General features: G+C 71.3%; 55 protein-coding genes (1 of these 55 running past the window's edge). 25 read left to right on the forward strand and 30 right to left on the reverse strand.

Annotation, left to right across the window (positions count from 1 at the left end; genetic code table 11):
• Positions 1-85 precede the first annotated feature (85 nt).
• The 8 genes from AB0F61_RS25400 to AB0F61_RS25435 all read right to left on the reverse strand — a co-directional run bounded on the left by AB0F61_RS25400 (position 86) and on the right by AB0F61_RS25435 (position 8,425).
• A complete protein-coding gene (locus AB0F61_RS25400) occupies positions 86-856 on the reverse strand; it encodes an isoprenyl transferase (RefSeq protein ID WP_357076504.1) in 771 nt (256 codons plus the stop codon).
• Positions 857-887: 31 nt separating this feature from the next.
• Positions 888-2,030 (reverse strand): geranylgeranyl reductase family protein, encoded by a 1,143-nt coding sequence (locus AB0F61_RS25405; protein ID WP_357814144.1) that lies wholly within the window; start codon positions 2,028-2,030, stop codon positions 888-890.
• A 173-nt stretch (positions 2,031-2,203) separates the two neighbouring features.
• Positions 2,204-2,809 (reverse strand): response regulator transcription factor, encoded by a 606-nt coding sequence (locus AB0F61_RS25410; protein ID WP_357814147.1) that lies wholly within the window; start codon positions 2,807-2,809, stop codon positions 2,204-2,206.
• Complete coding sequence (locus tag AB0F61_RS25415) at positions 2,806-3,978, reverse strand: sensor histidine kinase (RefSeq protein WP_357814149.1); 1,173 nt, start codon at positions 3,976-3,978, stop codon at positions 2,806-2,808. The genes AB0F61_RS25410 and AB0F61_RS25415 overlap by 4 nt, the downstream gene beginning before the upstream one ends.
• Positions 3,979-3,998: 20 nt before the next feature.
• Complete coding sequence (locus AB0F61_RS25420; protein WP_357814152.1) at positions 3,999-4,730, reverse strand: ABC transporter permease; 732 nt, start codon at positions 4,728-4,730, stop codon at positions 3,999-4,001.
• A gap of 1 nt (position 4,731) precedes the next feature.
• A complete protein-coding gene (locus AB0F61_RS25425; RefSeq protein WP_357814155.1) occupies positions 4,732-5,571 on the reverse strand; it encodes an ABC transporter ATP-binding protein in 840 nt (279 codons plus the stop codon).
• A 126-nt stretch (positions 5,572-5,697) separates the two neighbouring features.
• Entirely contained in the window at positions 5,698-6,543 is an 846-nt protein-coding gene (locus AB0F61_RS25430) for a hypothetical protein (RefSeq protein ID WP_357814157.1), read from the reverse strand.
• A 37-nt stretch (positions 6,544-6,580) separates the two neighbouring features.
• Entirely contained in the window at positions 6,581-8,425 is a 1,845-nt protein-coding gene (locus AB0F61_RS25435) for a phosphoenolpyruvate carboxykinase (GTP) (protein ID WP_357814159.1), read from the reverse strand.
• Positions 8,426-8,852: 427 nt separating this feature from the next.
• Here AB0F61_RS25435 and AB0F61_RS25440 point away from each other — a divergent pair, with 427 nt between their 5' ends.
• The 3 genes from AB0F61_RS25440 (at position 8,853) to AB0F61_RS25450 (ending at position 10,873) form a co-directional block, all read left to right on the forward strand.
• The gene (locus tag AB0F61_RS25440; protein WP_357814161.1) at positions 8,853-9,401 is read left to right on the forward strand and encodes a GtrA family protein; all 549 of its coding nucleotides are present in this window, start codon (positions 8,853-8,855) and stop codon (positions 9,399-9,401) included.
• A gap of 63 nt (positions 9,402-9,464) precedes the next feature.
• The gene (locus tag AB0F61_RS25445) at positions 9,465-10,166 is read left to right on the forward strand and encodes a GtrA family protein (RefSeq protein ID WP_357814163.1); all 702 of its coding nucleotides are present in this window, start codon (positions 9,465-9,467) and stop codon (positions 10,164-10,166) included.
• Positions 10,163-10,873, forward strand: a complete 711-nt coding sequence (locus AB0F61_RS25450; RefSeq protein ID WP_357814165.1) for a MaoC/PaaZ C-terminal domain-containing protein — start codon at positions 10,163-10,165, stop codon at positions 10,871-10,873. The genes AB0F61_RS25445 and AB0F61_RS25450 overlap by 4 nt, the downstream gene beginning before the upstream one ends.
• A gap of 52 nt (positions 10,874-10,925) precedes the next feature.
• On the opposite strand, the gene AB0F61_RS25455 is transcribed toward AB0F61_RS25450, so the two are convergent.
• Positions 10,926-11,516 carry a PH domain-containing protein gene (locus tag AB0F61_RS25455; protein WP_357814167.1) on the reverse strand — a complete coding sequence of 197 codons (591 nt, stop codon included), beginning with the start codon at positions 11,514-11,516 and terminating at the stop codon, positions 10,926-10,928.
• Positions 11,517-11,687: 171 nt separating this feature from the next.
• Positions 11,688-12,563 (reverse strand): biotin--[acetyl-CoA-carboxylase] ligase, encoded by an 876-nt coding sequence (locus AB0F61_RS25460; RefSeq protein WP_357814169.1) that lies wholly within the window; start codon positions 12,561-12,563, stop codon positions 11,688-11,690.
• Positions 12,564-12,647: 84 nt separating this feature from the next.
• Here AB0F61_RS25460 and AB0F61_RS25465 point away from each other — a divergent pair, with 84 nt between their 5' ends.
• Entirely contained in the window at positions 12,648-14,231 is a 1,584-nt protein-coding gene (locus AB0F61_RS25465) for an acyl-CoA carboxylase subunit beta (RefSeq protein ID WP_357814172.1), read from the forward strand.
• 133 nt (positions 14,232-14,364) lie between these two features.
• On the opposite strand, the gene AB0F61_RS25470 is transcribed toward AB0F61_RS25465, so the two are convergent.
• The 4 genes from AB0F61_RS25470 to AB0F61_RS25485 all read right to left on the reverse strand — a co-directional run bounded on the left by AB0F61_RS25470 (position 14,365) and on the right by AB0F61_RS25485 (position 17,523).
• On the reverse strand, positions 14,365-15,219 hold the full coding sequence (locus tag AB0F61_RS25470) for a hypothetical protein (protein WP_357814175.1): 855 nt from the start codon (positions 15,217-15,219) through the stop codon (positions 14,365-14,367).
• Positions 15,212-15,712, reverse strand: a complete 501-nt coding sequence (locus AB0F61_RS25475; RefSeq protein ID WP_355027773.1) for a sigma factor-like helix-turn-helix DNA-binding protein — start codon at positions 15,710-15,712, stop codon at positions 15,212-15,214. Before AB0F61_RS25475 ends, AB0F61_RS25470 begins: the two co-directional genes overlap by 8 nt.
• Before the next feature lie 62 nt (positions 15,713-15,774).
• Positions 15,775-16,758, reverse strand: coding sequence for a 2-dehydropantoate 2-reductase N-terminal domain-containing protein (locus AB0F61_RS25480; RefSeq protein ID WP_357814179.1), 984 nt, complete (start codon positions 16,756-16,758; stop codon positions 15,775-15,777).
• Positions 16,759-16,779: 21 nt separating this feature from the next.
• Positions 16,780-17,523, reverse strand: a complete 744-nt coding sequence (locus AB0F61_RS25485) for a M50 family metallopeptidase (RefSeq protein ID WP_357814182.1) — start codon at positions 17,521-17,523, stop codon at positions 16,780-16,782.
• A gap of 101 nt (positions 17,524-17,624) precedes the next feature.
• On the opposite strand from AB0F61_RS25485, the gene AB0F61_RS25490 reads away from it, so the two are divergent.
• Positions 17,625-18,176 (forward strand): Uma2 family endonuclease, encoded by a 552-nt coding sequence (locus tag AB0F61_RS25490; RefSeq protein ID WP_357814184.1) that lies wholly within the window; start codon positions 17,625-17,627, stop codon positions 18,174-18,176.
• A gap of 126 nt (positions 18,177-18,302) precedes the next feature.
• A complete protein-coding gene (locus tag AB0F61_RS25495) occupies positions 18,303-19,055 on the forward strand; it encodes a GH25 family lysozyme (protein WP_357814187.1) in 753 nt (250 codons plus the stop codon).
• Between the two features lie 81 nt (positions 19,056-19,136).
• Here the strand turns inward: AB0F61_RS25495 and AB0F61_RS25500 are convergent, their stop codons facing one another.
• Positions 19,137-19,370, reverse strand: coding sequence for a hypothetical protein (locus AB0F61_RS25500; RefSeq protein ID WP_357814190.1), 234 nt, complete (start codon positions 19,368-19,370; stop codon positions 19,137-19,139).
• A gap of 87 nt (positions 19,371-19,457) precedes the next feature.
• Entirely contained in the window at positions 19,458-21,449 is a 1,992-nt protein-coding gene (locus tag AB0F61_RS25505; protein ID WP_357814192.1) for a protein kinase, read from the reverse strand.
• Positions 21,450-21,539: 90 nt separating this feature from the next.
• Here AB0F61_RS25505 and AB0F61_RS25510 point away from each other — a divergent pair, with 90 nt between their 5' ends.
• Both AB0F61_RS25510 and AB0F61_RS25515 read left to right on the forward strand, forming a co-directional pair.
• The gene (locus AB0F61_RS25510) at positions 21,540-21,734 is read left to right on the forward strand and encodes an acyl-CoA carboxylase subunit epsilon (RefSeq protein ID WP_357814195.1); all 195 of its coding nucleotides are present in this window, start codon (positions 21,540-21,542) and stop codon (positions 21,732-21,734) included.
• 87 nt (positions 21,735-21,821) lie between these two features.
• Complete coding sequence (locus tag AB0F61_RS25515) at positions 21,822-22,280, forward strand: hypothetical protein (RefSeq protein WP_357814198.1); 459 nt, start codon at positions 21,822-21,824, stop codon at positions 22,278-22,280.
• Positions 22,281-22,354: 74 nt separating this feature from the next.
• On the opposite strand, the gene AB0F61_RS25520 is transcribed toward AB0F61_RS25515, so the two are convergent.
• Complete coding sequence (locus tag AB0F61_RS25520) at positions 22,355-22,819, reverse strand: hypothetical protein (RefSeq protein WP_357814200.1); 465 nt, start codon at positions 22,817-22,819, stop codon at positions 22,355-22,357.
• An 842-nt stretch (positions 22,820-23,661) separates the two neighbouring features.
• On the opposite strand from AB0F61_RS25520, the gene AB0F61_RS25525 reads away from it, so the two are divergent.
• The 3 genes from AB0F61_RS25525 (at position 23,662) to AB0F61_RS25535 (ending at position 26,306) form a co-directional block, all read left to right on the forward strand.
• Positions 23,662-24,828 carry a S8 family serine peptidase gene (locus AB0F61_RS25525; RefSeq protein ID WP_357814203.1) on the forward strand — a complete coding sequence of 389 codons (1,167 nt, stop codon included), beginning with the start codon at positions 23,662-23,664 and terminating at the stop codon, positions 24,826-24,828.
• A 159-nt stretch (positions 24,829-24,987) separates the two neighbouring features.
• Positions 24,988-25,656 (forward strand): Maf family protein, encoded by a 669-nt coding sequence (locus tag AB0F61_RS25530; protein WP_357814205.1) that lies wholly within the window; start codon positions 24,988-24,990, stop codon positions 25,654-25,656.
• The gene (locus AB0F61_RS25535; RefSeq protein WP_357814208.1) at positions 25,653-26,306 is read left to right on the forward strand and encodes an O-methyltransferase; all 654 of its coding nucleotides are present in this window, start codon (positions 25,653-25,655) and stop codon (positions 26,304-26,306) included. The genes AB0F61_RS25530 and AB0F61_RS25535 overlap by 4 nt, the downstream gene beginning before the upstream one ends.
• Positions 26,307-26,439: 133 nt before the next feature.
• Here the strand turns inward: AB0F61_RS25535 and AB0F61_RS25540 are convergent, their stop codons facing one another.
• The 3 genes from AB0F61_RS25540 to AB0F61_RS25550 form a co-directional block, all read right to left on the reverse strand.
• A complete protein-coding gene (locus AB0F61_RS25540; RefSeq protein WP_357814211.1) occupies positions 26,440-27,195 on the reverse strand; it encodes an ABC transporter permease in 756 nt (251 codons plus the stop codon).
• A gap of 18 nt (positions 27,196-27,213) precedes the next feature.
• A complete protein-coding gene (locus AB0F61_RS25545; RefSeq protein WP_357814213.1) occupies positions 27,214-28,173 on the reverse strand; it encodes an ATP-binding cassette domain-containing protein in 960 nt (319 codons plus the stop codon).
• 121 nt (positions 28,174-28,294) lie between these two features.
• Positions 28,295-28,906 carry a PadR family transcriptional regulator gene (locus AB0F61_RS25550; RefSeq protein WP_357814315.1) on the reverse strand — a complete coding sequence of 204 codons (612 nt, stop codon included), beginning with the start codon at positions 28,904-28,906 and terminating at the stop codon, positions 28,295-28,297.
• A gap of 139 nt (positions 28,907-29,045) precedes the next feature.
• Between AB0F61_RS25550 and AB0F61_RS25555 the strand changes: the two genes are divergently transcribed.
• Both AB0F61_RS25555 and AB0F61_RS25560 read left to right on the forward strand, forming a co-directional pair.
• Positions 29,046-30,794 (forward strand): biotin carboxylase N-terminal domain-containing protein, encoded by a 1,749-nt coding sequence (locus AB0F61_RS25555; protein WP_357814215.1) that lies wholly within the window; start codon positions 29,046-29,048, stop codon positions 30,792-30,794.
• Between the two features lie 112 nt (positions 30,795-30,906).
• Positions 30,907-32,346: a GuaB1 family IMP dehydrogenase-related protein gene (locus tag AB0F61_RS25560; protein WP_357814218.1), complete on the forward strand. Its 1,440-nt coding sequence runs from the start codon at positions 30,907-30,909 to the stop codon at positions 32,344-32,346.
• 37 nt (positions 32,347-32,383) lie between these two features.
• Here the strand turns inward: AB0F61_RS25560 and AB0F61_RS25565 are convergent, their stop codons facing one another.
• Complete coding sequence (locus tag AB0F61_RS25565) at positions 32,384-32,944, reverse strand: TetR/AcrR family transcriptional regulator (RefSeq protein WP_357814221.1); 561 nt, start codon at positions 32,942-32,944, stop codon at positions 32,384-32,386.
• An 84-nt stretch (positions 32,945-33,028) separates the two neighbouring features.
• On the opposite strand from AB0F61_RS25565, the gene AB0F61_RS25570 reads away from it, so the two are divergent.
• The 4 genes from AB0F61_RS25570 (at position 33,029) to AB0F61_RS25585 (ending at position 37,779) form a co-directional block, all read left to right on the forward strand.
• Positions 33,029-33,475: a DoxX family membrane protein gene (locus AB0F61_RS25570; protein WP_357814224.1), complete on the forward strand. Its 447-nt coding sequence runs from the start codon at positions 33,029-33,031 to the stop codon at positions 33,473-33,475.
• A gap of 25 nt (positions 33,476-33,500) precedes the next feature.
• Entirely contained in the window at positions 33,501-33,983 is a 483-nt protein-coding gene (locus AB0F61_RS25575) for a MarR family transcriptional regulator (protein ID WP_357814227.1), read from the forward strand.
• Positions 33,977-35,710, forward strand: a complete 1,734-nt coding sequence (locus AB0F61_RS25580; RefSeq protein WP_357814229.1) for an ABC transporter ATP-binding protein — start codon at positions 33,977-33,979, stop codon at positions 35,708-35,710. Before AB0F61_RS25575 ends, AB0F61_RS25580 begins: the two co-directional genes overlap by 7 nt.
• Before the next feature lie 146 nt (positions 35,711-35,856).
• Positions 35,857-37,779 carry an ABC transporter ATP-binding protein gene (locus AB0F61_RS25585; RefSeq protein WP_357814318.1) on the forward strand — a complete coding sequence of 641 codons (1,923 nt, stop codon included), beginning with the start codon at positions 35,857-35,859 and terminating at the stop codon, positions 37,777-37,779.
• Between the two features lie 51 nt (positions 37,780-37,830).
• On the opposite strand, the gene thrS is transcribed toward AB0F61_RS25585, so the two are convergent.
• On the reverse strand, positions 37,831-39,060 hold the full coding sequence (thrS, locus tag AB0F61_RS25590; RefSeq protein ID WP_357814232.1) for a threonine--tRNA ligase: 1,230 nt from the start codon (positions 39,058-39,060) through the stop codon (positions 37,831-37,833).
• Between the two features lie 520 nt (positions 39,061-39,580).
• Between thrS and AB0F61_RS25595 the strand changes: the two genes are divergently transcribed.
• The gene (locus AB0F61_RS25595; RefSeq protein ID WP_357814234.1) at positions 39,581-40,201 is read left to right on the forward strand and encodes a DedA family protein; all 621 of its coding nucleotides are present in this window, start codon (positions 39,581-39,583) and stop codon (positions 40,199-40,201) included.
• Between the two features lie 173 nt (positions 40,202-40,374).
• The gene (locus tag AB0F61_RS25600; RefSeq protein WP_357814237.1) at positions 40,375-41,031 is read left to right on the forward strand and encodes a DUF998 domain-containing protein; all 657 of its coding nucleotides are present in this window, start codon (positions 40,375-40,377) and stop codon (positions 41,029-41,031) included.
• On the opposite strand, the gene AB0F61_RS25605 is transcribed toward AB0F61_RS25600, so the two are convergent.
• The gene (locus AB0F61_RS25605) at positions 41,009-42,412 is read right to left on the reverse strand and encodes an NAD(P)H-quinone dehydrogenase (protein ID WP_357814239.1); all 1,404 of its coding nucleotides are present in this window, start codon (positions 42,410-42,412) and stop codon (positions 41,009-41,011) included. The genes AB0F61_RS25600 and AB0F61_RS25605 overlap by 23 nt on opposite strands.
• Before the next feature lie 106 nt (positions 42,413-42,518).
• On the opposite strand from AB0F61_RS25605, the gene AB0F61_RS25610 reads away from it, so the two are divergent.
• Complete coding sequence (locus AB0F61_RS25610; RefSeq protein WP_130407236.1) at positions 42,519-42,974, forward strand: gamma-glutamylcyclotransferase; 456 nt, start codon at positions 42,519-42,521, stop codon at positions 42,972-42,974.
• Positions 42,975-43,049: 75 nt separating this feature from the next.
• Here the strand turns inward: AB0F61_RS25610 and AB0F61_RS25615 are convergent, their stop codons facing one another.
• The 3 genes from AB0F61_RS25615 to AB0F61_RS25625 all read right to left on the reverse strand — a co-directional run bounded on the left by AB0F61_RS25615 (position 43,050) and on the right by AB0F61_RS25625 (position 45,509).
• The gene (locus AB0F61_RS25615) at positions 43,050-43,793 is read right to left on the reverse strand and encodes a hypothetical protein (protein WP_357814243.1); all 744 of its coding nucleotides are present in this window, start codon (positions 43,791-43,793) and stop codon (positions 43,050-43,052) included.
• A 104-nt stretch (positions 43,794-43,897) separates the two neighbouring features.
• Complete coding sequence (locus AB0F61_RS25620) at positions 43,898-44,872, reverse strand: hypothetical protein (RefSeq protein ID WP_357814245.1); 975 nt, start codon at positions 44,870-44,872, stop codon at positions 43,898-43,900.
• A 4-nt stretch (positions 44,873-44,876) separates the two neighbouring features.
• Positions 44,877-45,509, reverse strand: coding sequence for an MBL fold metallo-hydrolase (locus AB0F61_RS25625; protein WP_357814248.1), 633 nt, complete (start codon positions 45,507-45,509; stop codon positions 44,877-44,879).
• A gap of 114 nt (positions 45,510-45,623) precedes the next feature.
• Between AB0F61_RS25625 and AB0F61_RS25630 the strand changes: the two genes are divergently transcribed.
• A complete protein-coding gene (locus AB0F61_RS25630; protein ID WP_357814250.1) occupies positions 45,624-46,589 on the forward strand; it encodes a DUF4349 domain-containing protein in 966 nt (321 codons plus the stop codon).
• Here the strand turns inward: AB0F61_RS25630 and AB0F61_RS25635 are convergent.
• Both AB0F61_RS25635 and AB0F61_RS25640 read right to left on the reverse strand, forming a co-directional pair.
• Positions 46,546-47,805 (reverse strand): amidohydrolase, encoded by a 1,260-nt coding sequence (locus tag AB0F61_RS25635; RefSeq protein ID WP_357814253.1) that lies wholly within the window; start codon positions 47,803-47,805, stop codon positions 46,546-46,548. The genes AB0F61_RS25630 and AB0F61_RS25635 overlap by 44 nt on opposite strands.
• Before the next feature lie 445 nt (positions 47,806-48,250).
• The gene (locus tag AB0F61_RS25640) at positions 48,251-49,834 is read right to left on the reverse strand and encodes a methylmalonyl-CoA mutase family protein (protein ID WP_357814255.1); all 1,584 of its coding nucleotides are present in this window, start codon (positions 49,832-49,834) and stop codon (positions 48,251-48,253) included.
• A gap of 206 nt (positions 49,835-50,040) precedes the next feature.
• Here AB0F61_RS25640 and AB0F61_RS25645 point away from each other — a divergent pair, with 206 nt between their 5' ends.
• Together AB0F61_RS25645 and AB0F61_RS25650 are read left to right on the forward strand one after the other, a co-directional pair.
• Complete coding sequence (locus tag AB0F61_RS25645) at positions 50,041-52,104, forward strand: protein kinase (protein WP_357814258.1); 2,064 nt, start codon at positions 50,041-50,043, stop codon at positions 52,102-52,104.
• Between the two features lie 47 nt (positions 52,105-52,151).
• A complete protein-coding gene (locus AB0F61_RS25650) occupies positions 52,152-53,831 on the forward strand; it encodes a phospho-sugar mutase (protein ID WP_357814261.1) in 1,680 nt (559 codons plus the stop codon).
• 182 nt (positions 53,832-54,013) lie between these two features.
• On the opposite strand, the gene AB0F61_RS25655 is transcribed toward AB0F61_RS25650, so the two are convergent.
• Both AB0F61_RS25655 and upp read right to left on the reverse strand, forming a co-directional pair.
• On the reverse strand, positions 54,014-54,691 hold the full coding sequence (locus tag AB0F61_RS25655; protein ID WP_357814264.1) for a GPP34 family phosphoprotein: 678 nt from the start codon (positions 54,689-54,691) through the stop codon (positions 54,014-54,016).
• Positions 54,692-54,764: 73 nt separating this feature from the next.
• Complete coding sequence (gene upp, locus AB0F61_RS25660; RefSeq protein WP_357814267.1) at positions 54,765-55,397, reverse strand: uracil phosphoribosyltransferase; 633 nt, start codon at positions 55,395-55,397, stop codon at positions 54,765-54,767.
• 126 nt (positions 55,398-55,523) lie between these two features.
• Here upp and deoC point away from each other — a divergent pair, with 126 nt between their 5' ends.
• Positions 55,524-56,483: a deoxyribose-phosphate aldolase gene (gene deoC / locus AB0F61_RS25665; RefSeq protein ID WP_357366368.1), complete on the forward strand. Its 960-nt coding sequence runs from the start codon at positions 55,524-55,526 to the stop codon at positions 56,481-56,483.
• Between the two features lie 6 nt (positions 56,484-56,489).
• Positions 56,490-56,558 carry the start of an aldehyde dehydrogenase family protein gene (locus AB0F61_RS25670; protein ID WP_357814270.1) on the forward strand. 1,362 nt of this gene lie beyond the right edge of the window, so the window shows 69 of its 1,431 coding nt (coding positions 1-69); its start codon is at positions 56,490-56,492; its stop codon lies beyond the right edge, outside the window.

The raw sequence follows: 56,558 nt of genomic DNA on the forward strand, positions 1-56,558 counted from the left end.
GCGCAGGGCCTGCTGGACTTCTGGCACTACTGCGAGGATCTGGTCCGCCAGCGCGTGGACGGTGGCCCGTCGCCGCGCGGCCGGCTCAGGCGCCGTAGCGGCGTTGCCTGGTCGCGTACGAGCGCAGTGCGCGCAGGAAGTCGATGTGCCGGAAATCCGGCCAGTTGAGTTCGCAGAAGTAGAACTCCGAGTGCGCGGACTGCCAGAGCATGAAGCCGGACAGCCGCTGCTCCCCGCTGGTACGGATGACCAGGTCGGGATCGGGCTGACCACGGGTGTAGAGGTGCTCGGCGATGTGCTCGACGTCAAGCACCTCGGCCAGTTCCTCGATCGTGCCGCCGGAGGCGGCGTGCTCCAACAGCAGCGAGCGGACCGCGTCGGTGATCTCCCGGCGGCCGCCGTAGCCCACCGCGATGTTGACCTCCGCGCCGCCCGTGCGCTCGCGGGTGCGTTCCTCGGCGCCCTTGAGCGCCGCCGCGGTCTGCGCCGGGAGCAGGTCGAGTGCCCCGACGATGCGCAACCGCCAGGGATTGCCCTCCTCTGCCAGCTCCACCACCAGATCCTCAATGATCTTGAGGAGAGGGTCCAGCTCACTTGCCGGTCGGCGCAGGTTGTCGGTGGCCAGCAGGTAGAGGGTCACGTGCCCGATGCCGGCCTGGTCACACCAGCCGAGGACATGCTTGATCTTCGCCGCGCCGACCCGGTGCCCGTCGTTCGGGTCGACGAAGCCCATCTCCCTCGCCCAGCGGCGGTTGCCGTCGCACATCACCCCGACGTGTCGGGGCACCGGCTTACCCGCGAGCTTCGCCGTGAGCCGGCGCTCGTACACGGAGTAGATAAGGTCCCGCAGCGTCATCACCTAGCAGCGTAGCGACCCTTCGGCCAGATCACCGCCTCGGAGCCCCATCCCCGCCGGGCAGACCGATGCCGATCATCGCCAGCGTACGGGCAGTGAGACGTCCGTCACCCAGTCCCAGCTCGACCACGTCATAGAACACCCGGTCGTCCCGCCGGGCCGCCCGGACCGCCGCGTCCACCACTCGACGACGCCGCGCCAACCAGGCCGCGACCGAGCTGTGCCGCAGGTGGGTGCCGAGACGACGGCGCAACCCGTGCGCGTAGCGGCCGGCTGCCGCATCGGGGCTCTGGGCCGCCGCCGCACCGGCGAGCGCACCGGAGAGCAACGCGTAGAAGATGCCCTCCCCGGTGAACGGATTGATCAGTGACAGCGCGTCCCCGGCCAGCAACGTACGCCCACGCCCCGGCGTCGGCCGGTGGGTGGACAGCGGTAGGTGATGGGCACGCAACGCCGTGACAGTGCCCAGGTCGGTGCCGGGCAGCAGGGCGGCCAGTCGGTCCAGCAGGTAGGCCCGGCTCAGCGGCTCACCGCGCAGCACCTCCCCGTACCCGACGTTCGCCCGTCCGTCGCCGATCGGAAACGACCAGGCGTACGCCGGCCAGCGCGCCTTCGAGGTGACGATGAGCTGCTCGGACGGGCCGGGCAGCGCCGGCGCGTACCCCCGGATGGCCAGCGCCAGGTGCCGGTCGGGATTCTGCGGATGGCCGAGCGCCCGACGCACCACCGAACCGGCCCCGTCGGCGCCCACCACCACCCGGCCGGACACCTCCCCGTCGAGCACCACCCGGTCGGCGCGCGGTTCGACCCGACGCACGGTGTGCCGGCGCAACTGCGCACCGGCCGCCACGGCAGCCGCCACCAGCCGCGCGTCGAAGACCTCCCGGGGCACGGTGTACGCGGGTCGGGGCAACGCCCGCGCCACGGCGCCACCACCCGGCGCGATCATGCGCAACGCGGGCAGCGGCGCGTAGCCCGCCACCGCCTCGGTCACCCCCAGCTCGGAGAGCACGTCCACCGAGTGCGCGGCGATCCCGTCGCCACACGCCTTGTCCCGCGGAAAGTCGGCCCGGTCCAGCAGCAGCACGCTGGCGCCCGCCCGGCGCGCCGTCAACGCGGCAGCCGCCCCGGCCGGCCCCGCTCCCACCACCACCACGTCGAACTCGTCGCTCACCGCGCCTCCCTCCGTCCGGTGGGCGGCCCGCTCCTGCCCCGCCCGGCGATCCGTCCGGGTCGCCGACGTCAGCCGCTGTGACCGGCGCCACCCGCCATCCTGCCTGCTGCCCGCTCACCCGCACCGATGCCGCACTGCCGAATTCCGCCGCAGCCACGTGGACCTCGCCGGCTTCAGATCCAGCCGTTGGCCCTGGCGCTGAGGGCGGCCTCGATCCGGTTGCGGGTGCCGGTCTTGCCGATGGCCGCCGACAGGTAGTTGCGCACGGTGCTCTCGGACAGGTGCAGGCGGGCGGCGATGTCGGCGATGGTGGCACCGTCCACGGCAGCGGTCAGCACGTCCCGCTCCCGGTCGGTGAGCGGGTTCGGGCCGGCCGACAACGCCGCCGCCGCGAGCGCCGGATCGATCACCCGCTGACCGGCGAGCACCCGGCGGACGGCCACCGCGAGTTCCTCCACCGGCCCGTCCTTGACCAGGAAGCCCGCCGCGCCGGCCTCCATCGCCTGCCGCAGGTAACCGGGCCGGCCGAAGGTGGTGAGGATCAGCACTCGGCACTCGGGCACCTGCTCCCGCAGGATCGCGGCGGTGTCCAGACCGCTGCCGTCGGGCATCTCGATGTCCAGCAGCGCGACGTCCGGACGACACCGCCGGGCCGCCTCCAACGACTCGGCCACGGTGCGGGCCTCGGCGACCACCTCCATGTCGACTTCGAGGTTCAACAGCAGGGCCAGCGCGCCGCGCATCATGCCCTGGTCCTCGGCGAGCAGCAGCCGGATCATCCGGGCACCGTCGCGATCCGGCTCGTGGGGACCCGGACGGTGAGCAGCAGACCTCCGCCGCGCGCCGGGCCGACCTCCAGGGAGCCGCCCGCCTGCTCCAGCCGCTCGGTGAGGCCACGCAGACCGTTACCAAATGCCGGCCGGCCACCGACCCCGTTGTCCCGAACGGTGAGCACCGACCCGTCGGCGTCGGTGTCGATCTCGATGTCGCATCGGGACGCCCGGCTGTGTCGCAGCACGTTCGTCACTCCCTCCCGGAGCACCCAGGCGAACACGTCGTCGGTCTCGACGGCCAACTGCCCGCTCGTCCGCACGGTGACCGCGATGCCGACATCCGCCAGGACGCTACGGGCGTTGTCCAGTTCCCGGCCGAGGCTGTGCTCGCGGTAACCGGTGACCGCCTCCCGTACCTCGGCGAGGGCGGTGCGACCGATCCGCTCGATGTCGGCTGCCTCCACGGTGGCCCGCTGCGGGTCCGTCGGAGCCAGCCGGCGCACCACCTCGGCTTTCACCACGACCAACGACAACGTGTGGCCGAGCAGGTCGTGCAGGTCCTTGGCGAACCGGAGTCGTTCCCGCTCCACCACGGTGCGGGCCAGCTCCCGCTGGGTACGGCGCAACTCGTCGACCAGGCGGGCCACCCGGGCGAACGCCAGCGTCATGGCACCCGCGAGCAACGTGATGAGCGCGATCTGGGCCATGGTGTCGGCCGGCAGGCGTCGGGCGGCCCCGATCACCAGCACCGCCACGACGCTGCCACCGACCCAGCCGAAGCCCCATCCGACCTGGACCAGTCCCACCGCGCCCGCGGAACACACGTACATCAGCAGGGCCAGCCAGCCCTCCGAAACGCCGGCGTACGCGGCGGCGAGCGTGACACCGAGAAGCGCGAGCAGGGCCAGCCCGGCGTGATGCAGAGCCGGTCGGACGGCCAGTGCGGCCACGGGCACCGCCACCAGGGCGAGATAGAGCAGCGCGAAGAGGGCCAGCCCGGCCGCTGCCATCGGCACCGGGCGGACCTGTCCTCGCACGATCGCGGCGGCCGGCGGCAGCAGCAACCACAGCCACAACGTGTGAGCCAGCACGAGCACGACGCCCCGGCGCCGCCGGCCACGGTCGACGGACACGGCCGGGTCGGCGGCACCGGGCAGGTCGGCGGCACCAGGCATGGTGCAAACCGTATCGGTGGTCAACGGCCCACGGCCGCGCGCCGGTAGGCCCAGGCCGCGACCGCTGCGAAGAGCAGGGTCCAGGCCAGGAGCAGGCCCAACCCGGACGGGGTGGGTGCCAGCCCGGCGACCGACCGCCAGCCGAGTTCGGCGTACCGGTACGTCGGTAGCGCGTGCGCCAGGTGTCGCAACGCGGCGGGGAAGTACGTCACCGGCAGCAGCAGGCCACCGAGGACCGACAGGCCGAGAAAGACCAGGAAGTTGACCACCTGGGCGAGCTGCGGGGCGAGCCCGTAGCCGATGGCGAGCCCGAGCAGGGCGAACGGTACCGAACCGGCCCACAACAGCAGCAGCAGCGCGGTCCAGCGGGCAGCGTCCAGGTGGACGTTCTGCTGCAACCGCCCGGCGACACCGACCGCGACCACCGACGGCACCCCGGTCAACGTGCTGACCAGGGCCTTCGTCAGGACCGCCTGCCAGGGCGGCAACGGGGTGACGCGCAGTTGGTGCAGCCAGCCGACCGCCCGCTCCTGAGCGACCGACGACCCCACCGAGAGCACGCCCGCGACCGCGCCGTACCCGGCCAGGCCGACCATGAGCGCGGCGGGCGCGGCCACACCCTCCAGTTGCTCACCGCGACCGGCGAACCCAGAGAAGATCAGGTACGTGAGCACCGGGCCCAGCACGGAGAACAGCATGAGGCGCGGGTCCCGGACCAGCCGACGCAGCTCGAATCGTAGGTAGGCGCGCATGTCAGTGCTCCCCTGCGGCGGCGGTGAGAGTGAGGAAGGCGGGCTCCAGTGCGACGGAGACCTCGAGTCCGCGGAAACCGCGGGTGCCCGCCAACGCGATCACTGTGGCGTCGGCATCGTCGGTGGTCAGCACCACCCGGTCGCCCCGGACCTCCACGGACCGCACGCCGGGCAGCAGGTCCAGCCCGGTGACCGGTGCGCCGGCAGCGTCGAAGGCGACGGTACGGCTACCCGCGAGGGCACGGATCTGGGCGGGCGGCGCGTCGGCCACCACCCGGCCGGCGGCGAGCACCACGATCCGTTCGGCGTACTCGTCCGCCTCGTGTAACTGGTGGGTGCTGAACAGGACGGTGTTGCCCTCGGCGGCGTACCGGCGGAGGGCAGCCCAGAACTCCCGCCGGGCTGCGACGTCCATGCTCGCGGTGGGTTCGTCGAGGACCAGCAGCTCCGGGCCGCCGGCCAACGCGAACGCGAACCGGGCACGCTGCGCCTGCCCACCGGAGAGCCGGTCCAGGCGACGGTCCGCCTGGCCGGTCAGCCCCGCTGTGGTCAGGATCCGGTCGGTGGCCGACGGGCGCGGGTACAGCGCGCGGGCCAGCTCGATCACCTCGCGAACGGTGGCGGCGGACACGACCCCGGCCCCCTGCGGCATCGCGCCGACCCGGCCGGCCCGCACCGCCTCGGCGGGAGACCCGCCGAACAGGGCCACGGTCCCGGCGTCGGCCGGGGCGAGCCCGAGCATGATCGAGATCGCGGTCGTCTTGCCCGCGCCGTTGGGCCCGAGCAGCGCGACGATGCTGCCCCGCGCGATGCTCAGGTCGATGCCGGCAAGGGCTCGCACGAGTCCGAACGATCGGGTAAGGCCAGTGAGACGTACGACGGTGTCACCCATACCCAGCACGCTACGAACGGGCGACGCCGCGCGGCAGAACCACAGGTACGGCGTGCGCGGTGACAAATGTCCCGGTCAGGCCGGAGTACGGGCGGCGCGGCGCAGACCGTAGACGGCGAGCGCAGCCGCCGCGAGCAGTGGGGCGCCGTCGCGGACCAGGCCGTCCACGCCCAGCAGCCACCAGCACAGCGGCAGGTCCACGGCGAGCACGACCACTGTGACGCCGACCAGCAGGCCCCGCGCCCAGTCCCTGCCCCGCATCAGAAACGCCGTGCAGAACAGCACCGCGTAGCTGGCCGCGATGCCGGCGCCGAACCAGAACAGCACTGCCGGCAGTGCGGTCAGCCGGCCGTCCAGGATGGAGGCGCCGGCCACCAGGGCCGGCACCAGCATCAACGGGCTGTAGGTGAACGCCGCCACCCGGCTGGTCAACAGCCAGGCGTTCGCCTCCGGCCGGCGCGGCGGGGTTTCCCGCCAGGAGATGCCGGCCCGGTCGATGACGAGGCGGGGACGGTGCCGGACGAGATGCCCGGCCAGCGCCGACGAGCGGTACAGCAGCCAGACCACCGCCACGCAGAGCGCGGTGAGCACGGCGAAGCCGAGCAGGCCGGGCAGCGGTGGCACCCCCTGGCGGGGCACGATGAGCCGGCCGACCGCGAAGATCGTGGTGACCGCGAGGATCAGCCCGAACGGGCGGGCCACCGTCCGACCCCGGCGCACGTGCCCGATCAGCAGCAGGAAGCCGAACGAGCGCAGCATGGCCCAGCCGGTGCGCACCGCCAGACCGAAGCCCTGCTCCGGGGCGTACCACCAGTTGAGCAGCTCGACCACGACGGTGGCCGCCGCCGTCGTCGCGAGCAGGATGGTGAGCACCCGGACGGCGGACGGCCGCCGGACCTGGGTCTCGGCGGCCGTCCTCATGGGATCCGATGATGCCCGCGCGGGGCGATCTTCACACCTAGCGTTGCGGCTGCGCGGCGTCCAGGCGGGCGCGCAGCGCGTCCAACTCGGCCCAGAGCACGCCGGGCAGCTTGTCACCGAACTTCTCGAACCACTCGGTGATCATCGGCAGCTCGTTGCGCCACTCGTCCGGGTCGACCTTGAGGGCGATCCGAACGTCCTCCGGGGTCATGTCCAGGCCCTCGACGTCGAGCGCGTCCGGCGCGGGGACCATGCCCACCGGGGTCTCGACCGCGTCGGCCTTGCCCTCGATCCGCTCGACGACCCACTTGAGCACCCGGGCGTTCTCCCCGAAGCCAGGCCAGAGGAACGAGCCGTCCGGGTCCTTGCGGAACCAGTTGACGTAGTAGATCTTGGGCAGCTTCGCCTCGTCGCCGTCGGTGCCCTTGCCCATCTCGATCCAGTGCCGGAAGTAGTCGCCCGCGTGGTAGCCGATGAACGGCAGCATCGCCATCGGGTCCCGGCGGACCACGCCGACCGCGCCGGACGCGGCAGCCGTCGTCTCCGACGACAGCGTCGCACCCATGTAGACGCCGTGCACCCAGTCGCGGGCCTCGGTCACCAGCGGAATGGTGTCCTTGCGGCGACCACCGAAGAGGATCGCGTCGATCGGCACCCCGTTCGGGTCGAAGTACTCGTCGGCGAGGATGGGGCACTGGGTGATCGGGGTGCAGAACCGGCTGTTCGCGTGCGAGGAGAGGGCGTCGCTGTCCGGCGTCCAGTCGTTGCCCTTCCAGTCGATCAGGTGCGCCGGGGGCTCACCCATGCCCTCCCACCAGACGTCACCGTCGTCGGTGAGGCCGACGTTGGTGAAGACGGAGTTGCCCCGGTCCAGCGTGCGCATGGCGTTGGCGTTGGTCTTCCAGTCGGTGCCGGGCGCGACACCGAACAGGCCGTACTCCGGGTTGACCGCGTAGAGGCGGCCGTCCGGGCCGAACCGCATCCAGGCGATGTCGTCGCCGATGGTCTCGACCTTCCAACCGGGGATGGTCGGCTCCACCATGGCCAGGTTGGTCTTGCCGCAGGCCGAGGGGAACGCCCCGGCGATGTGGTGGACCTTGCCCTCCGGCGAGGTGATCTTGAGGATCAGCATGTGCTCGGCGAGCCAGCCCTCGTCGCGACCCATCACGCTGGCGATCCGCAGGGAGTAGCACTTCTTGCCGAGCAACGAGTTGCCGCCGTAACCGGAGCCGTACGACCAGATCTCCCGACTCTCGGGGAAGTGCGAGATGTACTTGGTCTCGTTGCACGGCCAGGCGACGTCCTGCTGACCAGGGGCGAGCGGCGCGCCGATCGAGTGCAACGCGTGCACGAAGTCCGCGTCGTCGCCCATCGCCTCCAGGACGCGGGTGCCCATCCGCGTCATGATGCGCATCGAGGCGACCACGTACGGGCTGTCGGTGATCTCGACGCCGAACATCGGGGACTCGGCCTCGACCGGGCCCATGACGAACGGGATGACGTACATGGTCCGGCCCCGCATCGAGCCGCGGTACAGCTCGGTCATCGTCCGCTTCATCTCCGCCGGGGCCATCCAGTTGTTGGTGGGGCCGGCGTCCGCCTCGTCGACGGAGCAGATGAAGGTGCGTTCCTCGACCCGGGCGACGTCGGTCGGGTCGGTACGCGCGTAGAACGAGTTGGGCTTCTTCTCCGGGTTCAGCCGGATCAGCGTGCCGGCCTCGACCAGCTCATCGGTGAGGCGGCGCCACTCCTCGTCGGACCCGTCCACCCAGACGACCCGGTCGGGGGTGGTCAGTTCCGCGACCTCACGGACCCAGGCGAGCAGTTTCGGATGGGACGTCGGGGCCTGATCAATACCCCGCACAACAGCCGGAGCAACCATGACACATCTCCTTGTGGTCGACGCTGACCGATCTATGGGATGCACGAGACTCGGCGGCGCGATGCGTCGCCTTCGTGGAAACCTGGGATTGGCCTCAGCGTAAACCGGGCAGCCTTCCGAGTCAGTGGGACTGGTTGTGAAGAACTGCACAAGCTACGGCCACGCTGCGGCATCACGATCTGATACCCGCTTTCCTGCGCAGTTTCACGCAAATCTTGTTGTGCACCCCGGCGGACGCTTGTTGCGGTCGGGCCGTGGACCTGCCCCGCCGACCGGTGCGTGGATTCCCGTTCCGAGGCACGTCAGTCCTCCCAATTGGTTACGCTCCGTACGGCGGTTTCGCACACGGTGATCAGCGGTGCCGGGCGACCACGCCCGCTTGCCGTAGCTACCCCGCTGACTGGTCCCGAGCCGGTAGGCTCGCTCCGTGGCCGCCACGATGACCGGGGAGCAACCGGGTCCCCGGCAGACCCGACGGGGTCTTGTTGGCAAGCTGCTGGACCGCTTCGGTCACCTCGTCCGCGAGATGAGCAAGTTCGCCACCGTCGGTGGCGTCGCCTTCCTCGTCGACTTCGCGCTCTTCAACTATCTGACGAGCACCCGCGACGTCGAGGAGTTGACGGCGAAGACGATCTCCACCGTCATCGCCGCCACCGTCGCCTTCGTGGGCAACCGGTTCTGGACCTGGCGGCACCGCCAGCGCAGCAACCCGGCCCGCGAGTACGCGCTGTTCTTCTTCTTCAACATCGTCGGCCTCGGCATCGCGGTGGCCTGCCTCGCGATCAGCCGGTACGGGCTCGGCAGCGTCTGGCCGGACGTGTTCCAGACGCGCCTTGCCGACAACGTCGCCAGCTACATCGTCGGCACGGGCCTCGGCACGCTGTTCCGATTCTGGTCCTACCGGCGGTTCGTCTTCGTCGAAGCGGGAACCCGGACCCTTCCGCAGGTAAGACCCGACCCCGACCGCAGGGCGTGACCTGCCGCTCACCCCGTTTGGCCGGTGATCGCCGGTCACACCGACTGCCCTAAGGTGTTTCGCATGCGTCTTGTCCGTCTGCTGCCTGAGCGCTGGCAGAAGTTCATCCACGAGGCGCTCAAGTTCGGCATCGTCGGTGGCATCAACACCGTCATCAATTACGCGGTGTTCAATGCCCTTGCACTGACTGTTTTCGTCAATGGTCAGTTGAAGGCGACGGTGATTGCGACAGTCGTCGCCACGATCACGTCGTACCTGATGAATCGGCACTGGACGTACCGGGATCGCCCGAAGTCGGCGCTGCGCCGGGAGTACGTCCTGTTCTTCCTGTTCAACGGCGCTGGCCTGCTCATCGAACTGGGCGCCGTGGCGGCGGCCAAGTACGGCCTCGGCGTTCACGGCCTGCTGGCACTGAACGTGGCCAAGACCGCCGGTGTCCTGCTGGCCACGCTGTTCCGGTTCTGGTCGTACCGGACCTTCGTCTTCCAGCCGGTCACTGTCGACGAGACCGAGGCGAAGCCCGAGACCACCTGGCACGACATCCCGCGCGACGAGTGGGACACCATGGCGGAGATGGACCCGGTCGCCGAGCTCGCCGAGTCCGTCTCCGAGCTGGAAGAGGCCGAGTCCGCGCGACGGGCCGACGCGCCGCCCGGCGCGCCCGCCCAGGGCCGCCCCCGGTTGAGCGTCAGCCCGGCCGCCGACCTTGACGCGGAACTCGCCGCGGAGTTGCACGTCGGCACTCGCCGCGCGCCCCGCCGGTGACGACACCCGACGCCCGCTCCGGCACCGGGCAACCCGCCGAGCTGTTCTTCGAGGATCTCGTCCCGGGGCTCACCGTCGACCTCGGTGTGGTCACCGTGGATGGCGACGAGATGGTCGCCTTCGCCCGCCGTTTCGACCCGCAGTGGTACCACGTCGATGCCGAGCTGGCCGGGGCCAGCCGGCACGGTGGGTTGATCGCCAGCGGCTTCTACACGGTCAGCCTGTTCATGCGCGCGTACGTCGACCACCTGTTGTCCCGGGCGGCCGCGGACGCGTCCCCCGGCCTGGAGGAGCTGCGCTGGCTCGCCCCCGTGCGCGCCGGCGACCGGCTGGCCGTGCGGGTCGACGTGATGGGCGCCCGACCGTCGACCGCCCGTCCGGGGCTCGGCACCGTGAGCCTCACTGGCACCATGCTGCGTCTCGGCCCGGACGACCGGCCCGAGCAGGAGGTGCTGCGCACCCGCTTCCGTGGCTGGTTCGCCGTGCGGCCCGCCGACGACGATCCCACCGAACCCGACCCGACCGCGGCCGACCCAGCCGGGGCCGACCCGACCGCGGCCGACCCGACCGCGGCCAACCCGACCGGGGTTGAACCCACCGGGAGCGGCCCGTCCGACGACGGCCGGCCGGCGAGAGTGCCGCCCAACGCCGGCCCGGCCGAGACCAGCCCCGGTAACGGGCCGCCCCGGGCCGAACCACCCACCTGACCCGCCCCGACACACCGCGGCCGGGGCGGGCCTCGACCGCAGTCGACCCGGATCAGGTCGTGGTGTCCCGCAGCGGCTTGCCGTCGCGCAGCGGCCTGCCGTCCTGCATGTCGGCGAGGATGTCGCGCATCTCCCCGTCGCCGAGCGAGTGCTTGTCGTGCTGCGCCTCGACCAGCTCGTACAGGGTGGTCTGCACCTTCCCGACATTCGGCACGTCGGCGAGCACCGACTGACCGCGTTCACCGGCCGACTCGATGGTGAGCGTGCCGCAGCCGAGCAGGCGCTCGGCGAACCGCTGGTTCATCGAGTGGTCGTTGACCCGGGTGAGGGGAAGGTCCCGCCGGTCGCGGGAGAAGACACCCTGCTGGATCAGCACCCGCTCGTTGGTGAACAGGTAGTGCGTGGTGCGCCAGACCAGGAACGGCCACAACCCGAGCCAGAGCACCCCGACCAGAGCGATCACTCCGATCACGGCCAGCGCGACCGAACCGCCACCACTCTCGGGCAGCAGGAGCACACCGACCACCACCGCGGCGATGGCCAGCACCAGCACCACGATGGGCCGAATCAGCGCCTTCCAGTGCGGGTGCAGATGGAGCACGACATGCTCGTCTTCGGTGAGCACGTCTTCAGGAAACGCCACGACAACCTCCATCGCCATTCTTCCGACGCGCAGACGGTAAACCCCCAGACCCCACCACAACATCCGCCACGCGGCCCCACCCGAGTCTTCACGATCTTGCGCTCCGGTCGCCGCTCGGTGGCCGTCGCCCGTTCGACCCGGTGCGGCCGGCACGAAGCGAGGATCAGGTGGTCAGCGCAGGTGCAGGACGTCACCGGCCGCGAGCGTACGGACGCCTGTCGGGGTGGTGAGCTGAAGTTGGCCGTCCGGGTCCACTCCGGTGGCGGTGCCGGTGAGGGCCTCGCCGTCGGGGAGCAGGACGCGCACCTCCCGGCCGACCGTCGCGCACGCCGCCAGGTAGGCGTCGCGTAGGCCACTGGACACCGCGTCGCCACCAGCCGAGCGCCAGCGGTCGTACCAGTCGGCGACCGCCCGCAGCAGGGCCCGCAACAGCGGGTCCCGGTCGGTGGCCGCCGCACCGGCCAACTGCAACGAGGTGGCCGGCAGCCCGGTCGGATTCACCGGCAGCTCGTCGGCGCGCAGCGTCACGTTGAGCCCGATGCCGAGCACGATGGCCGGCGGTTGGTCAGGTGCCCGTCCGGGCACCGCCTCGGCCAACACACCGGCGCACTTCGCGCCGTCGATCAGCAGGTCGTTGGGCCACTTCAGGGTGGCGTCCAGCTCGGCCAGCCGGGCCACCGCCTCGACCAGCGCCACGCCGGCCAGCAACGGCAGCCACCCGTACCCGGTGGGTGGCACGGGCAGCCAGTCGCGCTCCGGCACGGCCGCGCCGGGCCGCAGCAGCACGCTTGTCGCGATGCCGGCCCGGGGCGGCGACTGCCAGATCCGGCCGCGGCGGCCGCGCCCGGCGGTCTGCCGCTCGGCCACCACGACCAGCCCCTCGGGCTCGCCGGCGCGGGCCGCCTCGGCCACGTCGGCGTTCGTGGAGCCAGTTTCGGCGCGCACCTCCAGTCGGGTCCACGGCCCGTTCGGCGCGACCAACGCGCGGCGCAGCCGGGCCGCCGACAGCGGCGGGCGGTCCAGATCGGTGTACGGAGAGCCCGACATTCCGCCAGCCTACGGCGGTGGTGGCGGCGGCACTGAGGGGTACTGCACAGCCGCACCGACCTGAACCATCGTTATATTCGCTTGGTGACTACCGAGACCGGCACCAACATCCACAGCACCGCGGGCAAGCTGGCGGACCTGGAGCGCCGGGTCGACGAGGCGGTGCACGCCGGGTCGGCCCGCGCGGTCGAGAAGCAGCACGCGCGCGGCAAGAAGACCGCCCGCGAGCGGATCGAGATGCTGCTCGACGAGGGTTCCTTCGTCGAACTCGACGAGCTGGCCCGGCACCGGTCCACGGCCTTCGGGCTGGAGCGCAACCGCCCGTACGGCGACGGTGTGGTCACCGGCTACGGCACTGTCGACGGCCGGCAGGTGTGCGTGTTCGCGCAGGACTTCACGGTCTTCGGTGGTTCGCTCGGCGAGGTCTTCGGCGAGAAGATCGTCAAGGTGATGGACCTCGCCATGAAGATCGGCTGCCCGGTGGTGGGCATCAACGACTCCGGCGGTGCCCGCATCCAGGAGGGTGTGGTCTCGCTCGGCCTCTACGGCGAGATCTTCTTCCGCAACGTGCGGGCGTCCGGGGTCATCCCGCAGATCTCGCTGGTGATGGGGCCCTGCGCCGGCGGCGCCGTCTACTCCCCGGCGGTCACCGACTTCACAGTGATGGTCGACCAGACCTCGCACATGTTCATCACCGGCCCCGACGTGATCAAGACGGTGACCGGCGAGGACGTCGGCATGGAGGAGCTGGGCGGGGCCCGCACGCACAACACGCGCAGCGGCAACGCGCACTACCTCGCCACCGACGAGGACGACGCGGTCGACTACGTCAAGGCCCTGCTGTCGTACCTGCCGTCGAACAACCTCGACGAGCCGGTCGTCTTCGAGGCCCCCGCCGACCTGGCGATCACCGACGAGGACCGCGAGCTGGACACGCTCGTCCCGGACTCGGCGAACCAGCCGTACGACATCCACACCGTCATCGAGCACGTCCTCGACGACGGGGAGTTCCTGGAGGTCCAGCCGCTCTACGCGCAGAACATCGTGGTCGGCTACGGCCGGGTGGAGGGCCGCCCGGTGGGCGTCGTCGCCAACCAGCCGATGCACTTCGCCGGGACCCTGGACATCGCCGCCTCGGAGAAGGCCGCGCGGTTCGTGCGCACCTGCGACGCGTTCAACATCCCGGTGCTGACCTTCGTGGACGTGCCCGGCTTCCTGCCCGGCACCGGCCAGGAGTGGGACGGCATCATCCGCCGGGGCGCCAAGCTCATCTACGCGTACGCCGAGGCCACCGTCCCCAAGGTCACGGTGATCACCCGCAAGGCGTACGGCGGGGCGTACGACGTGATGGGTTCCAAGCACCTCGGCGCGGACCTGAACTTCGCGTGGCCGACCGCCCAGATCGCGGTGATGGGCGCGCAGGGCGCGGTGAACATCCTCTACCGCGCCGAGCTGGCCGGCGCCGACGACCCGGCGGCGGTTCGCGCCGAGAAGATCGCCGAGTACGAGGACACCCTGGCCAACCCGTACGTGGCCGCCGAGCGCGGTTACATCGACTCGGTGATCGCGCCGCACGAGACGCGCACCCAGATCGTCCGGGCACTGCGCGTGCTGCGCACCAAGCGGGAGACCCTGCCGCCCAAGAAGCACGGCAACATCCCGCTGTAAGGACGCTCGCGGTCCCCTGATCCGCGCAACGTCTAGGAAAGTGCTGCCTCCGGGCGACGGGAGGCACCAACAACCCTGATGTTGCGCGGATCATCGCCGCATGGTGCCTGCGGAGCAGTCGCCCAGGTTGGGGTCAGCAGGACGGGTTGGCGGCGGCGCACATCCGGCGGGCGGCGACCTCCGCCAGGCGGCGCAGTTCCGGCTCGGTTCCGGCCTGCCCCAGACTGAGCACGGTGATCAGATCTCCCACCCGGACCACAGCCGTGCTGGTCGGCCGGGGGGCCGCACCGATGGGCTCACCCGTCTTCTGATCGACGGGCGGCGAACCGGTGTGCCGCAGCAGCGCAGCCCCGTCGCCGGCGAAACCCCGCTGGACCACCGTCCAGCGGTGCGTCGCCGCTCCGGTGCCCGCCACGCTCCCCACCTTGTAACCCGCGACGCTTGTCCACTCGGCGCACGGGGCGACCAGGTCGTCGAGTGTGGCGAGAAGCTGGACGGCCGCGTCGGGAGTCAGCCGGAAGAGATCCTGCGTGACCAGACCATCCGACTCGGTGAGGATCGCCGGCGCTCGCTTCGGCACCAGGGTCTGTGAACGGGACAGGATGGACATCTGCCAGCCATCCGAGCGCCCCTGGCTCGTCCGGCAGACGCCGAGCAGGTGGTCCAGCAGGACCGGCTCGCCCAGCCCCGACTGGCTGAGCTGCACGTCGACCTGCTGTGGCAGGTCGGCCGGCTGCAGCAGGGCGTCGGTGGTGATCTCATGCCGGGCCGGCGGGGCGAGGGCCACCGGCTGCGCAGGCGACGGAGACTTCCCCGGCTCGGCGACGGCCATGGCGGAAACCCCGGCGAGGGCCAGCACGACTGTGGTCACGACGATCCTGCGCTGGCTGCGACGGCGGGCCCGGGAACGGATGTCCTCCGGGTTGAGCCAGCGCACGTCCTGTAGGTCCCACTGGACCCGTTCGACGAACGTCGGGTCGTCACGCATCGGTGGCCTCCTCCAGATCAGAGACGGCGAGCAGGCCGGCGAGCGCGGCGCGCCCCCGGGAGAGGCGGGCCTTGACGGTGCCCACCGGGGCGGCGGTCTCCCGCGCCACGTCGGCGACCGGCATGCCGACCAGGTAGTAGAGGGCGATGGCGACGCGTTGCTCCTCGGGCAGCCGGCGCAGGGCGGCGACCACCTCGACGGTGTCGGTGCCCGGGCCGGGAACGGTCTCGGTGGCCCCGTGCCGCAGGTACGCGCGGGCACGGCTGCGCAGGCTGCGCCACCGGCTGACCGCGACCCGGCTGGCCACCACCCGCACCCACGCCTCCGGGTCGTCGTACCCACGGACCGTCGACCAGCGCTGCCACGCCCGGATGTACGCCTCCTGCACGGCGTCCTGAGCCTCGACCCGGTCACCGGTCAGGGCGTAGACGAAGCCGAGCAGCCGTTGCCGGCTCCCCCGGTAGAACTCGTCGAACTCGTCGACGTCTGGCACCCGCTGCCTCCCCGTGTCGGTCGCAGGGAACACGCGCCGGGCCGGGTCGTCGGTTGCCCCGATCAGGAGATCATCTTCTCCAGTTCGGCGAGCGGGAACGCGCCGGCCGCCACCCGCTCCCGGACCGCCCGGCGTACGGCCCGCTGGACGGCGACGTTCGCCGGCGTCGGTACGCCGTGCAGGCGGCCGAGCAGCGCGATCTCACCGTTGAGGTGGTCGACCTCTGTCGAACCGGTGCCCCGGGCCAGACTCTGCCAGGTGGAGCCACCGGAGCGGGCCTCACCGTCGACCGGGCGCTGCTGCACCAGATCACCGCGTTCGGCCTTTTCCTCTGCCGGCGAGGTGTGCGCGATCCCGGCCGCGGCGAGCGCCGCGACGCCTTCGGCGCGTACCCGCTCGGCCAAGGCGTCCGGGATGTCCCGACCAAGCAGCGCCTGCAGGCCGTTGCCGAGGTTGCTGAGCAGCTTGCCGTACTTCCAGCGCAGCACGTCCTCGCGGACCGGCGCGACGAACCCGGCGGCGCTCAGATCGGCGGCGATCGCCCGGTCGGTGTCGTCGGCGCCTTCGGGGTACCGCCCGATGTGGAGCATCCCCGGGTGCGGGTAGCCGTTGGACACCACCACGCCCGGGTCCAGGTGGGTGGCCGGAAGCCAGACGCAGACCGGGTGCACATCGGCGAAGAGCCGCAGCGCGGCCCGCTCGTTCGCCACCCCGTTCTGGGCGGTCACCAGGGGCAGCCGCTCACCCGCCGTGCCACCGCCGGCCACCGGGGCGTCCACCCAGGCGGCCAGCGCGCCGGCGGTGTCCTGCGACTTGACGGTGAGGACCAGCACCGTGTCCGCCGGCAGCGGCTGGTCGTCGGGGCCGTCCACGGCGGGGAGGCGGGCGGTGACCTCGCCGTCGGGCTGCCGCAGGGTCAACCCGCGCGCCCGGATCGCCTCCAGGTGGGCACCACGGGCCACCACTGTCACGTCCCGGTCGGCCTGGGCCAGCCGTACGCCGATGGTCCCGCCGACCGCACCCGCCCCGATGATCACGTATCGCATGGCCTCATTCTGCCCGCTGCGTCAGACCGTCAGGCCGGCGCTCGTGAGGATGGGGCCGGCCAGCAGGAGTGCGCCGGCGACCAGGGCGGCCAGGTTGACCAGGGCGAAGACGGTCACCCAGAAGAGCGGCGGGAACGGGGTGAGCCCGGCGAGCTGGTCGGCGTCGGAGGCGGGCATCCGGCCGCGCGACCGTAGCCGTTGCAGCTCCACCACCGGTCGCACCCCGCCGAGCAGCAGGAACCACACCCCGGTGTACGCGAACGCGGCCTGGACCTGCGGCGTGGCGTACCACGAGACGGCGAACACCAGTGCACCGGTGACCAGCAGCGACACCACCCCGAAGACGTTGCGGATCATGACGAGCATGGCCAGCAGCAGCGCCACCGCCACCCAGAGCAGCAGGGTTATCCGGTTGCCGCCGAGCAGCCAGGCACCGGCCAGCCCGACAAGCGGCGGGGCGACGTATCCGGCGAGCAGGGTGAGGATCATGCCCGGCCCGGTGGGACGGCCGGCGGAGAGCGTCAGCCCCGACGTGTCCGAGTGCAGCCGGATGCCGCGCAGCTTGCGCCCGGTGAGCAGGGCGACGAGCGCGTGCCCGCCCTCGTGGGCGATGGTGATGGCATTGCGGGCGATCCGCCACGGCAGCCGGGTGGACACCACCACCAGCGCGATGGCCGCCGTGATCAGCACCAGCAGCGCGGGCGGGTCCGGCTGAGCGCCGAACAGCGTGTCCCACGTTTCGCCCAGCCCGTCGATCGACATCATGGGGCGCGAGCCTACCGGCGGCGTTTGGTGTCGCTCCCGGAGCACCGGCTCGTATCCTGGGAGACTGATCGGGTGGCGAGTGAAGCGGGAGGTGAACGCCGATGAGCGCGGAACCCCTGGGACACCATGTCGGGCTCTGGACCGAGGCCGACTACCTCGCCCTGGGTGAGACCCCGGACCGGATCGAGCTGCTCGACGGGAGCCTGATCGTGAGCCCTGCCCCGAGCAAGCGGCACCAGTTGGTGTCCTGGGAACTCGTCTACAGCCTGCGTCGAGCGATGCGACCACACCCCCTCCTCGTCTTCGAGGCCGTCAACGTACGGCTCGGGGTGGATCGGATCGTCATCCCCGATGTTGTTGTCGCGGACACCGACGACGAGGGCACGGCGGTGGAGGCCGCCGAGGTGGTGCTCGTCTGCGAGATCGTCTCGCCCGGCAACGCCGCCGCCGACCGGCTGGTCAAGATGCAGCTCTACGCCATCGCGCGAATTCCCTGGTATCTGCTGGTCGAGCAGGACGGCGAGGGTCACTCGCTGCGGCTGTACCGGCTGGACGGTGAGCACTACGTCGAGGACCAGGTGGCCAAGGCCGGCGAGATGCTGAGCGTCGTCGAGCCGTTCCGCTGGCAGCTCGACCCGGCCACCCTGCGCTGACCGGTCGGACTCCGGCCAACTGGAGGACTGACGCCCGTCGATGAAACTTTCTTCAACAACTCTTGTGATCTAGGGCAGTTACCTCCAAAGATGGTTGTCGATAGAGCGTCGTCCTTGGAGGCATTCATGGCCCGTACCTCGTCATCGCTGCGCCGCGCACTCGCGGCCGGCCTCACCGTCCTCGCCACCGCGGCGGCGGCCCTGGTCGCGACCGCCGGACCGGCGGCCGCCGCCACCACAGCCGGCATCGACGTGTCCCGCTACCAGGGCAGCATCAACTGGACAAGCGTCCGCAACGCGGGCATCGAGTTCGCCTTCATCAAGGCAACCGAGGGCACCACCTACAAGGACCCCAACTTCAACGCCAACTACGTCAACGCGTACAACGCCGGGGTGATCCGCGGGGCGTACCACTTCGCCCGGCCCAACATCTCCGCCGGCTCCACCCAGGCCAACTACCTGGCCTCCAACGGCGGCGCCTGGTCGGCGGACAGCCGCACCCTCCCGGCGGCCCTGGACATCGAGGGCAACCCGTACGCCGGCGGCTACTGCTACGGGCTCAGCACCACCGGGATGCGCAATTGGGTGCAGGACTTCCTGAACACCTACCGCTCCCGCACCGGCCGGTACGCCGTCATCTACACCACCACGAGCTGGTGGAACCAGTGCACCGGCAGCTGGACCGGCCCGTGGGCGAACCACCCGCTCTGGCTGGCCCGCTGGTCGAGCACCCCGGGAGCCCTGCCGGCCGGCGCGTCGGTGTGGAGCTTCTGGCAGTACACAAGCACCGGCGTCGTCTCCGGAATCAGCGGCAACGTGGACCGCAACTACTGGAACGGTGACCGCAGTCGACTGATCGCGCTTGCCAACAACACCTGATCGGGCCGTTGGCGGCAGCGGGATCGACTGTCACCTCACGGTCGACAGTCGGTCCGGCTGCCGCCACACACCGGGTGCGGGTCAGGCCCGCCGTCGGCTCATCGCCGGCACCATCACCGGAGCATCCTCGCGGACCAGCGCGCCCCGCCGGCTGAGCCGCCGGACGCCCACCGCACCAACCGTGATGGCAACGACGCCCAACAGCGCGACGAGTACCGGAAGCCCAACGCTGATCAGCAGCAGTGCCACATCGCCGAGTGCGACGAGCATCCACAGTGCCAGCCGGGGCCGGGCGTTCCTGTATCGGTAACCCATGTCGCACCTCCCTCCGTCGTTGGAGATCAGATACCCCGAACGACGCAAGAACATGCGAGAGAGGTTCGCGCAGGTGCGGAACGCGGGTCAGTTGACCCGGTCGGGCTTGAAGCCCTTGACGATCTGGTCGAAGTTGGCGAGGTTGGCCTGCCAGTCCTTCTCCGCGATCTCCCACCGGATGGCGTAACCCCGGTTGGTGGCGGTCACGAAGCCCCGGTTGCGCACGTGGATGCGGGTGCCGTCCCGGGTCTCCAGCCACTCCCAGTCGGCGCAGGTCCGGTACCAGTCGCAGGCCTTGATGCTGCCCACCAACTGATAGTTCTTGACCAGGCTCTTGCGGTACGGTTCCTTCTCCTTCCAGTCGGCGACCGCGTCCTTCTCCGGGCTGGAGGTCCACTGGACCAGCAACTTGCCAGGCCCGCCGGACTGGTTGAAGATGGCCGTGTCCGAGCTGGTCTGACGGCCGCTCCAGCCGGGTGGGAGCGGAATGGAGAGGGTCGGCCCCTCGTACAGCTTCCAACCCGCCGGCAGCGCGTTCGGGTCGGTCGACGGCGTGGCCGAGGGCGACGCACTCGGTACGCCCGTGGTGGGCGGAGGCGCCGCCGGAGCCGAGGACTGCGCCGGCGCCGACGTCGCGGCCGCCCCGGTCGTCGGGTCGGCCTGCGGGCTCTCGTTGTCGTCGCCCTTGGTCAGCATCGGCACGATCACCACGAGGCCGACCAACAGCAGGGCCACCAGCGCCCCGATCAGCACATTGCGCCGGGTGTTGTTCGGCTTCGCACCGTCGAACACCGGCACCGCCGCGCGCCCGGCCGGACTCACCGGGGGCATCACCGACGTGGGAGTCGAGGGTTTGCGCTGCTCCGGCGCCACCGGCGGCCCGTCGACGGCCGTCGGCTCGTCGTCGTCGTTCGTCGTACCGTCGTCGGGGTTGTCGTTGGCGGCGGCCACCGTCGCGGTCGGGTCGGCCTCCGGCGTGGCCGGACGGTCGATGGTCGCGGTCGGCTCGGCCGGCACCGTCGCCGTGGGCTCGGCGTCCGCGCCGGCGGGCACAACCTCCGTCGGCGTCGCGTCGACAGCTGCCGTCCCGGCCGCAGCGGCGGCGACCGGAGGCGGGGTACGCGGCGCAGGCGGCGACACCGGACGGGCGGCGCTCTCCTCGGCAGGTCGCGGTGCCGGCACCACCGGCGGGCGCGGCTCGCGCGGACCATTCGGCCCCGGCCGGCGTACGCCATCCAGCAGCGAGATCCCGCGCGCACGCTTGCCACCGGCGCGGCGCAGCAGGCGTTCCGCCACCTCGGCGGTGATCCGCTCGTTCGGGTCCTTGCGGAGCAGCCCGTTGAGCACGGCCTTGAGCGGACCGGCGTTCTTCGGCGGCGGAATCGGCTCGGTGGCCAGCGCCGCGAGGGTGCCGATCGCCGACGGCCGGGCGTAGGGCGACTTGCCCTCGACCGCCGCGTAGAGCGTCGCGCCCAACGACCAGAGGTCCGCCTCCGGGCCGGCGGTGCCGTCCCGGGCCCGCTCCGGCGAGATGTACGCCGGTGAGCCGAGAACCATGCCGGTGCGGGTCACATTGGGGTCGCCCGGGATCGTGGCGAGACCGAAATCGGTGAGCACCACCCGGCCGTCCTCGCCCAGCAGCACGTTGCCGGGCTTGACGTCACGGTGCATGACGCCCGCCTTGTGCGCGGCACTCAGCGCACCCAGCACGCCGAGGCCGATCTCCACCGTGCGGGCCACCGACACGGGCCCATCTTCGGCGAGAGTGTCCTGCAACGACTTCGACGCCACGTACTCCATGACGATCCACGGGTCACCATCGGTGCGCAGCACGTCGAAGATGCGCACGACGTTCGCGTGGTTGAGCCGGGCGATGGCCCGCGCCTCCCGCAACGAGCGTTCGCGCATCTCACGGCGCTCCTCGTCGGTGAGACCCGGCGGCGGCACCAACTCCTTGATGGCGACGTCGCGGTGCAGCACCTCGTCGCGCGCCTTCCACACCCGGCCCATGCCGCCCTGGCCGAGCGGCGACAGAAGCCGGTATCGGTCAGCGACAAGTTGGGGAAGCGCGTTCGACATCGCTGAGACGGTACCCGGACCCGCCGACGCTCACACCGCCGGCACGCCACTGTGCGCTTCCCGTAACTTCGCGCCGCGTACCCTGGCTTCATGTCTGCCGAAGAGCCGCTGTTCCGGGTCGTCCGGGGCGTGCCCACCGCGGAGGAACTGGCCGCCCTGGTGGGGGCGATCATCGTGCGATCCCGCCCCGCCGCCGCGCCCACGCCGACCACCACGTCCGCCTGGGCACGCAGCGGCCGGCCGGCCAGCTCCGGCGGGTGGCGCAGCGCCGGCCTGCCTCGCTGACCCGACCCGCGGGCGGGGGCTGCCAGGGGTGCGTGCAGCCGTTACCCTCACTCAGGGAGACGGAGTCGTGACAGCTAGGGAGGACCCGTGATCCCCGAAGAGGACCGGCCAGCGCCCTGGCTACGCGGTTACGGCGGCATCGAAGCCGACATCAGCCAGCTCAGAGAGTTCGCCGACCGGCTCGCCGCCGAAGTCGAGAGCAACTACGCGCCGCACCTTCCGTACATCGCCGAAGACATGTCCGCGCGGCTACCCAACCCGTGCGACGCCTTCGTCGAGCTGGTCACGTTCCTGCACGCGCACCACGAGACGCAACAGGCCACCGCCGACATGGTCTACGCCGTCCGCGGCGCCACCGGTCACCTCGCCGCCGCCGCCGACCAGGTCGCCACCCGGTACGCCGACAGCGACGCCTTCACCGCCGCCCGAGTGGTGGACGTGCGACAGGCCCTCGCCGACCCAACCAGCATGCTGCCCGGCGGCCCCACACCGATGCTGACCGACCCGACCGGCGCCGACACCGAAGGCCCGGTGGTGCTGCCATGATCGAACGGGGCAGCGGCCGCACCTCCGGCCTCACCGACTGGCACCTGATGGACGTCAACAGCATGTGGGCCTGCCTACAGGACCACGACACCGACAACCACTGGAAACAGGTCGCCGGCTGGCGCAAGGTCTGCGACCTGGCGCAAACCCACCTCAGCCGCCTCCAGGAATACCGACGCGGCCTCGCCGCGGCCTGGCCACCCGAAACCAGCGCCGCCTCCAGCACCTACCTGGCCGAACTCGACGAGCTGATCGACAAGGTGCAGCGCACCCACAACGCCGCCGCCGCGAACTACACCGCGCTCTCCGCCGCCACCCAGGCCATCGGCACCACCCGCGCCGCACTCCGCAAGATCCACGAGGAGTACGCGACCAAGTCCCAACAAAAGCAGGCGTACGAGTCGATGGCCGCCGACCCGAAGGCGGTGATGGGCAACCGGGTCACCGAAGCGCCGGTCACCGATGTTGACCTGGAGCGGCTCAATGTTCAGGCACGGGCCGCGATGTTCAGCCTCAGCGGCGAACTCCAACAAGCCCAAGCAACCCTCCAAAAACCACCAGCCGCGCCACCACGCCCGAGGCGGGACCCGTCAAGCCCCGATGCTTACGGCTCCACCGCTCCTGTAATCCCCCCAATTCTGCCGATGCCCATGGTCGTTGACGCGGCCCCTCATTCGCTCCGGCCTAGTTCACCAAATGTCCAGCAACCGGCCCAGACAGCCCCAGCGATAGGACCGGTACTTGGCGGCGCCAGCACCGGAGTCGCGCCGACTCCGGCGAGCGCGGGAGCACCCCCGGCTGGAGCGTCAACCCCAGCGTCCGGCATCGGGTCCACAGCACCGCTGCCACCGGGGCCGATAGCTCATTCCCCAACTGCACCCTCGCGCAAGCCACCTACAATCACCAGTCGGCCGCTTAACGGGAACAACAACGTTGTCTCGCACATACCGCCGCCAACGACACGATCAACGCCGTCAAGTGGCCTTATTGGTGGCACTCCTGGCCTCGGGATCGGTCAGCCTGTAGCCGGATCCGGCTCGACGCGAAAAGTGAATCCGATCGGCGGTGTAATCGGCGGCGGTGGCGCCGGGACCACGCCGACCGGCGGTGCAGGCTCCCGCCCGGGCGGAGGTCGGAGCCTAGCCGGAGGACAGCCGCTTCCGCCGCTGGGTGGCGCTCCCGGCTTTGGTGGCACTGCCACCTCCGGCCCAGGCGCCAGCTACCTGCCTGGTCGCCCCAATAGAAACGGACAAGACGAAGAACGGCGCAGCTGGGACCCTGACCATCCTTGGGAGACTGACCAGGGGGTAGAGCCTGTCGTCCGCCCCCCTGAGGAACAAGGCCCGCATGACCCTGGTCCAGCTATCGGCTTTAATAGGTAATGGGATCAACCAGACAGGCTTCCAGATTATTGGCGGTCAGCCTATCGATAACGCTGTCCACAATATTTCCCGTCGAAGGAAGCGCTCAAGCCCCGCGCCAGCCACCCGGCGAGATTGAACGTATCAGATCCGATCAATGGCATCTCGAATATCTCAAAGCCTTCGATGCCCAACGCATCTCCCGGGGGGCGGGAGTAACCGTTGCAGTCCCAGATACCGGCGTTCAACCACACCCCGACCTTCATAGGAACCTCCTTTCAGGAGCTGACATCATCGATGACGGCAATGGCAACGGCCAGAACGACCAGAACAGCCACGGCACTGGCATGGCCGGTTTAATTGCCGCACATGGACAAGGGGGCACGTTGGGCGCTCTAGGAATAGCCCCAGAAGCGCACATCCTGCCCATTCGAGATACACCCGTCGATGGTCAAGGGGAACCCGACAAACTCGCTGCTGGCATTAGCTTCGCCATCCGCAACGGAGCGGACATAATCAGCATATCCTCAGTAGGTGGCGCCGGAATTCCATTACAACAATCAATCAAGACAGCACTCGCGGCGGACGTAGTAGTGGTGGCCTCGGCTGGCAATCATCCACAGGATGCCGCAGTTGGTTATCCCGCATCCGAGGATGGAGTGATCGCTGTCGGCGGAATCGACCGAGACGGGAACCGCGCGGCCGTTTCGGTGACCGGCCCGGAGATTGACGTGGTTGCGCCTGCGGTCGACATCTACAGCACGAGTATCGACGGCAAGTACCGCAAAGGCACTGGAACGTCGGACGCGACAGCGATTGTGGCGGGGGCGGCCGCGTTGATTCGGTCCAAGTATCCGTACCTGCCGGCGCGGGAGGTGGCGCACCGGCTCACGGCGACGGCGATCGACAAGGGTGCGCCTGGGCGTGACGACGAGTACGGCTATGGCGTGATCGATCTGGTGGCGGCGCTGACGGCGGACGTACCGCCGCTGGGGTTTGAATCTGTGGGCGCGTCGGCTGGTGCTGGCCCGACGACGGCTGGTGCTCAGCCGGGTGACGACGAGGATGGTGCGACGGCGCGTGGCCTGGCCACCCTCGGGGTGATCTTGGCTGCTGGGGTCGGATGGGCAGTGGTGGCGCGGCGGCGTCGGCGCGGTGATGATCCGCCGCCCAGGATTAGTCGCTGATTGGTCGGCGATGGGGCGATCGACTCGGGTTCCTTGATGTTGCGGTGTCCGCGACGGTGGGATACCGCGATTTCAGCAAGGGCGAGTTGATCACGGCTGGCGTCCGGTCGGGGGCGCGTCGATCAGCCCGGGGGGTGGTTAGCCGGTAACGTCGGATGGGTGTCTGAAACTCTGCCGCTCCGCCTCGTGCTCGCCTCGGCGAGCCCTGCTCGTCGCAAGATCCTCCACGCTGCCGGAATTGAGCCAGACGTGCTGGTCAGCGGGGTGGACGAGTCGCTTGTGGTGACCGATCGGGCTGAGGAGTTGTGCCTGGAGTTGGCGCGGCTCAAGGCGCAGGCGGTGTTGACCCGGCTGAGCCCCGGCGCCGGCCAGCGGACGCTGGTGATCGGCTGCGACTCCGTGCTCGCGTTCGACGGGGAGATCCTCGGTAAGCCGACGGACCCGGCCGACGCCACCCGGCGGTGGCTGCGGATGCGGGGGCGCAGCGGCGTTCTGCACAGCGGGCACTGCCTCATCGACGTTTCCGCCGGGCGGCGCGCGGAGGCGGTCGCCTCGACCACTGTCCACTTCGCGGACATCAGCGACGACGAGATCGCGGCGTACGTGGCCAGTGGTGAGCCGCTGGCGGTGGCCGGCGCGTTCACCATCGACGGGTTGGGCGGGCCGTTCGTGGAGCGGATCGAGGGTGACCCGGGGACCGTGGTCGGGCTGTCGATGCCGCTGCTGCGTCGACTCCTCGCGGAACTCGACCTTCAGATCACCGACCTGTGGACGAAGGTCGCGCCCGGCGGCCAGTCGGTCGAGCCGGTCGGTAACGTCCGGTCATGACCACCAAGTCGATACCGCTGACTGACGAACTGCACTCCTACCTGGTCGCCCACGGCTCCCCGCCGGACGAGATCATTCGGGACCTGGCCGAGGAGACCCGGTCGGTGCTGCCCGAACACGCCACCATGCAGGTGGCACCGGAGCAGGCCGCCTTCCTGACGTTCCTCACCCGGCTGCTCGACGTACGGCAGGCTGTCGAGGTCGGCACGTTCACCGGGCTCTCGTCGCTGGCGATCGCCCGCGGGCTGCCCGAGGGCGGGCGGCTGACCTGCTTCGACATCTCGGAGGAGTTCACCGGGATCGCCCGGCGCTACTGGGCTCGGGCCGGCGTGCAGGACCGGATCGAGCTGCGTATCGGCCCGGCCGGGGAGACGTTGCGGGAGTTGCCGCACGAGCGCCACCTGGACTTTGCGTTCATCGACGCCGACAAGACGGGCTACCCGGTCTACTGGGCCGAGTTGGTGCCCCGGATGCGGCCCGGTGGAGTGATCGCTGTTGACAACGTCCTGCGCGGCGGACGGATCGTCGCACCGCAGAACGAGGGCGATCGGGCGATCGCCGCCTTCAACGATGAGGTGCTGGCCGACGTACGGGTGGACCCGGTGATGCTGCCGATCGCGGACGGCCTCACCCTCGCCCGGGTGCGCTGAGCGGCGACGCCCGACCGCTTTGATCCTCTCGAGTTCCTGGAAGTCGCGGCATCCCACGCGGTAGGACACCCCGACTTCCAGGAAACCGAGTCGATCAAGGCCAGGGCCGCCGGTCGATCAAGGCCAGGTTGCGTCAGCGGACGCTGCGGGCGAACTGGCGGGCGGCCCAGTAGACGCCCAGCGCGGCGAGCACCGCGGTGATGCTGAGGCCCTGCCACACCTTGTCGCTGCCCAGGTCACCGGCGAAGAGCGCCCGGGTGCCGTCGACCGCCCAGGAGAACGGGTTCCAGTCGGCGATGCCCTGCAACCAGCCGGGGGCGAAGGTGAGCGGGAGCAGGATGCCGGACAGCAACAGCACCGGCTGCGCGACCGTGTTCATCAGGGGGGCCAGCGCGTCCTCGCTCTTGACCTTGAGAGCGACGCCGTAGGAGACGGCCGAGGTCATGAGGGCGATCAGGGCGAGCATGAGGTACGCCAACAGCAGGTCCCCGATGAACACCCGCAGGTCGAACAGGAGCGCCAGCAGGGTGATGATGACCGCCTGCACGACGAGCGACACGACGTCACGCAGCGAGCGACCGAGCAGCAGGGCGAGTCGGCTGATCGGGGTGACCCGGGAGCGCTCGATGACGCCGGCGCGCAGCTCGGCGATCAGGCCGAAGCCCTGGAACAGCCCGCCGAAGATCGCCAGCAGCACCAACAGGCCGGGTACGAAGATCTTGTAGGCGGCGGCCTGGGTGGGCGCGTTCAGGGCCGGCTTGAGCAGCGGGGCGAAGAGCAGCAGGTACATCACCGGCTGGAACACGCCGACGAAGACCCAGACCGGGTTGCGCAGCAGGAGCTGGATCTGCCGCTGGAAGATGAGCCACGTGTCGCGGGCGAATTTCATGAGTCGTCTCTCCGGTGGTCAGGACTCGCGCAGCGAGCGGCCGGTCTTGGTCAGGAAGACGTCGTCCAGGCTGGGTCGGTGCAGCTCGATCGAGCGCAGCTCCAGCCCGGCGTGGTCGAGTCGGCGCAGCACCTGGGGAATGGCGGTGGCGCCCTCGTCGACGTAGAGGCGCAGGCCGCCCTCGTCGATGGTTTCCAGCTTGTTGACGTACGGCTCGGCGTCGAGCACCTGGGCGGCCTGCGGGGTGGCGGCCAGGTCGAGGCCGACAAGCACCACGTCGCCGGAGATCTCGCGCTTGAGCTCGGCCGGCGTGCCTTCGGCCACGACCTCGCCGTGGTCCATGATCGCGATCCGGTCGCAGAGCGCGTCGGCCTCGTCGAGGTAGTGCGTGGTGATGAAGACGGTCATCCCGTCGCCGCGTAGCCGCCGGATCTCGTCCCACATGTGCGCGCGGCTCTGCGGGTCGAGGCCGGTGGTCGGTTCGTCCAGGAAGACGATCTTCGGCTCGTGGATGATGCCGAGCGCGATCTCGACCCGCCGACGTTGACCGCCGGAGTAGGTCTTGCATTTGCGGTCCGCGTACTCGGTGAGCTGGAAGGCGTCCAGCGCGCGGACGGCGCGCTGCTGCGCGTCGGCCTTGCCGATGCCGTACATGCGGGCGTGCAGCACCAGCTCCTCGCGGGCGGTGGACTCGTCCCAGGTGCTGCCGCCCTGCGGGACATAGCCGATCCGCCGACGCACCTCGGCCGGGTCCTTGCGCAGGTCGGCGCCCGCGACTGTGGCGTCGCCGCCGTCCGGCTCGATCAACGTGGCGAGCATCCGGAGGGTCGTCGTCTTGCCGGCGCCGTTCGGGCCGAGGAAGCCGAAGATCTCGCCCTCGGCGACCTTGAGGTCGACGCCCCGCACGGCATCCACCGTCTTTGTCTCTCGACCCGCGCGGGAGCGGAACGACTTCCGCAACCCCCTGGTCTCGATCATCTTTGCTCCTGGTCGTTCGGGCCGGACGCGCCGGCCGTCGAGTGGGACGACGCCGGACGGCGCACTCCCCCGCTGTGCCGTCAGCAGGCTAACGCGATATAGCTTCTATGGTCAACGTTGATTATTTCGCGTTGGAGCCCGGCGGGTCCCCGTCGTTCCCCCAACCCGACCAACCTTCGGCGTTCTCCAGTTCAGCAGGCAGGTACGACACACCGGATTCGATCCGTTCCGCGATCCGCTCGCACCAGCCCAGCTCAGCCTCCGCCCGCTCGGACCAGAGTTCGAACAACCAACCGACGTGCACCGGCTTGCTCTTGCGCATCCAGTCGGACTCCAAGGAGGCGCGCATCGAGGCGACGCTGGCGCGCAGCAGGTTGGCCCGGCTCCGTAGGGCCGCTGCCGCCTCGGAGCGGGGCAGCGCCGGCAGGAAACCGAACGCTGCGGAGAACGGGTCCAGCGGCTCGGACAGCCCCCACCAGAAGCCGCGCAGCAGCGTCTGGAACTCGTCCTCCCCCACCGGCGTCACCTCGTACGTGGTCCGCGCCGGACGGGCACCGACCTGCTCGGTGGCGACGGCCCTGAGCAGCCCTTCCTCGCTGAGCTTGCGCAGGGCGTGGTAGATCGAGCCGGGCTGCACGTTCGCCCACTTGTCGGCGCCCCAGCTCAGCAGCTCGCGGCGCACGTCGTAGCCGTGCACGGGCTGCATCCACCGCACCAGACCGAGGATCATCATTCGAGTCGCAGACACCCAGCAAGCGTAATAGCCAAGTTTGACTATAGTGAGTGCCGCATTCCACACTGAGCGATCGTTAGGGCGACCGAGGCGGCCGATACACTCCCCGTCAGTAACCTGCCGGGGAGGAGCCACGAAGGTGCGCAAGGTACTCATCGCCAACCGGGGCGAGATCGCCGTCCGGGTGATCCGTGCGTGCCGCGACGCCGGCCTGGGCAGCGTCGCCGTGTACGCGGACTCCGACCGCGACGCCCTGCACGCCACCCTCGCGGACGAGGCGTACGCGCTCGGCGGGGACAGCGCGACCGAGACGTACCTGCGCATCGACAAGCTGCTCGACGTCGCCGCACGGGCCGGTGCCGACGCCGTACACCCCGGCTACGGCTTCCTCTCCGAGAACGCCGACTTCGCCCAGGCCGTCATCGACGCCGGGCTGACCTGGATCGGCCCCACCCCGCAGGCGATCCGCGACCTGGGCGATAAGGTGACCGCCCGGCACATCGCGCAGCGCGCCGGCGCTCCGCTGGTCCCCGGCACCCCCGACCCGGTGGCCAGCCCGGACGAGGTGGTGGCGTTCGCCGCCGACCACGGCCTGCCGGTCGCCATCAAGGCCGCCTTCGGCGGTGGCGGGCGCGGTCTCAAGGTCGCCCGGACCATGGAGGAGATTCCGCAGCTCTTCGAGTCGGCCACCCGGGAGGCGGTCGCGGCGTTCGGCCGGGGCGAGTGCTTCGTCGAGCGCTACCTGGACCAGCCCCGCCACGTCGAGGCGCAGGTCCTCGCCGACCAGCACGGCAACGTGATCGTGGTGGGCACCCGGGACTGCTCGCTGCAACGCCGGCACCAGAAGCTCGTGGAGGAGGCCCCCGCGCCGTTCCTCACCGACGCCCAGCGTGCCCAGATCCACGACAGCGCCAAGGCGATCTGCCGGGAGGCCGGCTACCACGGCGCCGGCACCGTCGAATACCTGGTCGGCAGGGACGGCACCATCTCCTTCCTGGAGGTCAACACCCGGCTCCAGGTCGAGCACCCGGTCACCGAGGAGACCGCCGGCATCGACCTGGTCCGCGAGCAGTTCCGGATCGCCGACGGCGAGAAGCTGCGCAACACCGAGGACCCGACACCGCGCGGGCACTCGATCGAGTTCCGGATCAACGGCGAGGACCCGGGCCGCAACTTCCTGCCCGCCCCGGGCACGGTCACCGCGCTGCGGCTGCCCACCGGCCCCGGCGTCCGGGTGGACACCGGCATCTCGGCCGGCGACGTGATCGGCGGCAACTTCGACTCGCTGCTCGCCAAGGTGATCATCACAGGTGAGACGCGGACCGAGGCGCTGGAGCGCGCCCGCCGCGCACTTGACGAGATGGTGGTCGACGGCATGGCCACCGCGCTGCCGTTCCACCGGCTGGTGGTGCGGGACGAGGCGTTCACCGCCGAGCCGTTCACCGTGCACACCAGGTGGATCGAGACGGAGTTCCACAACACCGTGCCGCCGTTCGCCGCCGCCGGCGCCGCCGAGGCGCCGGCCGAGCGCGACACCGTCGTGGTCGAGGTGGGCGGCAAGCGCCTGGAGGTCAGCCTCCCCGCCGGCTTCGGCGGGAGTACGACCACCGCGGCACCCGCCACCCGTAAGCCGGGACGACGCGGGGGCGGGGCCAAGGCGGGCGCCCCGGTCGGTGGCGACGCGCTCACCTCTCCCATGCAGGGCACCATCGTCAAGATCGCGGTGGCGGACGGCGACACGGTGGCCGAGGGCGACCTGGTGGTGGTGCTGGAGGCGATGAAGATGGAGCAGCCGTTGCACGCCCACAAGGCGGGCACGGTCAGCGGGCTCACCGCCGAGGTCGGCGCCGTGATCACCGCCGGCGCTCCCATCTGCACCATCGCCTGACGGAAGGGGCGCCTCGTCCGAAAGGCGTCCCTGCTGACCTCGGGTCGCGCGGCGGGAGTGGTTTGCGGCACCAGGACCGGCACCGGCGGCCCCGAGCGGCAATGATGGGCGGGTGCGGTTCCTTCACGGCGCGGCCCCCGCGCACGATCTGACCTATACCGACGTCTTCATGGCGCCGGCCCGCTCCGACCTGGGTTCCCGGCTCGACGTCGACCTGTCCACCGGTGACGGCACCGGCACCACCATCCCGCTCGTGGTGTCCAACATGACAGCGGTCTCCGGCCGGCGGATGGCCGAGACGGTGGCCCGGCGGGGCGCGATCGCCGTGATCCCGCAGGACATCCCGATCGAGGTGGTGGCGAATGTCGTCGCCTGGGTCAAGCGGCGGCACCTGGTCTACGACACTCCCATCACCCTGGGCCCGACGGAGACCGTGGGTGACGCCATCCACCTGCTGCCCAAGCGCTCGCACGCCGCGGTGATCGTGGTCGACGAGGCCGGCCGGCCGCTGGGCGTGGTCACCGAGGCGGACACCGTGGGTGTTGACCGGTTCGCCCAGCTACGCCACGTGATGTCCACCGAGCTGCACACCGTCCCGGCGGACGCCGACCCCCGTACCGGTTTCGACAGGCTCTCCGCGGGCCGTCGCCGGCTCGCCCCGGTGGTGGACGCCGACGGTCGGCTGGTCGGGGTGCTGACCCGCCAGGGCGCGCTGCGCGCCACTCTCTACACGCCGGCCGTGGACGACCGGGGCCGACTGCGCATCGCTGCCGCCGTCGGGATCAACGGCGACGTGACCGGCAAGGCCGCCGCGCTGCTGGAGGCGGGGGTGGACACCCTGGTCGTGGACACCGCACACGGCCACCAGGCACGGATGATCTCCGCGCTCCAGGCGGTCCGCAAGCTGGACCCGGGGGTGCCGGTGGCAGCCGGCAACGTGGTCACCGCCGAGGGAGTACGCGACCTGGTCGAGGCGGGGGCGGACATCATCAAGGTCGGCGTCGGGCCGGGCGCGATGTGCACCACCCGGATGATGACCGGCGTGGGTCGGCCGCAGTTCTCCGCCGTACTCGACTGCGCGACCGCGGCGCGGCAACTGGGCCGGCACGTCTGGGCCGACGGCGGGGTGCGGCACCCACGGGACGTGGCGCTCGCGCTCGCCGCCGGGGCGTCGAACGTGATGATCGGCTCCTGGTTCGCCGGCACCTACGAGTCCCCCGGCGACCTCTACACCGAGCCGGACGGCCGGCGGTACAAGGAGAGCTTCGGGATGGCCTCGGCTCGGGCGGTCAGTGCCCGTACCGCCGACGACAGCCCCTACGACCGGGCCCGCAAGGCGGTGTTCGAGGAGGGCATCTCGTCGGCGCGGATGTACCTGGACCCGGCCCGACCCGGCGTCGAGGACCTGATCGACGAGATCATCGCCGGGGTGCGCAGCGCCTTCACCTATGCCGGCGCACGAAACCTGACGCAGTTCCACGAGCGGGCGATCGTCGGTGTGCAGAGCGCCGCCGGCTTCACCGAGGGAATGCCGCTGCCCACGAGTTGGTGAGCCGCCGGGCGTGACCCGGTGCCGGCGCGCCGACCGGTCAGGTGCCCAGCCGGCGCAGGACCGCGCGGGCTGCCTCGCGGGGGTCGTCGCCGACGCGCTCGGGCAGCGCGCCCGCCAGCCACAGGGTCGCGAAGCCGTGCGCGATCGACCAGGCGGCGAGCGCGTCCCGGTCGGTGTCGGCGGGCGCACCGCCGGAGGGCAGGGTCGCCACCTGGGACCGCAGCGCGGCACTGGCGCGCTGCCGTGCGGCGATCAGGTCGGGGTCGTCGGCCCGGTACAGCTCCGGCCGGAACATCACCTCGAAGTGTGCGCGGTGTCGGACGGCGAAGTCGACGTACGCCACCCCGGCGGCCAGCAGGTCGTCACCCGCCGCCGCCAACTCCTGGGCCAGCAGGTCGAAGCCCTGGGTGGCGAGCGCGGTGCGCAAGCCGGCCTTGTCGCCGAAGTGGTGCGCGGGTGCGGCGTGCGAGACGCCGGCCCGACGGGCCAGGTCACGCAGGCTCAACGCGGCCTGCCCGTCCTCCTCGATCACGTCGAGCGCGGCGGCGAGCAGGGCGCGACGGAGGTCGCCGTGGTGGTAGCCGCGCGTGTCGGTCATGCCCGGAACTCTATCTTGTCATTGACAAGATGACACCCCGTCGCGCAATCTTGCCAGTGACAAGATTGCTCGAGGAGGTTTCCGATGGCACCCCTGATCGCCCTGATCGTCGGCACCGCACTGGCTCGACTGGCCGGCCTCGCCGGCAGCACCGCACTCGACGGCTGGCACCCCGCACTCCGGGTCGGGTTGGCCCTGCTGTTCGTGCTGACCGGCGTCGCGCACTTCGCCGGCCGGCGCCGCGCCGACCTGATCGCGATGGTTCCGCCACGACTACCCCGCCCGGCCCTGCTGGTCACCCTCACCGGCGTCCTCGAACTGGTCGGCGCCGTCGGGCTGCTGATCCCGGCGACCGCCCGGCTGGCCGCCGCCGGGCTCGCCCTGCTCATGCTCGCGATGTTCCCCGCCAACGTCTCGGCCGCCCGCCGGAAGCTGACCCTCGCCGGACGCCCGGTGACCCCGCTGCCACAGCGCACGGTCCTGCAGATCGTGTTCGTGGCGACGGCCACCGTTATTTCGTTTGGCCCCTGACTATCAGGGGGCTAAGGTGCTTCCCGTGGAACTCGTCACTCTCCAGGATGTGCCGCTCGGCCGGCTGCTGGTGGTGGCCGGGCACCTTGTCGGGCAGCGGTGGAACCGCTACCTCGCCGAGGAGCACGGCCTCACCCAAGCCGGCATGGTGACCCTGATGACGCTCGCGCGACACGGCGAGCTGCCCCACCGGGAGGTCGCCGAAAAGGGCTTCGTCCGCCCGGCCACCCTGACCGGCATCGTGGACACGCTGGTCCGCGAAGGGCTTGTCGAACGGCAGCGCGACGACAGCGACCGGCGCAGCGTGCGCATCGTCCTCACTCCCGCCGGGCGGGAGCGGGTGGCCGCACTCAGCACGCTGATGCACACCGGACGCCCGCTCACCTCCGTCGACGCCGACCCGGCGAAGGCACAGGTGATCCGCGAGTTCCTGCTAGAGGTCATCGGCAGCGGGGACGACCCGCGGATGACCGGCCGCCCTACCGATCCGAAGGACCCGGCGTGCTGATCCGACTGTTGCGCAGCCAACTGCGCACCTACAAACGTCCGTTGCTGGCGGTGGTGCTGCTCCAGTTCGTGGGCACCATGGCCTCGCTCTACCTGCCCAGCCTCAACGCCGACATCATCGACAAGGGCGTGGCGCGGGGCGACACCGACTACATCGTGCACACCGGCGGGTGGATGCTGCTGGTCAGCCTCATCCAGATCGTCTGTTCGATCGCCGCGGTCTACCTGGGCGCGCGCGTCGCGATGGGCTTCGGCCGAGACGTCCGGGCCACGCTGTTCGGGCACGTCAACCGCTTCTCCGCCCGCGAGGTGGCCCGGTTCGGGGCACCCTCGCTGATCACCCGCAACACCAACGACGTCCAACAGGTGCAGATGCTCGTCCTGATGAGCTGCACCATGCTGGTCGCCGCGCCGATCATGAGCGTCGGCGGCGTGGTGATGGCGCTGCGCGAGGACGTCGGGCTCTCCTGGCTGATGCTGGTGAGCGTGCCGGTCCTGGCCGTCACGCTGGGCGCGATCATCCGTCGGATGGTGCCGGGCTTCCGGCTGATGCAGACCCGCATCGACACCGTCAACCGGGTGCTCCGCGAGCAGATCACCGGCATCCGGGTCGTCCGCGCGTTCGTTCGCGAGCCGTACGAGACGAAGCGTTTCGGCGTCGCCAACGCCGACCTGACCGCCACCGCGCTGCGTACCGGCCGGTTGCTGGCGCTGATCTTCCCGGTGGTCATGCTGGTGCTGAACGTCTCCAGCGTGGCGGTGCTCTGGTTCGGCGCGCAGCGGGTGGACGCCAACGCGATCCAGGTCGGCGCGCTCACCGCCTTCCTGCAATACCTGATGCAGATCCTGATGGCCGTGATGATGGCCACCTTCATGCTGATGATGGTGCCCCGGGCCGCGGTCTGCGCCGAACGGATCGTCGAGGTGACGGACACCGACTCCTCGGTGGTCCCCGCCGCCGAGCCGGTGAGCGAGCTGACCACCCGGGCCGAGTTGGAGCTGCGCGGGGTGCGCTTCCAGTATCCCGGCGCGGTCGAGCCGGTGCTGCGGGACGTCTCCTTCCGGGCCACCCCGGGCACCACCACGGCGATCATCGGCAGCACGGGCGCCGGCAAGACGACACTGCTGTCGCTGATCCCCCGCCTGGTCGACGTCACCGCCGGCGCGGTGCTCGTCGACGGGGTGGACGTGCGCGAGCTGGCGCCGGACGAGCTGTGGCGGCGGATCGGCCTGGTGCCGCAGCGGCCGTACCTGTTCACCGGGACGGTCGCCAGCAACCTGCGCTACGGCAACCCGGACGCCACCGACGAGGAGCTGTGGGCGGCACTGGAGATCGCCCAGGCCCGGGACTTCGTGGCCCAGATGCCCGGCGGGCTGGAAGCGCCGATCGCCCAGGGCGGCACCACCGTCTCCGGTGGGCAGCGGCAGCGCCTGGCCATCGCGCGGGCGCTGGTCCGACAGCCGGAGATCTACCTCTTCGACGACTCGTTCTCGGCGCTCGACCTTGGCACCGACGCGCGGCTCAGGGCCGCCCTGCGGCCGATCACCGCGCAGGCCGCGGTGGTGATCGTGGCCCAGCGGGTCTCCACGATCATCGATGCCGACCAGATCATCGTTCTTGAGAACGGAGGGGTCGTCGGAGTGGGACGACACGCGGAACTGTTGGAGACCTGCCCGACGTACGCCGAGATCGTGGCGTCCCAGCAGACGACGGAGGTGGCGGCGTGAGCGAGCGCGACGAGCCGCGCACCGCGGCCGTACCCAGTCAGAAGCCCGGCGGCGAGACCGGGCAGCAACCCGGCGGCGCCGCGGCGACGCCGAAGCGGCTGCCGCCCGGCCGTTCGGGCGGCGGCCCGCCGTGGATGAGTGCCGGGATGCCCGCCGAGAAGTCGATGAACTTCGGGCCGTCGGCCCGACGGTTGCTCGGCCGGCTGCGCTCGCACCGACTGCACCTGGCCGCGATCATCACGTTGGCCGTGGTGAGTGTCGGCTTCAGCGTGGCCGGCCCGAAGATCCTCGGCCACGCCACCGACCTGATCTTCACCGGGGTGATCGGCCGGGACCTGCCCGCCGGCACCACCGCCGACCAGGCCGTCGCCGCGGCGCGGGCCAGCGGCAACGACAGCTTCGCCGACATGCTGGCCCGGATGGACGTGGTGCCCGGCGTGGGCATCGACTTCGACGCCCTGAAGCGGGTGCTGCTGCTGGCGCTCGGGCTCTACCTGGCCGCGAGCGTGCTGTCCTGGTGGCAGGGCTGGCTGCTCAACGGGGTGGTCCAGCGCACCGTGCTGCGGCTGCGCGCCGAGGTGGAGGAGAAGCTCAACAGGCTGCCGCTGCCGTACTTCGACAGGCAGCCCCGCGGCGAGCTGCTCAGCCGGGTCACGAACGACATCGACAACATCTCGACAAGCCTCCAGCAGACGCTGAGTCAACTGCTCACCTCACTGCTGACAGTCGTCGGCGTGCTGGCCGTGATGTTCTGGATCTCACCGCTGCTGGCCCTGGTGGCCCTGGTCGCGGTGCCGCTGTCGGTGCTTGTCACCCAGCGCATCGCCAAGCGCTCGCAGAAGCAGTTCATCGCCCAGTGGACACACACCGGCGAGTTGAACGGCCAGATCGAGGAGGCGTACACCGGCCATGAGCTGGTGAAGGTCTTCGGCCGGCAGCGTGAGGTGGAGGCCGCGTTCCACGCGAAGAACGAGGAGCTGTTCCGAGCCAGCTTCGGGGCGCAGTTCATCTCCGGGATCATCATGCCGTCGATGATGTTCATCGGAAACCTGAGCTATGTGGCGATCGCCGTGGTCGGTGGGCTGCGGGTCGCCTCCGGCACGATGAGCCTGGGCGACGTGCAGGCGTTCATCCAGTACTCCCGACAGTTCACCCAACCGCTCACCCAGCTCGCCTCGATGGCCAACCTGCTCCAGTCCGGGGTGGCGTCGGCCGAGCGGGTCTTCGCGGTGCTCGACGCCGAGGAGCAGACCCCCGACCCGGTCGAGCCGGCCCGGGTCACCGACCCGCACGGGCGGGTCGAGTTCGAGCACGTCTCGTTCCGCTACGAGCCGGACAAGCCGCTGATCGACGACCTGTCACTGGTCGCCGAACCGGGGCACACGGTGGCGATCGTCGGCCCGACCGGCGCCGGCAAGACCACACTCGTCAACCTGGTCATGCGCTTCTACGAGCTGGACGCCGGCCGGATCACGCTCGACGGGGTGGACATCACGACGATGCGCCGCGACGACCTGCGCGGCCGGATCGGCATGGTGCTCCAGGACACCTGGCTCTTCGGCGGCACCATCCGCGACAACATCGCCTACGGGCGGCCGGACGCCACCGAGGAGGAGATCCTCGCCGCGGCTCGGGCCACGTTCGTGGACCGGTTCGTGCGCAGCCTGCCGGACGGCTACGACACGGTCATCGACGAGGAGGGCAGCAACGTCAGCGCCGGCGAGAAGCAGCTCATCACCATCGCCCGCGCGTTCCTCGCCGAGCCGTCGCTGCTGATCCTGGACGAGGCCACCAGCTCGGTGGACACCCGTACCGAGGTGCTGCTGCAACGGGCGATGGCCGCGCTGCGGTCGGACCGGACCAGCTTCGTCATCGCGCACCGGCTCTCCACCATCCGCGACGCCGACCTGATCCTGATGATGGAGAACGGCCGGATCGTCGAGCAGGGCACCCACGAGCAGTTGCTCGCCGCCCACGGCGCGTACCACCGGCTCTACCGCTCCCAGTTCACCGGTGCCGTGGCCGACGAGGAACCGGCCGACCCCGCCGCCCAACCCGCGTCGGTCTGAAAGCGGGTCGCCGCCGTGCGCGCCACGCGAACGACGGCGACCCACCCCGGCTCAGCGGGTGGGCCAGCCGGCCGGGAGCAGCTCCGCGGCGCGGGCGGCGACCTGCCCGCCGATCAGGGCCAGTGCCGCGTCGGCGGGCATCGGGTCCAGGGCTCGGCCGCCGCGCAGGCGCAGCGCGAGGCGTCCGTCCGCCGCCTCCCGGGCACCCAACACCCCGAGGTACGGGACGCGGCGGCGGGCGGCGTCCCGGATCCGGGCACCCAGCGAGCCGGTGCCGTCCACCTCGACCCGCAGGCCGGCGTCGACGGCCCGACGGGCCAGGTCGGCCGCCGCGTCGGCCTGCCCGTCGTCGACCGGCAGCAGCACCAACTGCACCGGCGCGTACCAGGCCGGGAAGGCGCCCTCGTGCACCTCGATCAGGTACGCGAAGAGCCGCTCCATGCTGCCGACGAGGCTGCGGTGCACCAGGACCGGTCGACGCCGGCTGCCGTCCGAGTCGGTGTACGACAGGTCGAACCGTTCCGGCTTGTCGAAGTCGAGCTGGATGGTGGAGATGGTCGACTCCCGGACGGCCGCGTCGACGATCTGAATGTCGATCTTCGGGCCGTAGAAGGCGGCCTCCCCGGGCGCCTCGACGTACTCCACCCCGGCCAGCGCGCCCCGGAGCAGCTCCTCGGCGTGGGCCCACTGGGCGTCGTCGCCGACGTACTTCTCCCCCGGCCCGCGCAGCGACAGCCGGAACCCCGCCGGGCGGACGCCGAGCGCGGCGTGCGCGGCGCGGATCAGTCGGAGGATCTCGACGACCTCCCCGCCCACCTGGTCGGGGGCGCAGAAGGTGTGCGCGTCGTTGAGCGAGATGGCCCGTACCCGGGACAGCCCGCCGAGCACCCCGGAGCGCTCCGAGCGGTACATCCCGCCCAGCTCCGCGATCCGCAGCGGCAGCTCCCGGTAGGAGCGGCCCCGGGCGCGGAAGACCAGGGCGTGGTGCGGGCAGAGCGCGGGCCGGAGCACGAACTCGTCGTCGGCGCTCAGCCGCATCGGCGGAAACATGTCGTCGGCGAAGTAGCCGAGGTGCCCGGAGAGTTCGAAGAGTTCGCGTTTGCCAAGTGGGGGCGAGTAGACGTGCTGGTGGCCGGAGACGCGCTCCAACTCCCGGACGTACTCCTCGACGGCGTGCCGGGCGGCGGCGCCGGCCGGCAGCCAGATCGGCAGGCCGGCGCCGGCAAGCGGATCGGAGACGAAGAGGTCCAGCTCACGGCCGAGCCTACGGTGGTCGATCATGTCGGGCTCCTGGATCGGGTACGACCCGGAGGCGATCTGGGCTCCGAACGGCGCGCGGCCCTCGGGGGCGGATCGCCCCGGGGCCTGGTCGACGGTGGTTACGTCAGAGCGGCGCGCCGGGGATTCCCGGCGTCGTGGTCACCACTACCGCGCTGCGCATACGGCGACCGTACTCGGCGGGCAACCGGGGACGCACCCGGATTTGCGGCGGCGAGCAGAGAGGTGGGCCGCCGGCGCGGGACCCGCCGGCGGCCCTGGCGGCCCGAATCGTCAGGAACGGGGGACCCGACGGGCATGGGCCGCGCCCGTCAACGGTACGCCGACGTACGCCGATCCGCCGACCGGTACCGGACGGGTGAGACGGGCGGCGAACCCGTCACCCGGGATCGGTTGACCTCGTTGTACCTGGGTGGCCCCGGTCGTGTCGACCGTCACGACGGGCCGGGCCTGTCCTCGGTGACGCCGGACACGCCGTCAGGCTCAAGACACCCAATTGGCCGCATCCGGCGAGGTGGCAGGCGTGCCCGAACTACTCACTGACGTCGCATCGCCGACGTGGGCGTACCTGGTGCTGCTCGCCCTGCTGATCGCGGACGCCTTCGTTCCGGTGATACCCACCCAGATCATCATGATCACCAGTGGTGCGCTCACCGTCTACGGCGGGCTCAACCTGCCGGTCACCATCGCCGTCGGCGCACTCGGCGTCTTCGCTGGCGACCTGGCCTGCTACCTGCTCGGACGGGTCGCACCGGACCGGCGGCCGCCCCGGCACGCCGAGCTGAGCCGGGCCCGTCGGATGGCCAGTCGGGTCACCCAGGGGCTCCGACAACCAGGACCGCTTGTCATCCTGCTCTGCCGGTTCGTGCCCGGCGGCCGGATGGCGGCCTGCTTCTCGGCCGGCCGCAGCCGTTACCCGTACCGGCTGTTCGTGCTCTACGAGGCTGTCGCCGCGCTGGGCTGGGCCACCTACGGCGCGCTGGTCGGGCACCTGGGCGGCACCGCGCTCACCGAGTCGGCGTGGCGACTGGTCATCATCGCCACCGCCGCCGCGGCCGGCTTCGCCGCGGCGGGATGGGCGATGACGCTGGTCAGCGCCCGCCACGCCCGCGCCGCCGCCGCGGTCGACGTCCCCATCGACTGAACGGCACGCCCTCCGGACCCGCAAGAGTCGGAGATCTCGGACAGTTTCCGTCAGCGGCTGACGGATACTGTCCAATATTGCCGCGACTGGCGTCCCTCTAGGGGTGGTCCCTCGGGGCGATTTCGGTGGGCTTCCCCGATCCGGTTCGGGTGCCCGCGGCGACAGGCTGAGACATGCCTGGAACCCGGAACACCGGTCTGCTGGCCCTCGGCGGGATCGCCCTGGCGGCGCTGCTCACCGTGATCGGTCACCTCGAAGTCAACGACGACCTCAACCCGTGGGCGCTGACCATCAGCGACTTCGCGGTCTCCGACCGGGGCGGCGTCATCGACGTCGCCATGGTGGTGCTGGCGCTCGCCACGGTGGCGCTGCTGTACGGGCTGCGCCACACCGGCCCACCCCGACCGCGCGCCGGGACCGCCGAGTTGCTGCTCGGCGCGTGGGTGGGTGGGCTGCTGCTGGCCGCGGTCGTGCCGACAAACGAACCAGGCACCGCCATGACCACCGCCGCGTACCTGCACCGGTACGCGTCGGTCGTCGCCTTCCTGGCGCTGCCGGTCGGCGGCTGGCTGCTCGCCCGCCGGGACCACCTCACACCGGCCGCCCGCTGGCTGCGCGGCCTGGCGCTCACCAGTCTCGTCCTGGCCGCGGCCATGGTCTGGTCTGCCTATCCGGGAGACCGCGTGTTGATCGGGTTGGCCGAGCGCCTGCTCATCCTCACCGAGGTCGGTGTGCTCACCACAGTGGCGCTCGCCCTCACCCGCTCCGGCTCACCGACCCGGGCCATCGCCGGTCACGCGGTCACCGTCACTCCAGCTCGTGGAGCATGAGCTGGCGGGCCGCCTCGGTGATCGAGCCGGAGAGGCTCGGGTAGATGGTGATGGTCTGGGCCAACTCGTTGACGGTGAGGTTGTTCTCCACAGCCATGGTGATGGGCAGGATCAGCTCGCTGGCCTTCGGCGCGACCACCACACCGCCGATCACCTGGCCGCTGGCCGGACGGCAGAACAACTTCACAAAGCCGTCCGAGAGATCGTCCATCTTCGCCCGGGCGTTGCCGGACAGCGGCAGCATCACCTGCCGGGCCGGGGTCTTGCCCGCGTCCACCTCGTCCTGCGAAACACCCACGGTGGCCAGCTCCGGGTCGGTGAAGACGTTCGCGGCGACGGTACGCAGCCGCAGCGGGCGCACCGCCTCACCGAGCGCGTGCCACATGGCGATCCGACCCTGCATGGCGGCGACGCTGGCCAGCAGCAGCACCCCCGTGCAGTCACCGGCGGCGTAGATGCCCGGCACGTTGGTCCGGGAGGCCCGGTCGACAGTCACGTAGCCGCCCCGACCCAGCTCGACGCCGTACTCGGCCAGGCCCAGGTTTGCCGTGTTCGGGATCGAACCGACAGTGATCAGCGCGTGGGAGCCGGTGACCCGGCGGCCGTCGGAGAGCTCCACCTCGACACCGTCGGCGGTACGCCGGACCGCGTCGGCCCGGGAGTTGTTGAGGATCTCCATGCCCCGGTTGCGGAACACCCGCTCGATCGCGGACGCGGCGTCGGCGTCCTCGTGCGGCATCACCCGGTCCCGGCTGGACACCAGGGTGACCTGGACACCCATGGCCAGGTACGCGCTGGCGAACTCCGCGCCGGTGACACCGGAGCCGACCACGATCAGGTGCTCGGGCAGCTCCGGCAGGTCGTACACCTGACGCCAGGTCAGGATGCGCTCACCGTCCGGTACGGCGGTGGGCAACTGGCGGGGTGTCGAGCCGGTGGCCACGAGCACCGTGGTCGCCGCGATCGAGTACTCCTCGCCGCCGTCCGCGGGGGTCACGACGACCCGGTGGGTGTGCCCGAGGGCGTCCTCACCGAGCCGGGCGGTGCCGGCCACGAAGGTGACCCCGGCCTTGAGCAGCTTGGCGTGGATGTCGGCGGACTGCGCCAACGCCAGTCGCTTGACCCGCTCGTGCACGGCCCGCGCGTCGACGGTGACCGCCTCCAGGCCGTCCGAGTGCACGCCGAACTCCTCGGTGTCCCGGTAACCGGTGACCACCCCGGAGCTGGCGATGAAGGTCTTCGACGGTACGCAGTCGGAGAGCACGCAGGCCCCACCGGCGCCGTCGGCCTCCACCACTGTGACATCGGCGTCCAACTGGGCGGCGACCAGCGCCGCCTCGTACCCGGCCGGCCCCCCACCGATGATCACGATCCGGCTCACAGCGTTCGCCCTTCGTCCATGCTCACAGTGACTTTGTTCTCCCGAGCGCATTCGACACGCACTGTCGTATTCTCCCCCACCCGTCCGCCGGGCTATCGTCATCGCCGTGCGTCATCACGCCGCCTACGGCTCAAATCTCGACCCTGCCCGAATGCGTGCCTACTGTCCGCATTCGCCGATGGTGGGCACCGGCTGGCTGGAAGGCTGGCGGCTGACCTTCGCCGGGGCGGACGTGATCGGCTGGGAGGGCGCGGTGAGCACCCTTGTCGAGTCTCCCGGTGACCGGGTCTTCGTGGCGCTCTACGACATCCACCCGTACGACGCGGGCCAGCTCGACGAGATCGAGGGAGTCACCGCCGGCACGTACCGCAAGCTGCACGTGCGGGTCTCCACCCTCGACGGCGACGTGACCGCGTGGATCTACGTCTTCAACGGGTACGAAGGCGGCCTGCCGACCTCGTGGTATCTCTCCGAGATCGCGAACGCCGCCGAGAAGGCGGGCGCCCCGGACGACTACGTCACCGAGTTGCGGTCCCGCCCCACCGGCACGGCGTCGGCGTAGCAGCGCGTATCGCACCTCCCCAGTCTGCTACCGCCGCCGACCGGAGTGCGGGTCGGGTGCGACGGGGGTCGTCAATCACACACCGGCGGCGAGATCGGCCCGGGTGCGGTGCAGCAACTCGACAAGCTCGGCGCCGGCAGCCGGGCCGAGGGCCGTGAACGCCGGCGCGACGAGACGGTTGGTCACCGCCTCCGCCCAGAGTCTCCGGCGCACCAACGGCCCGATCGGCGGGTAGGGCGGCGGCCAGCCGCAGGCCACCGCCCCGGCCTCCCCCTCCGGCCCGGCCAGCACGGCCTCCAGCGGGGTCATCCCGGCGGCGCGTACCGCAAGCAGGTAGGCACCGGTGAAGTGCTCCCGGAGCAGTCGCAGCCCGGCGGCACTGCGGGCCCCCGGCGAGAGATCCGGCAGCGGCATGGCCCGCCACGCGGCGAAGAGCGGCATGGCGCTGGCGTCCGCCGCCACCACCGCCCCCTCGACGAGTACCGCCAGGCGCTCGGTGGCGGGCAGCGCGTCGAGCTGCTGCGCGCCCCATCGGCAGCACTCGGCGAGGCTCGCCGCCGCCACCTCGACCGGCGGGACGATCCGGGCGGCGGCGTCCCACCCGTCGGCGACCGCGTCCGGGGCGATGAACCCGAGCGCCGCGGCGGCGGTCTCGGCCCGCACATCGCCGAGCGCGCCGGCCCGGCCACTGATGTAGAACGCCCAGCCGGAGATGCCGAGCAGCCGGGCACGGCGCAACGTGGCCGGGTCCCGGGTGAACGCGTCACCGAGGTCGAGCACGACCGGCTTGCTGGCGGCAGCGACCTGCTCGGGGGTCATCCGAGCGGCCCTCTCGGGCAACCCGATCCGTCGACCACGACGAGACCCCGATCCGGGATCACCCGCCCTGGACGGCCCGCACACTCGTCGTCGTCCATCGATCGTCAGTCTGCCGCGCCATCGCCCGCGTCCGCATCCCCCTCTTCGGCGGCCAACGCCTCGACCGCCGCCTCGACCTCGCCCGCGCGCCGCCGCGCCACGGTGGCCGCACGCTCGGCGGCCCGCCGAGCGAGTTTGGCCCGGCTCAGATCCTGCTCGGCGACCGCCCGCCGCCGCTCCAGCTCGGCCAGTTCGGCCTCGATTCCATCGAGTACGGCGGCCTCGTCCCGCTCCTGCCCGACCGCTTCGGTCAGCTCGGCCTCCGCACGCTGCTGGTCGGCCCGGGCCTTGTCCAGCTCCCGATCCAGGGCGCGGCGCTGCCGGGCCCGCTCGGCACGGGCGGCCCGTCGCGCGGCCTGCTCGGCGCGCTCCGCGGCCCGGTCCGGGCGGGGAGTCGCCTCGGGACGGCCCCGCTGGGCAGCGGGTCGGCGGGCCGGGCGTTCCTCCTCCGGCTCACCCTCGTCGCCGGTGACCAGCCTCAACTGCGGCCGGGGCACCTCGCCGAAGCCGGCGTAGCTGGCCGCCCGCAGCAGGCGGCCCGCCCGGACCTGCTCGGCGACGTCGACGTCGGAGAACGCCGCGTTCAGTGTCGACTCCACCTCGGCCAGGGGCAGCCGGCCGGCCGGTGGCGCGTCCGGCTCCGCCGCCGCGAGCTTGCGGACCTCGGCGACCAGGGCGCCGACCACCGCCCGGCGCTGCGCGGACAATTCCCGCAGTCGGGGCCCGCGCAGCTCCCGCTGGGCCGTCCGCAGCGCATCGGCGAGCTGGACCAGGTCGGCGACCAGCTCCGGGCGTGTGATGGCGAGCAGGTTCACCAGCCAGGCAGCCACCGTCGGGCGGCGCAGCCGGGCCAACTGGCGGGCGGTGCCCGGATCGCCGGCGCGGCGGGCCTCGGCCACGGCGGCGTCCCGGGCGGCCACGAACCGGTCCGGTGGGGTGCGGTAGAGCTGCTGTACCAGCTCCGTCGAGGGGCCGGGCATCGGCTCAGACGTCCACCCGGCTACCGGGCTCCAACCGCTGGTACTCGGTGCCGGACATCGCCGCGTACTGCCCGTTCAGCACGCCCAGACCGTTGTCGTTGAGCAGGCCGTCGTGCAGGGCGTACGCCCGCCGGGGCGCGACCGCGCGGATGAAGTCGAGCACCTCGGAGAACTTCGACCAGGGTGCGTGGATCGGCGCGAAGAGCGTGTCGACTGGCGTCTCGTCGGGCACCACCAGGGAGTCACCCGGGTGATAGACCACGTCGTTGATCAGGTAACCGAGGTTGTCCACCACCGGGATGTCGGGGTGGATCACCGCGTGTCGCCCCCCGTACGCCCGGACGGCGACCCCGGCGGCGGTGAAGGACTCACCGGGGGTGACCGGGTGCAACACCTCGGCCGCGCCGCCCAGGGTCTCGGCGAGCGAGGCGGGCCCGTGGATCGCGAACGGCTGCCTGTCGAGTTGCCGGCGCACCGCGGCCAGGTCGAGGTGATCGGCGTGCTTGTGGGTGATCAGCACCGCGTCCGCGCCGTCCAACGCCGTCGCGGAGTCGCCGAACACACCGGGGTCGACGACGAGCACTCCCCCGTCGTGTTCCACCCGGAGGCAGGAGTGGGCGTACTTGGTGAGCCGCATCGTGACTCCTCGATTATCGAATCGTGATGTCCTCAGCGCAGTCTGCCGGAACCAGCCGACGTGTGCGTCGCGTCCGAGCTATCGCCACACCGGACGACAACGAGGGGATCGGGGATGGACGGACAGGTGGTACGACGCCGCGGCGGACTGCTGGCGGTAACGGCACTGGCGGCGGCGCTGGCGTTGAGCGGCTGCGGGGCCGGCGACAGCGGGTCGGCCGACGCCCCGGCGGTGAACGGCGACGGTGCGCGGGACAAGGCGGCAGCGGCTCCCGAGGCGGCGAAGGCCGGGGAACCGCAGCAGGGCGGGGCCGGGGCACCCCAGGACGCCGCCGCCGGGGCACCGGACCTGCGCGTCGACCAGCGGGCCATCATCTACACCGGTTCGATGCGGGTGCAGGTGGACGATGTGGACGCCAAGGCCCGCGAGGTGAGCGCCCTGGTCACCCGCTCGGGTGGCTTCATCGGCGGTGACCAGCGGCGCAGTGCCGGTGCCGACGCGGTGGCGGAGTTGCAGTTGCGGGTGCCGGCCGCGAAGTTCACCGAGGTGGTGGACGAGATCGCGAGGCGCGGCAGCCAGCAGAGCCGGGAGATCAGCACCGAGGACGCCACCGAGGCGATCGTCGACCTCGACGCGCGTATCACCAGTCAGCGGGCCAGGGTGGAGAGCGCCCGCCGGTTGCTGGCCCGCGCCACCTCCATCACCGACCTGGTGTCGTTGGAGAACGAGCTGGGCCGCCGCGAGGCCGACCTGGCGTCGTTGGAAGCCAAGCAACGGCGACTGGCCGACCTGACCGCGCTCTCCACGATCACCGTGACACTTGTCGGGCCGGCGGCCAAGGCCGCCGAGGAGAAGGCCGAGACCGGCTTCCTGGTCGGGCTCAAGGGCGGCTGGAAGGCGTTCGTCGCCTCGTTGACCGTCCTGCTCACCGTGCTGGGGGCGCTGCTGCCGTGGCTCGTGGCACTCGGCGTACCGGTGGCGGTGCTGCTGCTGGTGCTGCGCCGGCGGAAGAAGCCCTCGATCCCGACCGCTCCGGTCAGCGCGCCGCCGCCAGTGCCCGCAGCGCGGTCTGCACCATGACGCGTACGCCGGCGGGGATCGCCCGCTCGTCCACGTCGAAGCTCGCCCGGTGCAGGTCGACGTTGGGACCCGAGCGGCCCACACCGAGCCGGGCGAGGGCGCCGGGGACGTACTCCAGATACCAGGAGAAGTCCTCGCCGCCCATGCTCTGCGGTGTCTCGGCGATCCCTTCCGGACCGAGCGCGGCGGCGGTGGCCGCCGTCAACACCTGGATGGCCCGGGAGTCGTTGCACACCGGCGGCCGGCCGCGCAGGTACTCCAGGTCGACGGTGGCGCCGGTCGGCGCGATCACGTCCCGGACCACCTGAGCGACGATCTTGGGTGCCTGCTCCCAGGTGTCGCGGTCCATCACCCGCAGGGTGCCGGAGGCGCTCGCCTCGGAGGGGATGACGTTGTAGCGGGTGCCGGCCGAGGCGTGGCCGAAGACCAGCAGCAGGCCGCTGTTGGCCGGCACCCGGCGGCTGACCAGGGCGGGCACCTCGGTGACCAACCGGCCGAGGGCGTCGACCAGGTCGACGGTCAGGTGCGGCCGGGCGGTGTGCCCGCCGGGGCCGGACAGCCGGACGGTGACGTTGTCGGCGGCCGCGGTGATCGGGCCGACCCGCAGGCCGACCTTTCCCACCGGCAGGTTCGGGTCGCAGTGCAGCGCGAAGATCTGCACCACGTCGTCCAGGCCGCCGGCCTCGATGACCTCCAGCGAGCCGCAGGGCAGGATCTCCTCGGCCGGCTGGAAGATGAGCCGGACCCGCCCGTCCAGCTCACCCAGGTCGGCGAGTTGGGCAAGCAGCATGCCGACGCCGAGCAGGATCGAGGTGTGCACGTCGTGCCCGCAGGCGTGGCAGACGCCCTCCACGGTCGACCGGTAGGGCACGTCCTTGGGGTCGTCCAGGGGCAGGGCGTCGATGTCGGCGCGCAGCGCCACCACGGGGCCGTCCGGTCGGCCGTTGACGTCGCAGATCACGCCGTTGCCCTTGGGCAGCAGGCGCGGGTTGAGCCCGGCCAGCGAAAGCTCCCGGGCGATCAGTGCGGCCGTCTCGAACTCGTTGCCGGAAAGCTCAGGGTGCGAGTGGAGGTGACGGCGCGTAGCGATCAGCCCCGGAACCCGGAGGGCGAGGAGGTGGTCCAGTTCGCGGGGCAGCGGCTGGGAGCCTGGCGGCGTCTCCAGCCAGGACGACGCCAGCTGGCCACCCGTGGGCAGCGTCAACGCACTCGTCACGTCGAATTCTCGATCACTAGAAGTGGATGGATCATCGGGGACAGCAGACAGCCTAGACCTCCGACGGTGACGCTGCGCAACCTCGTTACGGTAATGATCGGACCGCGCAGCGTCAGGAATGCCCTGTTCGGAGCGCTCGGAGATGTGCGGGACAGCAGGTAGATCGCTATCGAACGCCGACATCCGCCCCTCACCTCCTACAACGCGTAACCGATCGCGGCGGCCCGAACCCGGCAGAACACGCGCGGATCCTGGTGCAAATTGTCGCATTAGTCGGGGTGATGAACTGACACTCCGACAATTAGCCGACCACACTCCGCAACGCGCCGGATAGGGACGCTCACATGGCGGCGTCCACCACGGGCGCACACCCTGTGCGTCCGCGCTCCTCCGACCCGGTACCCGCCCGACGCGACGGACACACCGCGGCCACGACCCGGGACGCTCAGAAGCGGTCGGTGGGCCGGTACAGCCCCCACACCTCGCGCAGGGTCCCGCAGACCTCACCCACGGTGGCCCGGGCCCGCAGCGCCTCCTTCATCGGGTAGAGCACGTTGTCCGAGCCCTCCGCGGCGGCCCGCAGGTCGGCGAGGGCACGGGTCACGGCCTCGCCGTCCCGCTCGGAGCGCAACCGCGCCAGCCGCTCGGCCTGGGCCGCCTCGATCGTCGGGTCGACGCGCAGCGGCTCGTACGGCTCCTCCTCGTCCACGGTGAACCGGTTGAGCCCGACCACCACCCGCTCACCCGAGTCGATCTCCTGCGCGATCCGGTACGCGGACTGCTCGATCTCCCGCTTCTGGAACCCGGCCTCGATCGCGTCCACCGCCGAGCCGTGGTCGGCCACCCGCTCCATCAACTCGAGCGCGGCGGCCTCGATCTCGGCGGTCATCGCCTCCACCACGTACGACCCGGCGAACGGGTCGACGGTGGCGGTCAGGTCGGTCTCGTACGCCAGCACCTGCTGGGTACGCAGCGCGAGCCGGGCCGCCTTCTCGGTGGGCAGCGCGATCGCCTCGTCGAAGCTGTTGGTGTGCAGCGACTGCGTGCCGCCGAGCACCGCGCCGAGCCCCTGCACCGCCACCCGGACCAGGTTCACCTCCGGCTGCTGGGCGGTGAGCTGCACACCCGCGGTCTGGGTGTGGAAACGCAGCATCATCGACTTCGGATCCTTCGCGCCGAAGTCGTCGTGCATCAGTCGGGCCCAGATCCGGCGGGCGGCGCGGAACTTCGCCACCTCCTCCAGCAGTGTGGTGCGGGCCACGAAGAAGAACGACAGCCGCGGCGCGAAGTCGTCCACCGCGAGCCCGGCGGCCAGCGCCGCACGCACGTACTCGACGCCGTTGGCCAGGGTGAACGCGATCTCCTGCGCGGGCGTCGCGCCGGCCTCGGCCATGTGGTAGCCGGAGATGGAGATGGTGTTCCACTTCGGCACCTCCTTGCGGCAGTACGCGAAGGTGTCCGCGACCAGGCGCAGCGACGGCTTCGGCGGGAAGATGTACGTGCCCCGCGCGATGTACTCCTTGAGGATGTCGTTCTGGATCGTGCCGTTGAGCGCCGAGCCGGCCACCCCGTTCTCCTCGGCGACGAGCTGGTAGAGCAGCAGCAGCACCGAGCCGGGTGCGTTGATGGTCATCGAGGTGGAGACCTTGTCCAGCGGGATGTCGGCGAAGAGCAGCCGCATGTCCTCGATGGAGTCGATGGCGACGCCCACCTTGCCGACCTCGCCGTGCGCGATCGGCTCGTCGGAGTCGTAGCCCATCTGGGTCGGCAGGTCGAACGCGACCGAGAGGCCCATCGTGCCGGCCCGCAACAACTGGTGGTACCGCGCGTTGGACTCGGTGGCGGTGCCGAAGCCGGCGTACTGGCGCATGGTCCACGGACGGGAGGTGTACATGGTGGGGTAGACGCCCCGGGTGTACGGGAACTCGCCGGGGGCGCCCAGCCGGGAGTCCAGGTCCTCCGGAAGGTCCGCGCCCGTGTAGACGCCCTTGATCGGAAAACCGGACTCGCTTGACCGCCGTTCGTTCATCCCCGGATGGTAGGACGCGCCGGCATCTCGCCGGGTGAGGGATACCGCACAGCCCGTCCCGAGCCGTCGACAGCAGGTGAACGACGAGGCACTTTCTGTCGACTTCGATAAACGTCCGTCGCGTCGGCTTTCGCATCGGGCGTCGGAACCAGCAAGATAGGGGGGTTGTGTCCCAGCCCCCCTCGATTTCCCCCGGTGGCTTTTCTGTGACTCAGATCCCGACGTGGAGCGGCGGACCGGTCAGTCCCGCCAACGGCCGCGCAGCACCCGGCACCACCATCGGTGACCGGTACTCGCTGCGGTCCTCGGTGGGCAACGGCGGCATGGGCACGGTGTGGCGTGCCACCGACACCCTGCTCCGCCGCGACGTGGCGGTGAAGGAGGTCGTCCTGCCTCCGGGGCTGGCCCCCAGCGACCGCGACGCCATGTACGAACGCACCCTGCGCGAGGCCCGCGCCGCCGCCGCCATCCAGCACCCGGCCGTGGTGCAGGTGTACGACGTGGTCACCGAGGCCGGCCGGCCGTGGATCGTGATGGAGCTGCTGGACGCCCGCAGCCTCGCCGACATGGTGATCGAGGACGGGCCGGTCGCGCCCCGCGCCGTCGCCAAGATCGGCATAGCGCTGCTCGGCGCGTTGGAGGTGGCCCACGCGATCGGCGTGCTGCACCGCGACGTCAAACCGGCGAACGTGCTGATCTGCACCGACGGGCGGTGCGTGCTCACCGACTTCGGGGTGGCTCGGATGCCCACCGACGTGCAGCTCACCACCCCCGGCATGGTGCTCGGCTCGCCGCACTTCATCTCGCCCGAGCGGGCCATGGGCCAGGAGTTCGGCCCGCCCAGCGACCTCTTCTCGCTGGGTGTGACGCTCTACACGGCGGTGGAGGGGCGACCCCCGTTCGACAAGGGTGACCCGATCGAGACCATGCACGCCGTGGTCGAGGACCCGCCGGCTCCGCCGCAGCGCAGCGGCCCGCTGACCCGGGTGCTGATGGGCCTGCTGGAGAAGGACCCGGCGCGCCGGCTGGACGTGCACACCTCCCGGGCCATGTTGCGCGAGCTGCTCGCCGGCCCGCTCGGCAGCACCGCCACCGCTGTGCACTCGGTCACCGACCCGTACGCGGTGGTGCCGGTGCAGCAACGCCCGGTGCCCGTCCTCCCGCCGCCCCCGTCGGAGCCGAAGCCGGACAACCAGATCGGCGGCAAGGCGATGTTGGCGCCGGGTGAGTCCCTGACCGACCGGCTGGCCGCGTTGCGCCGGGGCGAGCGCCCGCAGCCGGCCGCCCCGACAGGTGCCACCGGTTTCGACGAGACCAGCGCCGACGCGTTGTCCGGCCCGCTGCACACCCCCACCGGCGCGATGCCCGGTCCCGGCCAGCCTCCCGCCGGGCGCACCTACGGCGGCAGCGCCGACACCACTCAGCGGGTGGACGCCGGCGCGCATCCCGACGCCACCCAGCGGGTCAGCTACGGCAGCCCGGCCGACGCCACCCAGCAGGTCGGATACGGCGGCGCACCGGAGGCCACCCAACGCATCGGCGGCACCTACGGGGGCGGCAACCAGTGGTCGGTGCCGGGCACCGGCCAGCCCTGGGCCACCCCGCCCGCCGCTTCGGGCGGCGGCGGCGCTCTCGACAAGGTCCGCGCCACCGGCGGTCAGCTCGTCAGCACGGTCAAGGGCTGGCCCCGCAAGGTGCAGCTCGCCGCGGCCGGCGGGTTGGCCGTCGTGCTGCTGCTCACCGTGGTGGCCCTCTCCAGCGGCGACGACCCGCCGCCGAACACTCCGGCGGCGCAGCCCAGCGCGTCCGCCCCGGCGGCTCCCGCCGTCGAGATGCAGGAGCACGCGGCCCGCGGCATCCAGGTCATGGTCCCGAAGGGCTGGAAGAAGGCCACCGGAGGCTCGTACACCGACTACATCGACCCGGAGGACAGCGGCCGCAAGGTCCGCATCATCACCGAGAAGTGGTCGAGCGACTCCAACCGCTGGGCGGAGACGGCGGAAAACGGTCTCAAGACCAGGAGCACCTCCTGCGTCAAGCCGTACCAGCAGGTCAACGCCGCCCAGACCGAGCTGGCCAGCAAGCCGGCCGCCGAATTCGAATACACCTGCGGCGAGGGCGACGTCATGCGGCACGGCGTCTGGCGTGGCGTGGCCGAGGGCGGCAAGGCGTACTCGTTCTACCTCACCGCGACGGACGCCAAGTTCGCGGAGAGCAAGCCGATCTTCGACGAGATGGTCAGGACGTTCCAGCTCACCGGGGAAGGCTGAGCCCAGGGAACCGACAGCGGTGATCCGCCGCCGTGCTATCAAGGGGCATGGCGGCGGACACCACTGACATCGACGACATTCGCGAGCAAGCCCGGCGTTGGCTGGCCGACGACCCCGACCCGGCCAGCCGGGATGAGCTGACGGCGGTGCTCGACCGGCTGCCGGCGAGCGCCCCGGAGTTGGCCGACCGGTTCGCCGGCCCGCTGACCTTCGGCACGGCGGGCCTGCGCGGCCCGCTGCGCGCCGGCCCGAACGGCATGAACCTCGCCGTGGTCACCCAGGCCGCTGCCGGCCTGGTCGGCTGGCTGGCGGCCCAGGGTGGCACCGGTCCCCTGGTGATCGGGTACGACGCTCGGCACGGCTCCCGGCAGTTCGCCGAACGCACCGCCCAGGTGTCCACGGGCGCGGGCCGGCCGGCGCTGCTGCTGCCCCGCCCACTGCCCACCCCGGTGCTGGCGTACGCGGTGCGCCACCTCGGCGGGGTCGCCGGAGTGATGGTCACGGCCAGCCACAACCCGCCCCAGGACAACGGCTACAAGGTCTACCTCGGCGCGGAACTGGGCGGTGAGCTGGGTGCCGGAGCGCAGATCGTGCCGCCCGCCGACGCCGGTATCGAGGCGGCCATCCGGGCGGTCGGCCCGCTGACCCAGGTGCCGCTGGGCCCACCCGGGCAGGTGCTCGGTGACGACCTGGTCGCCGTGTACGTGGAACGGGCCACCGCGGTGATCGACCCGGACGGGCCCCGGGACCTGACCGTGGCGTACACCCCGCTGCACGGGGTGGGCGCGGCGGTGCTCACCGCCGCCTTCGCCCGCGCCGGTTTCCCGGTTCCCGGTGTGGTGCCCGACCAGGCCGAGCCGGACCCGGCGTTTCCGACTGTGTCGTTTCCCAACCCGGAGGAGCCGGGGGCGGTGGACCGGTTGATCGCGCTTGCCGACTCCACAGGCGCGGACCTCGCCATCGCCAACGACCCGGACGCCGACAGGTGCGCGGTGGTCGTCCGCGACCACGCGGGCGACGGCGGGCAGACCTGGCGGATGCTGCGCGGCGACGAGGTGGGTGTGCTGCTCGCCGACCACCTGATGCGACGCGGGGTGACCGGGCTGTACGCCACCACCATCGTGTCGTCGTCACTGCTGCGGGCGATGTGCGCGGCCCGGGGCCTGCCCTACGACGAGACGCTCACCGGCTTCAAGTGGATCGTGCGGGCCGGCGGTGGCAGCGCACCGCTGGTCTTCGGCTACGAGGAGGCGCTCGGCTACTGCGTCGCCCCGGAACACGTCCGGGACAAGGACGGCATCACCGCCGCGCTGACCGTGGCCGAGCTGGCCGCCGGCCTGAAGACGCAGGGCCGTACGTTGACCGACCGGCTTGACGAGTTGGCCGCCGAGTTCGGCGTGCACCACACCGACCAGCTCTCCGCCCGGGTGGACGACCTGCGGGTGATCACCGACGCGATGGTCCGGATCCGGGCGGCCACCCCGACCACCCTGCTCGGGCAGCCGGTCGACAGCGTCCGGGACCTGCTGCCCGAGGCGGACGTGGTGATCCTGCGTACCGCGGTGGCCCGGGTGGTGATCCGCCCGTCCGGCACCGAGCCGAAGCTCAAGGCGTACCTCGAGGTGGTGGAACCGGTCGTGGACGGTGACGTCCCGACGGCCCGCAGGCGGGCGGCGTCGGCCGTCGCCGCGCTCCGCGCTGAGGTCAGCGCTGCCCTTGGCATCTGAACCCCGCAGCGCCCACCCATGACAGGTCCGCCCTTTGCTCTGCACCCGCGGAAGCGCCGTTGAACGAACAGTCGGTCCGTGGTGCCTGGGCGGGTGCAGAGCAAAGGGCACGGCGAGCGGGGTCGGCCCGACGGTCAGCGGCGGGGTCGGCCCGACGGTCAGCGGCGGGGTCGACCCGACGGTCAGCGGCGCGGACCGAGGGCCTGGTCGACGGCCCGGCCCAGGGCGGCGACGACCAGGCCGACCGAGGGACGGACCACCGAGTCGTCGGTGCTCACCTCGCCGGAGAAGCCGGCGCCGGTGGCGATCTCCTCCAACCGGCGGCGCGCGTCGGCGGCGGTCTCGCCGTCCACCCCGAGCGCGGACTCCATCCGCAGCACCACGACCAGGGTGGCCAACGCGGCGGTCCGCTCGTCCGGGGCCGCCGCGCCGGTCAGGGCCTCGGCCAGCCGCTGCCGGGTCTCCGCCTCCACGGAGGCGTCCACGACCGGGTACCGGTGCACGTGGATGAAGCCCAACTCGGTCTCGTCGACGTCGCGGACCACGCCCTGGCTGCACAGGTCGCCGAGAATCCGGTCCCGCAGGCCGTGCCGCAGGCGCTGCACCCAGGAGGCCGGGCTGTGCGGGGTGTCAGCCGCGACCCGGCCCAGCACCTCGTCGGCGACCGGCTCGCCGGTGGGCGTCGGGTCGATCACCGCCAACGATCCGTCGGCGTACGCGATCCGGCCGGCCAGGGCCAGCTCGACCAGCACCGCGGCGGCCATGCCCAGGTCCAGGCTGATCCGCGGCATGGTCGCCTTGCCGGTCGTGTCGTCGTAGGCGAGGAGAAGCAGTTCCTCCGCGAGCGCAACACCAGTCATGGCCGGAGACGGTAGCGGGTCCGCGCACCCCGCGCACGGACCCGCCGGACCCGGCACCGACCGGGTACCGCACTCAGAAGCGGGGCATGCCGCCGAACTGGCGGTCGCCGGCGTCCCCGAGCCCGGGGACGATGAACATGCGGTCGTTGAGCCCCTCGTCGATCGAGGCCGTGACCAGGCGCAACGGCAGACCGGAGCGTTCCAGCCGCTCGATGCCGACCGGCGCGGCGAGCACGCAGAGCACCGTGATGTCGGTGCAGCCGCGGTCGGCGAGCAGCCGACAGGAGTGCTCAAGCGAGCCACCGGTGGCCAGCATCGGGTCCAGCACCAGCACCGGCAGCCCGGCCAGATCGCGGGGCAGCGACTCCATGTACGCGCGTGGCTCGTAGGTCTCCTCGTCACGGGCGAGGCCGACGAAGCCCATCGAGGACTCCGGCAGCAGGCCGAGCGCGGCGTCCGCCATGCCCAGGCCGGCCCGCAGCACCGGGACCAGCAGCGGCGGATTGGCCAGCCGGGTGCCCTCGGTGCCGGTGACCGGCGTCTGCACCGGGTACCGCTCGACGGGGAAGGTGCGCGCCGCCTCGTACACCAGCATGGTGGTCAGTTCGTGCAGCGCCGCCCGGAACGTCGAGGAATCGGTGTGCGCGTCCCGCATGGCAGTCAATCTCGACTGGGCCAGCGGGTGGTCAATGACGTGTACGTCCACGATCGCTCAACCTACCGGTCCGTCCGGCAGGCCGGTGCGGGTGCGGTCGGACCAGCGACGCCGCTCACGCCCACCCGCCCGCTGTGAGCAAGATCACTTGGCCTTCCGGTGCGTAGACTTCGGGGCATGACGGCGACAACGACGTCGGCCCGGTCGGAGCTCTCCGAGCTGGGACGATCCGAGACCGCTCTGCGGACCTTCCTGCACGGCCTACCGGGCGTGGACCAGGTCGGCGCGGAGCAGCGGGCGGCACAGCTCGGCACCCGATCCATCAAGACCACCGCCAAGGCCCAGGCGATCGACCTGGCGATTCGGATGGTCGACCTGACCACCCTGGAGGGGGCGGACACCCCCGGCAAGGTGCGCGCGCTCGCCGCGAAGGCGCTGCGCCCGGACCCCGCCGACCCGTCCTGCCCGCACGTCGGCGCGGTCTGCGTCTACCCGGCGATGGTCCCGTACGTCGCCGAGGTGCTGCGCGGGTCCGACGTGCACCTGGCCAGCGTGGCGACCGCCTTCCCGTCGGGCCAGGCGCCGCTGGAGATCAAGCTCGCCGACACCCGGGCCGCCGTCGCGGCCGGCGCCGACGAGATCGACATGGTGATCAACCGGGGAGCGTTCCTGGCCGGGCGGTACAAGGAGGTCTACGACGAGATCGTGGCCACCAAGGAAGCCTCCGGGGACGCCCACCTCAAGGTGATCCTGGAAACCGGCGAGCTGGCCACCTACGACAACGTGCGGCGGGCCTCCTGGCTGGCCATGCTGGCCGGCGGCGACTTCATCAAGACCTCCACCGGCAAGGTCCCGATCGCGGCGACCATGCCGGTGAGCCTGGTGATGCTGGAAGCGGTCCGCGACTTCCGCGAGGCGACCGGGCGGCAGGTGGGCGTGAAGCCCGCCGGTGGCATCAAGACCACCAAGGACGCCATCAAGTACCTGGTGATGGTCAACGAGACAGTCGGCCCGGACTGGCTCGACCCGGACTGGTTCCGCTTCGGCGCGTCCAGCCTGCTCAACGACCTGCTGATGCAGCGCACCAAGCTGACGACCGGCACCTACTCCGGTCCCGACTACTTCACCCTGGACTGATAGCCGATGTTCGAATACGCCCCCGCCCCCGAGTCCCGCTCGGTGGTGGACCTCAAGCCCTCGTACGGGCTGTTC

It is taken from the genome of Micromonospora sp. NPDC023888, from assembly GCF_040639415.1.
Classification (GTDB): Bacteria; Actinomycetota; Actinomycetes; order Mycobacteriales; family Micromonosporaceae; genus Micromonospora.

Bases quoted from the DNA above. Each gene is read 5' to 3' on its own strand.
- AB0F61_RS25400 (WP_357076504.1), bottom strand. From the start codon at position 856: ATGACGCTGCGGGACCTTATCTACTCCGTGTACGAGCGCCGGCTCACG.
- AB0F61_RS25410 (WP_357814147.1), bottom strand. From the start codon at position 2,809: ATGATCCGGCTGCTGCTCGCCGAGGACCAGGGCATGATGCGCGGCGCG.
- AB0F61_RS25415 (WP_357814149.1), bottom strand. From the start codon at position 3,978: ATGCCTGGTGCCGCCGACCTGCCCGGTGCCGCCGACCCGGCCGTGTCC.
- AB0F61_RS25420 (WP_357814152.1), bottom strand. From the start codon at position 4,730: ATGCGCGCCTACCTACGATTCGAGCTGCGTCGGCTGGTCCGGGACCCG.
- AB0F61_RS25430 (WP_357814157.1), bottom strand. From the start codon at position 6,543: ATGAGGACGGCCGCCGAGACCCAGGTCCGGCGGCCGTCCGCCGTCCGG.
- AB0F61_RS25435 (WP_357814159.1), bottom strand. From the start codon at position 8,425: ATGGTTGCTCCGGCTGTTGTGCGGGGTATTGATCAGGCCCCGACGTCC.
- AB0F61_RS25445 (WP_357814163.1), top strand. From the start codon at position 9,465: ATGCGTCTTGTCCGTCTGCTGCCTGAGCGCTGGCAGAAGTTCATCCAC.
- AB0F61_RS25460 (WP_357814169.1), bottom strand. From the start codon at position 12,563: ATGTCGGGCTCTCCGTACACCGATCTGGACCGCCCGCCGCTGTCGGCG.
- AB0F61_RS25470 (WP_357814175.1), bottom strand. From the start codon at position 15,219: ATGCGTGACGACCCGACGTTCGTCGAACGGGTCCAGTGGGACCTACAG.
- AB0F61_RS25480 (WP_357814179.1), bottom strand. From the start codon at position 16,758: ATGCGATACGTGATCATCGGGGCGGGTGCGGTCGGCGGGACCATCGGC.
- AB0F61_RS25485 (WP_357814182.1), bottom strand. From the start codon at position 17,523: ATGATGTCGATCGACGGGCTGGGCGAAACGTGGGACACGCTGTTCGGC.
- AB0F61_RS25490 (WP_357814184.1), top strand. From the start codon at position 17,625: ATGAGCGCGGAACCCCTGGGACACCATGTCGGGCTCTGGACCGAGGCC.
- AB0F61_RS25495 (WP_357814187.1), top strand. From the start codon at position 18,303: ATGGCCCGTACCTCGTCATCGCTGCGCCGCGCACTCGCGGCCGGCCTC.
- AB0F61_RS25500 (WP_357814190.1), bottom strand. From the start codon at position 19,370: ATGGGTTACCGATACAGGAACGCCCGGCCCCGGCTGGCACTGTGGATG.
- AB0F61_RS25505 (WP_357814192.1), bottom strand. From the start codon at position 21,449: ATGTCGAACGCGCTTCCCCAACTTGTCGCTGACCGATACCGGCTTCTG.
- AB0F61_RS25510 (WP_357814195.1), top strand. From the start codon at position 21,540: ATGTCTGCCGAAGAGCCGCTGTTCCGGGTCGTCCGGGGCGTGCCCACC.
- AB0F61_RS25525 (WP_357814203.1), top strand. From the start codon at position 23,662: ATGGGATCAACCAGACAGGCTTCCAGATTATTGGCGGTCAGCCTATCG.
- AB0F61_RS25535 (WP_357814208.1), top strand. From the start codon at position 25,653: ATGACCACCAAGTCGATACCGCTGACTGACGAACTGCACTCCTACCTG.
- AB0F61_RS25540 (WP_357814211.1), bottom strand. From the start codon at position 27,195: ATGAAATTCGCCCGCGACACGTGGCTCATCTTCCAGCGGCAGATCCAG.
- AB0F61_RS25545 (WP_357814213.1), bottom strand. From the start codon at position 28,173: ATGATCGAGACCAGGGGGTTGCGGAAGTCGTTCCGCTCCCGCGCGGGT.
- AB0F61_RS25550 (WP_357814315.1), bottom strand. From the start codon at position 28,906: ATGATGATCCTCGGTCTGGTGCGGTGGATGCAGCCCGTGCACGGCTAC.
- AB0F61_RS25565 (WP_357814221.1), bottom strand. From the start codon at position 32,944: ATGACCGACACGCGCGGCTACCACCACGGCGACCTCCGTCGCGCCCTG.
- AB0F61_RS25570 (WP_357814224.1), top strand. From the start codon at position 33,029: ATGGCACCCCTGATCGCCCTGATCGTCGGCACCGCACTGGCTCGACTG.
- AB0F61_RS25585 (WP_357814318.1), top strand. From the start codon at position 35,857: ATGCCCGCCGAGAAGTCGATGAACTTCGGGCCGTCGGCCCGACGGTTG.
- thrS (WP_357814232.1), bottom strand. From the start codon at position 39,060: ATGATCGACCACCGTAGGCTCGGCCGTGAGCTGGACCTCTTCGTCTCC.
- AB0F61_RS25600 (WP_357814237.1), top strand. From the start codon at position 40,375: ATGCCTGGAACCCGGAACACCGGTCTGCTGGCCCTCGGCGGGATCGCC.
- AB0F61_RS25615 (WP_357814243.1), bottom strand. From the start codon at position 43,793: ATGACCCCCGAGCAGGTCGCTGCCGCCAGCAAGCCGGTCGTGCTCGAC.
- AB0F61_RS25620 (WP_357814245.1), bottom strand. From the start codon at position 44,872: ATGCCCGGCCCCTCGACGGAGCTGGTACAGCAGCTCTACCGCACCCCA.
- AB0F61_RS25625 (WP_357814248.1), bottom strand. From the start codon at position 45,509: ATGCGGCTCACCAAGTACGCCCACTCCTGCCTCCGGGTGGAACACGAC.
- AB0F61_RS25630 (WP_357814250.1), top strand. From the start codon at position 45,624: ATGGACGGACAGGTGGTACGACGCCGCGGCGGACTGCTGGCGGTAACG.
- AB0F61_RS25640 (WP_357814255.1), bottom strand. From the start codon at position 49,834: ATGAACGAACGGCGGTCAAGCGAGTCCGGTTTTCCGATCAAGGGCGTC.
- AB0F61_RS25650 (WP_357814261.1), top strand. From the start codon at position 52,152: ATGGCGGCGGACACCACTGACATCGACGACATTCGCGAGCAAGCCCGG.
- AB0F61_RS25655 (WP_357814264.1), bottom strand. From the start codon at position 54,691: ATGACTGGTGTTGCGCTCGCGGAGGAACTGCTTCTCCTCGCCTACGAC.
- deoC (WP_357366368.1), top strand. From the start codon at position 55,524: ATGACGGCGACAACGACGTCGGCCCGGTCGGAGCTCTCCGAGCTGGGA.